Source organism: Ignavibacteriota bacterium (assembly GCA_016707525.1).
In the GTDB taxonomy this organism is placed as follows: Bacteria; Bacteroidota; Ignavibacteria; order UBA10030; family UBA6906; genus JAGDMK01.
The window spans coordinates 1-57,671 of sequence record JADJHP010000012.1; the positions used below are offsets into that span (position 1 = coordinate 1).

The 57,671-nt window shown below is 59.4% G+C and carries 30 protein-coding genes and 3 pseudogenes (1 of these 33 running past the window's edge); 30 read left to right on the plus strand and 3 right to left on the minus strand.

Features of this window, described 5'->3' with window-relative positions:
• The 14 genes and pseudogenes from IPI01_17545 to IPI01_17610 all read left to right on the plus strand — a co-directional run.
• Window positions 1-260, plus strand: a 260-nt coding sequence (locus tag IPI01_17545) for a carboxylesterase family protein (protein ID MBK7259568.1), incomplete at its 5' end; no start/stop codon positions are given.
• Between the two features lie 132 nt (window positions 261-392).
• Window positions 393-2,814, plus strand: a pseudogene (locus tag IPI01_17550) (DUF5110 domain-containing protein).
• 154 nt (window positions 2,815-2,968) lie between these two features.
• Window positions 2,969-5,309, plus strand: a pseudogene (locus IPI01_17555) (DUF4982 domain-containing protein).
• Window positions 5,310-5,335: 26 nt separating this feature from the next.
• The gene (locus IPI01_17560) at window positions 5,336-8,170 is read left to right on the plus strand and encodes a glycoside hydrolase family 2 protein (GenBank protein MBK7259569.1); all 2,835 of its coding nucleotides are present in this window, start codon (window positions 5,336-5,338) and stop codon (window positions 8,168-8,170) included.
• Window positions 8,171-8,194: 24 nt separating this feature from the next.
• The gene (locus tag IPI01_17565; protein ID MBK7259570.1) at window positions 8,195-10,810 is read left to right on the plus strand and encodes a DUF5110 domain-containing protein; all 2,616 of its coding nucleotides are present in this window, start codon (window positions 8,195-8,197) and stop codon (window positions 10,808-10,810) included.
• Window positions 10,776-13,388 (plus strand): alpha-L-fucosidase, encoded by a 2,613-nt coding sequence (locus tag IPI01_17570; GenBank protein MBK7259571.1) that lies wholly within the window; start codon window positions 10,776-10,778, stop codon window positions 13,386-13,388. The genes IPI01_17565 and IPI01_17570 overlap by 35 nt, the downstream gene beginning before the upstream one ends.
• Window positions 13,389-13,503: 115 nt before the next feature.
• Window positions 13,504-15,462 carry a sialate O-acetylesterase gene (locus tag IPI01_17575; GenBank protein ID MBK7259572.1) on the plus strand — a complete coding sequence of 653 codons (1,959 nt, stop codon included), beginning with the start codon at window positions 13,504-13,506 and terminating at the stop codon, window positions 15,460-15,462.
• Window positions 15,463-15,520: 58 nt separating this feature from the next.
• Window positions 15,521-17,143, plus strand: a complete 1,623-nt coding sequence (locus IPI01_17580) for a glycoside hydrolase 43 family protein (GenBank protein ID MBK7259573.1) — start codon at window positions 15,521-15,523, stop codon at window positions 17,141-17,143.
• A 61-nt stretch (window positions 17,144-17,204) separates the two neighbouring features.
• Entirely contained in the window at window positions 17,205-19,751 is a 2,547-nt protein-coding gene (locus tag IPI01_17585; GenBank protein MBK7259574.1) for a glycoside hydrolase family 9 protein, read from the plus strand.
• Between the two features lie 147 nt (window positions 19,752-19,898).
• On the plus strand, window positions 19,899-21,347 hold the full coding sequence (locus tag IPI01_17590) for an alpha-N-arabinofuranosidase (protein MBK7259575.1): 1,449 nt from the start codon (window positions 19,899-19,901) through the stop codon (window positions 21,345-21,347).
• Window positions 21,348-21,384: 37 nt separating this feature from the next.
• Window positions 21,385-22,845 (plus strand): DUF1593 domain-containing protein, encoded by a 1,461-nt coding sequence (locus tag IPI01_17595; protein ID MBK7259576.1) that lies wholly within the window; start codon window positions 21,385-21,387, stop codon window positions 22,843-22,845.
• Window positions 22,846-22,919: 74 nt separating this feature from the next.
• Window positions 22,920-24,877: pseudogene (locus IPI01_17600) on the plus strand (esterase).
• Window positions 24,878-25,017: 140 nt separating this feature from the next.
• A complete protein-coding gene (locus tag IPI01_17605; GenBank protein ID MBK7259577.1) occupies window positions 25,018-27,393 on the plus strand; it encodes a glycoside hydrolase family 127 protein in 2,376 nt (791 codons plus the stop codon).
• A 154-nt stretch (window positions 27,394-27,547) separates the two neighbouring features.
• A complete protein-coding gene (locus tag IPI01_17610) occupies window positions 27,548-29,125 on the plus strand; it encodes an alpha-N-arabinofuranosidase (protein MBK7259578.1) in 1,578 nt (525 codons plus the stop codon).
• Between the two features lie 233 nt (window positions 29,126-29,358).
• Here the strand turns inward: IPI01_17610 and IPI01_17615 are convergent, their stop codons facing one another.
• Window positions 29,359-30,804: a DUF362 domain-containing protein gene (locus IPI01_17615; GenBank protein ID MBK7259579.1), complete on the minus strand. Its 1,446-nt coding sequence runs from the start codon at window positions 30,802-30,804 to the stop codon at window positions 29,359-29,361.
• 281 nt (window positions 30,805-31,085) lie between these two features.
• Here IPI01_17615 and IPI01_17620 point away from each other — a divergent pair, with 281 nt between their 5' ends.
• From IPI01_17620 to IPI01_17695, 16 genes are all read left to right on the plus strand, one after another.
• Window positions 31,086-32,144, plus strand: coding sequence for a LacI family DNA-binding transcriptional regulator (locus IPI01_17620; GenBank protein ID MBK7259580.1), 1,059 nt, complete (start codon window positions 31,086-31,088; stop codon window positions 32,142-32,144).
• 136 nt (window positions 32,145-32,280) lie between these two features.
• Entirely contained in the window at window positions 32,281-33,594 is a 1,314-nt protein-coding gene (gene xylA, locus IPI01_17625) for a xylose isomerase (protein MBK7259581.1), read from the plus strand.
• A 12-nt stretch (window positions 33,595-33,606) separates the two neighbouring features.
• Window positions 33,607-35,931 carry a glycoside hydrolase family 3 C-terminal domain-containing protein gene (locus IPI01_17630; protein MBK7259582.1) on the plus strand — a complete coding sequence of 775 codons (2,325 nt, stop codon included), beginning with the start codon at window positions 33,607-33,609 and terminating at the stop codon, window positions 35,929-35,931.
• Between the two features lie 124 nt (window positions 35,932-36,055).
• The gene (locus IPI01_17635) at window positions 36,056-37,252 is read left to right on the plus strand and encodes an MFS transporter (protein MBK7259583.1); all 1,197 of its coding nucleotides are present in this window, start codon (window positions 36,056-36,058) and stop codon (window positions 37,250-37,252) included.
• A gap of 33 nt (window positions 37,253-37,285) precedes the next feature.
• Entirely contained in the window at window positions 37,286-37,459 is a 174-nt protein-coding gene (locus tag IPI01_17640) for a hypothetical protein (GenBank protein ID MBK7259584.1), read from the plus strand.
• Between the two features lie 110 nt (window positions 37,460-37,569).
• Complete coding sequence (locus IPI01_17645; GenBank protein MBK7259585.1) at window positions 37,570-39,921, plus strand: hypothetical protein; 2,352 nt, start codon at window positions 37,570-37,572, stop codon at window positions 39,919-39,921.
• 501 nt (window positions 39,922-40,422) lie between these two features.
• Complete coding sequence (locus IPI01_17650) at window positions 40,423-41,931, plus strand: carboxypeptidase-like regulatory domain-containing protein (protein MBK7259586.1); 1,509 nt, start codon at window positions 40,423-40,425, stop codon at window positions 41,929-41,931.
• Window positions 41,895-43,442: a TonB-dependent receptor gene (locus IPI01_17655; protein MBK7259587.1), complete on the plus strand. Its 1,548-nt coding sequence runs from the start codon at window positions 41,895-41,897 to the stop codon at window positions 43,440-43,442. Before IPI01_17650 ends, IPI01_17655 begins: the two co-directional genes overlap by 37 nt.
• Before the next feature lie 181 nt (window positions 43,443-43,623).
• Window positions 43,624-45,378 carry a T9SS type A sorting domain-containing protein gene (locus tag IPI01_17660; GenBank protein ID MBK7259588.1) on the plus strand — a complete coding sequence of 585 codons (1,755 nt, stop codon included), beginning with the start codon at window positions 43,624-43,626 and terminating at the stop codon, window positions 45,376-45,378.
• A gap of 224 nt (window positions 45,379-45,602) precedes the next feature.
• A complete protein-coding gene (locus IPI01_17665; protein MBK7259589.1) occupies window positions 45,603-47,372 on the plus strand; it encodes a peptidyl-prolyl cis-trans isomerase in 1,770 nt (589 codons plus the stop codon).
• A 132-nt stretch (window positions 47,373-47,504) separates the two neighbouring features.
• A complete protein-coding gene (locus tag IPI01_17670) occupies window positions 47,505-48,023 on the plus strand; it encodes a hypothetical protein (GenBank protein ID MBK7259590.1) in 519 nt (172 codons plus the stop codon).
• Window positions 47,936-48,955, plus strand: coding sequence for an aldo/keto reductase (locus tag IPI01_17675; protein MBK7259591.1), 1,020 nt, complete (start codon window positions 47,936-47,938; stop codon window positions 48,953-48,955). Before IPI01_17670 ends, IPI01_17675 begins: the two co-directional genes overlap by 88 nt.
• 30 nt (window positions 48,956-48,985) lie before the next feature.
• A complete protein-coding gene (locus IPI01_17680; GenBank protein ID MBK7259592.1) occupies window positions 48,986-50,047 on the plus strand; it encodes a zinc-binding dehydrogenase in 1,062 nt (353 codons plus the stop codon).
• 25 nt (window positions 50,048-50,072) lie between these two features.
• Window positions 50,073-51,098, plus strand: a complete 1,026-nt coding sequence (locus IPI01_17685; protein ID MBK7259593.1) for a PrsW family intramembrane metalloprotease — start codon at window positions 50,073-50,075, stop codon at window positions 51,096-51,098.
• Window positions 51,056-53,458: a pectate lyase gene (gene pelA / locus IPI01_17690; GenBank protein ID MBK7259594.1), complete on the plus strand. Its 2,403-nt coding sequence runs from the start codon at window positions 51,056-51,058 to the stop codon at window positions 53,456-53,458. Before IPI01_17685 ends, pelA begins: the two co-directional genes overlap by 43 nt.
• 248 nt (window positions 53,459-53,706) lie before the next feature.
• Complete coding sequence (locus tag IPI01_17695; protein ID MBK7259595.1) at window positions 53,707-56,337, plus strand: CotH kinase family protein; 2,631 nt, start codon at window positions 53,707-53,709, stop codon at window positions 56,335-56,337.
• Window positions 56,338-56,442: 105 nt separating this feature from the next.
• Here IPI01_17695 and IPI01_17700 read toward each other — a convergent pair whose 3' ends face one another.
• Both IPI01_17700 and IPI01_17705 read right to left on the minus strand, forming a co-directional pair.
• A complete protein-coding gene (locus tag IPI01_17700) occupies window positions 56,443-57,585 on the minus strand; it encodes an exo-alpha-sialidase (protein MBK7259596.1) in 1,143 nt (380 codons plus the stop codon).
• Window positions 57,586-57,621: 36 nt separating this feature from the next.
• Window positions 57,622-57,671, minus strand: partial view of a glycosyl hydrolase gene (locus IPI01_17705; GenBank protein ID MBK7259597.1) — the final stretch only. It continues 2,938 nt past the right edge of the window; only the last 50 of its 2,988 coding nucleotides appear in the window; the start codon falls outside the window, past its right edge — the gene reads right to left on this strand; the stop codon is at window positions 57,622-57,624.

Genomic DNA, 57,671 nt, shown 5'->3' on the forward strand with positions numbered 1-57,671 from the left:
CTTCGAATCCTCAGACCACGAAAACGGACCTCGAGATCTCCGAGGCGATGGCCACCTATTGGACGAACTTTGCGAGGTACGGCGATCCCAACGGGGCAACGGTTCCGGAGTGGCCGGCCTTTAGCGAGACCAACCCTGTTGTCATGTACTTCCGTCAGACACCGCACACGGGGCCGGTGCCGAGCGTCGGGTCGTTGAAGATACTCGATGCATATTTCCGCTGGCGGCGGACACCTGAGGGAGAAGCGTGGGCCAGATGAGATCGCGCCCCGGTGTGATCGAACTGCTTCCTGCACCCCCGCCCGTGCACATGGAACAACACTTCTGAAGACGATAATGGTCATCGATGATATGTGCTCCGTCGTCAACTGTTCAGGAAAGGGATTCAAGGCATGAAGATATCACCGTTGACCACCGCAGTACTTCTCTGGGTGATCGCCGTCGCGGCCAATGCTCAACCGTATCAGAGAACCGACAGTGGCGTGCGATTGACGATCCGATCGACGACGACAGAGATTCAGTTCACCAGTCCTTCTCTGGTGAGGGTGCTGAAATCGCCTCAGGGAACATCCTTCGTGAAAAAGAGCCTTTCGGTCATTCAGGCCCCGCAACACGTGCCTTTTGACCTGCGGCAGGCCGGCGACGAGTTGTTCCTCAATGCCGAACGACTCCATGTGCGTCTGAACCTCACGAGCGGAACGATCGCCTTTACCAGCGCTTCGGGAGAGCTGTTGTTGTCTGAGAAGGAATCCGGGGCGGGGTTCACGCCGCGGGATGATGCCGGAACGAAGACCTTCACCGTCGTTCAGGCATTTCGTCTTGAGAACGACGAACCGATCTACGGACTGGGGCAGCAACAGAAAGGGAAGATGAATCACCGCAATGATACCCTCTCCATGATCCAGGGGAATACCGACGACTATGTTCCGTTCTTCGTGTCGGCGAAAGGATATGGACTGTTCTGGGACAACACGTCGCCGACGACATTTGCCGATGACACGTCATCCACGTCGTTTGCGTCGGAGGTGGGTGACTGCATCGACTACTATGTCATGGTTGGGTGGCAATGCGGATGGCGTTATCGCTCAGATGCGCGATCTGACGGGGCAGGTGCCCATGTTCCCGCTCTGGTCCTACGGCTACTGGCAAAGCAGAGAGCGATACAAAAGCCAGTTCGAGACCGTCGACGTCGTCAGAAAATACCGGGAGCTGGGTGTTCCGCTCGATGGCATCATCCAGGACTGGCAGTATTGGGGAGACAACTTCCACTGGAATGCGATGGAATTTCTTAATCCCCAGTTTCCTGAGCCGAAGAAGATGATCGACAGCGTGCATGCGATGAATGCGCATATCGCCATCTCGGTCTGGGCATCGTTTGGTCCGCACACCAAACAGTTCGACATCATGAAGAAGAAGGGGATGCTGTTCGATATTGGAACCTGGCCAATGAGTTCGAAAGACGAGTGGCCACCCGATCCGAAGTTCCCTTCGGGTGTCAAGGTGTATGACGTGTATAACCCTGAGGCCCGGGATATCTTCTGGGAGCATCTGAACGAAGGGGTCTTTTCGCTTGGGATGGACGGATGGTGGCTTGATTCGTCGGAGCCCGACCACATGGACTTCAAGCCCTCCGATTTTGACACCAGGACGTATCTCGGGTCGTTCCGGAAGGTGCGGAACGCCTTTCCGTTGATGCACGTCGGTGGTGTGTACGACCACCAGCGTGCGACATCATCCGCCAAGCGCGTGTTCATCCTCACGCGGTCGGCGTTTGCCGGTCAACAACGGTACGGAGCGAATACCTGGTCGGGTGATATCGTGTCATCGTGGAAGGCGCTGCGGGAGCAGATCTCCGCCGGACTCAACTTCTCGCTTTCCGGGATGCCGTACTGGAATTCCGATATCGGCGGGTTCTTCCTTTGGAATTTCCCCCGTAAGCTTGAGGATCCGAATTACCGCGAACTCTACGTCCGTTGGATGCAATTCGGCGGTTTCAGCCCGATGATGAGATCGCACGGCACCGATGCCCCGCGCGAGATCTATCAGTTCGGCAAGAAAGGCGAAACGATCTTTGATGCGATCAACAAGGCCATCGAGCTGCGCTATGCTCTCCTGCCGTACATCTATGCGACGTCGTGGGACGTGACGGCCCATCAATCCACCATGACTCGGGCGCTGGTGATGGACTTCGCTGCGGACCGGAATGCCCTTGATCTGAACAACGAATACATGTTCGGGAAGTCGCTGCTGGTGTGTCCCGTCACAGAGCCGATGTATGTCGATTCGACCGGCAGCGGCAAGGACGTGCGCCGGTTTGCGACATTCACCACGGTCAAGTCAGTCCCCGTCTATTTGCCCTCCGGTGGAGCGTGGTATGATTTCTGGTCGGGTGCAAGATACGCTGGTGGCGTCACCGTGCAGAAAGCGGCGCCGATCGACATCATCCCTCTCTATGTTAAAGCCGGTTCGGTCATACCCATCGGACCCAGGGTCCAGTATGCGGAAGAGAAGACCTGGGACCGTCTCGAAGTCCGCGTGTATCCCGGGGCTGATGGCCAGTTCACGTTGTACGAGGATGAGAAGGACAACTACAACTACGAAACCGGAGCATATGCCACCATACCGTTCTCCTGGAACGAAGCTGCGCAAACCCTGACGATCGGTGATCGGATCGGTTCGTTCCCCGGAATGCTCACGGATCGGACCTTCAATATCGTCTGGGTTTCCCCACGCAGTGGAGTCGGGATGGCGCCTGCGGCGGCCTATGACGCCGTTGTGAGGTACAGCGGGAAGAGGGTTGTGATTCAACGATGAACGAATTGCCCGGGGGGAGGTGGATCGATCAACAAGCCATCGGCAGAGCCGATGAGAACTACGGGAGAAACCTAAGCACGTGAAAGCGCTCAGATATCTTGCCCTGGCGTCAGCATGTTTCCTCAGCGGTGTTGCATGCGGCATTTCTCAGGAGATGCCAACGCGGTCGCGTCTCTTCGACGAGAACTGGAGATTTCTCCCGGGAGATCCCCCGTCAGCCGCCACCACCAACTATGATGACAGGAGTTGGCGAGCACTGGACCTGCCACATGACTGGAGCATCGAGGGGAAGTTCAGCCCGCACAACCCGACGGGGGGCGGTGGCGGCAATCTCCCCGCAGGTATTGGGTGGTACAGGAAAACATTCACGGTGCCCTCGGTCTGGACCGGCAAGCGCGTGTCGATATACTTCGAAGGCGTGTACATGAATGCCGAGGTCTTCCTGAACGGGCGGACTCTCGGAGTTCATCCGTACGGCTACACTGGATTCTGGTATGACCTCACGCCGTTGGTGGACTTCGGAAAAGACAATGTCATTGCGGTCCGGGTCGATAATTCCCGGCAAATGAACAGCCGTTGGTACAGCGGGTCCGGTATCTATCGCCATGTCTGGTTGCGCGTTACTGATCCTGTGCACGCTGGCTTCTGGGGAGTGGGGATTACAACGCCCGACGCGTCGCCTGAGTCGGCGACGGTGAAAGTCCGAACCCTCCTTCTCAACGAAGGTGATGTGCCACACAGCATCGTCCTGAAGACGGTGGTTCGGGACGCGAATGCCATATCCCGCGGTGAGGACCAGGTTCGTGTCGATCTTGGCGCACGAAGCGAGAAGACGGTAGAGCAAACGATGACACTGCTTAGACCCTCCCTCTGGTCACCGCAAAGTCCACATCTGTATCAGGCGACTGTGCAGGTGCTCAAGGACGGGAAAGTCGTTGACGAGACCAGAACGACGTTTGGGGTCCGGTCGATCGCGTATTCCGTTGAGAACGGCTTTCAGCTCAATGGCAAGACCGTGAAGCTGAATGGAGGGTGTGTGCATCATGACAATGGCTGTCTGGGAGCCGCAGCTTTTGACCGTGCCGAGGAGCGTCGGGTTGAATTGCTCAAGTCGGCAGGATTCAACGCGATCCGCACGTCGCACAATCCGCCTTCAACTGCGTTTCTTGACGCATGCGACAGATTGGGATTGATGGTCATCGATGAGGCGTTCGACGGATGGAAAGAGGGCAAAACCCCCTACGACTACGCCGTTGTCTTCAATGATTGGTGGCAACGCGATGTCGAAGCGATGGTTCTACGCGATCGCAACCATCCTTCCATCATCATGTGGAGCACCGGCAACGAAATCATCGAGCGGAAAAAAGCGGAAGCAATCGAACGGTGACGATGCTTGCGCACTGTGTCCGCAAGCATGATCCGAGCCGCCCGGTGACCTCTGCGATGACGACCTGGGACAAAGAATGGGAAATGTTTGATTCGCTTTTGCCGTCCATGACATCGCTGGATATAACTATCAGCTTCACCGGGCGCCCGGTGATCATGAACGGGTTCCTGGTCGCATTATTGTTCAGACGGAGTCATTCCCGAGAGATGCCTATGCAAATTGGCGGATGGTGCAGGACCATCCCTTCATCATCGGAGATTTTGTATGGACGGCTCTCGACTATCTGGGCGAATCGGGCATCGGTCGATGGTACTACACAGGCGATGTGCCGGGCGAACATTGGGAAGCCGATCTGTTTCCCTGGCATGCTGCATCATGCGGCGACATCGATCTGACGGGCTGGAGACGTCCAATCTCACACTATCGGAACCTGCTGAACACTGGCACGGAAAAACTCTACATGGCTGTCCGGGAACCCGATCCGGAGCCGCTGCACATCAAGGAAACTCTCTGGTCCGTCTGGCCAACATGGGAAAGCTGGACCTGGCCGGGGCATGAAGGGAAAGAACTCCAGGTGGAGGTGTATTCACGATATCCCAAAGTCCGACTGTACCTGAACACGAAGCTCATCGGTGAACAGTCGACGGCCGAGGAACACCAATACAAAGCGACGTTCTCTGTGCCGTATGCCTCCGGTGTGTTACAGGCCGCCGGCGTGGCGGGTAGCAACGAAGTCGAGCACATCACGCTACGAACTGCCCATCGCGCTGCCAGAATATCCCTCCAACCGGACCGGCGGATCATCACTGCCGACGGACAGGACCTGTCGTTCGTTGAGATCACGATCAACGACGAGAGCGGAACACCGCGGCCGAATGCGCAGAATCGACTGCAATTCGATGTTACCGGTCCGGGAGTTCTCGCCGGAGTGGGAAATGCCGATACCAAGGACCTTGACCAATACGTCGGCACGACGCGCAGAGTGTGGCATGGTCGCGCGCTTGCCGTCATCAGAAGCACGAAACACACAGGGAGTATCACGCTTACCGCGCGTTCGCCGGGATTACCTGATGCACGCGTGACCATCATTGCCCAAGCTGAAGAATAACCACGGTCTTCTTGAAGGATGTGTCCATGAAAACTGCCGCGCTTGTTCTGCTTGTAGGGCTGATTGCCTCCGACTGTGTTGCTGGAGACAAACCACGGCAAGTCCAATCATGTGATTCGGACTGGCGATTTTGCGCAGGTGAAATCCCGGGCGCCGAACGGCCGGAATTCAACGATGCCGCATGGCTCAAGGTCAATGTACCCCATGACTGGAGCATTGAAGGCCTTGCTCCCTCGACAAAGAAAGTGGACGATCCTTCGGAGATCGCTGTTGTCATCGGCGAATGGAGATTCAGCAAGGGCGACGACCTCCGGTGGAAAGACACAACCTGGAACGACGCCTCATGGCAGACGGTGAAGCTCCCCTCGACGTGGGAGGAACATTCGAACTACACGGAAAACAACATGTTTGGCTGGTTTCGGCGGGAGGTAACGATCCCAACGGAATTGCAGGGGAAGGACATCATCCTCAATCTCGGTAGGATCGACGACGCAGACGAAACCTATTTCAACGGCGTGAAGGTGGGCGGTATGGGTCAATTCCCTCCCCACTACGTCACTGCATGGGATATCGGCCGGCGATACAGAGTGCCCCACGATCTGATTCACTACGGGGTGACAAACCGCATTGCGGTTCGCGTGTTCGACGGAATCCAGGGGGGAGGCATCTACAGCGACGGAACGAATGTCGTGGAGGGACAATTTGAATCGGGCTCGCCGGGTGGCAGCGGAGCGGGATATATCAATGCCGGTACGGGCTGGTACAGGAAAGAGTTCAGACTGCCCGCCAGTTTTCGGGGGAAGCGCGTTGTTGTGGAGTTCGACGGTGTGTACATGGACAGCGATGTCTGGCTGAATGGCGAGCATCTCGGTAACCGCCCATACGGCTACTCCAGCTTCCAGTACGACGTGACCCCACATTTGAAATTCGGCGAAAGGAATGTTCTGGCGGTGCGCGCGAGGGTGCAGCAGCCCTGCTCGCGCTGGTATTCGGGCGCCGGCATCTACCGGCATGTGCGCCTGGTGGCTACAGACTCCGTCCACATTGCGCAGTGGGGGACGTCTGTGACAACTCCTGAAGTCTCGAAACGCGAAGCGAGCGTTCGTGTCGAAACGAAGGTCCTCAATCAATCCTCGTCAACTCAAACGGTGAAACTGGTGGCTGTTCTGGTTGATGATACCGGACGGAAGATCGCCACCAACAGTACCGCGCTGAAGCTGGAAGCCGACAGCGCCGGCGTATGCATACAGCTCTTCACATTGCGGGAGCCGAGACTCTGGTCGCCGGAGTCTCCGCGCCTCTACCATGTCCAGATCAACGTCCTTGCGAACGGCCGGCCTGCTGATGATCGCACGGTACCGTTCGGTATCCGGACATTCGAGTTCACAACAGACAAGGGGTTCTTCCTGAACGGCACACATGTCGATATGAAAGGCGTCTGTTTGCATCATGACCAGGGAAGCCTGGGTTCTGCAGTACACACCCGGGCGATCGAACGTCAGCTCGAGATCATGAAGAACATGGGATGTAACGCCATTCGCACGAGCCATAACCCGCCGGCGCCCGAACTGCTGGATCTCTGCGATCGGATGGGTTTCCTGGTCATGGATGAGGTGTTTGACGAGTGGATACGGAACAAGACCATGTATGGGTACGGCCGGTTCTTTGATGCCTGGAGTGAGCGGGACGCGACCGACATGATCCTTCGCGACAGAAACCATCCGAGTATTGTCATGTGGAGTATCGGCAACGAAATCCCCGAGCAGGACAATGCCGATGCCTACGACATGGCGAAGCGGCTTGCGGATATTTGTCACAACAACGATCCGACCCGGCCCGTGACCTCAGCATGCAACAGTCCGGCTGAGGCGGAGAGGAGCGGTTTCTCGAAAGCGCTCGATGTGTTCGGCGTGAACTATAATGTGCCTTTCTATCAGACACTTCGCGGAAAGGCAAAGCTGATCGCCTCCGAAACGGCATCGGCGGTCAGCACCCGCGGAGAATACAATCTGGTTCAGGAAGGCGGCACACTGACGATCAAGAACCAGCTCAAGAATCAGATGTCGTCCTACGACGACACGACAGCCGAATCAACCCTCCGGGCGATCAAGAACTCTCCCTGGGTGGCGGGGCAATTCGTGTGGACGGGATTCGACTACATCGGCGAACCTTCTCCATTCCCGTGGCCTTCCGTCAGTTCATACTTCGGTATTGTCGATCTGTGCGGCTTTCCGAAGGACCGCTTCTACCTCTACCAGAGTCAATGGACGGACAAACCCGTTGTCCACCTCTTCCCGCATTGGAACTGGCCTGGGTATGAAGGCAAGCAGATCTCCGTACGGTGCTACAGCAACTGCGAGTCGGTGGAGCTGTTCCTGAATGGAATATCCTTGGGAGAGAAGAGAGCCAAAGACACGAAGGACCTTCACCTGGAATGGATGGTTCCGTACGCTCCCGGCACGTTGAGAGCCGTTGCGAGGAACAGCGCGAAGACGGCATGCACCGATGAAGTGCAAACAACGGGCGCGCCGGCGAAGATCGTTCTGTCTCCTGACCGTAGCCAGATCAGGGCGGACGGGGAGGACCTTTCGTATGTCACGGTCAGGATCGTGGACAAGGAAGGTCGTGTCTGCCCTGATGCCGACAACCTGATACGCTTCGTTATCGACGGTGAAGGGATCATCGCTGGTGTGGGCAACGGCGATCCGATCAGCCACGAGGCATTCAAAGCGCATGAGCGGAAGGCGTTCCATGGACTGTGCCTGGCAATTGTGCGGTCACAACACACGCCAGGCGCAATCACCCTTTCCGCTGTTTCCGAAGGTCTCCAGGCGGCACAGATTGCCGTCCAGACGAAGTAGCAACCTTTTGTGGATAGACGAACAATGAAACATATTCTCTGTGTAGCAATTCTCCTGTTCCCGTCGTTGTCTGCAGGGCAAGCCGTCCGGGGGCTTGAGCAGCTCTCCGACAGGGTGAACATCACACTGTCCGATGGGACGCTCAGCATACGTCCCCTCACTGACAATGCCGTCAGGATCACGTTCTGCAAAGATGACGACGGACGGTTACCAGAGCTTGTCTTCATTGCGGCTGTGCGAACCCCCGGATTTGTGGTCTCCGATCTGCCATCACGACTCGAAGTTCGACTCAAACGGATGGTGGTCGTGCTTGACAAACAGGCCGGCAAGCTGTCGTTCGAGGATACGGCGGGGAAGATCTTCCTGGGCGAAAACGAAGGAACCCGGAAACTGCTGCCTGACACTATCATGGGTGAACGGTGCTACAAAGCGGAGTTGGCCTTCGCCTCGCCCGCGGATGAATCCCTGTTCGGCCTGGGTCAATTCCAGGACGGACACTACGATCTGAAAGGCGTCACACGCCGTCTCACGCAGGTAAACTCCCAGATCGCGATTCCCTTTGTGTACTCGAACAAGGGATACGGACTCCTCTGGCATCAATACGGTCTTACAGATGTCAATCCGGCCGATAGTGTCGTGACGTTGAAGAAACAGGACCAGCCCCCAGGTGTAGACGAAACGTCGGCCGAGGTGACCACGACCGCGGGGACCGAGAGATTGTCGCAGAACCAGACGCTGTGTGCAGGCACATTCGAAGTCCCGGAAGATGGCGAGTATTCGGTGTTTCTCGATCTCGGCGATATGGGAAACCGGCACTTTGTTGCGATCGACGGCAGGCCCTGTATCGACGAAACCAACTTCTGGCTTCCTCCTACAGCAAGTGCGCTCGTCCAGCTGAAGGCCGGAAAGCATCAGGTCAGGCTCCTCTGCAAATCCACCAACGCGCCGACATTGTCGTGGAAGCGAGTGGCGAATAGCACCACGTTCCGTTCTCCCAACGCGAAGCTCCTCGAGTACGTGGTGTTCTACGGCCCCTCGGCAGATTCCGTGATCGCATCGTACAGGAACCTTGCCGGCAACGTCCCGATGCTTCCCCGCTGGGCATATGGATTCTGGCAATGCCGTGAGCGCTACACGTCCGGCGCGCACCTGGTGGCTACGGTGAAGCAATTCCGGGAACGAAAGATCCCGATGGATGCGATCGTGCAAGATTGGCAGTACTGGGGAAAGTACGGCTGGGGCGTCATGAAGTTCGACGAAGCGAATTACGCAAACCCGGCAGGGTTCATCAAAGAACTCCACGACCTCCATGCGCACTTCAGCATTTCTGTGTGGGAAAATGTCGACAAGAGATCGGCGATCGGTACAACCTTCGACTCGCTGAACCTCTATCTGCCGGGGAGCCCCTGGCTCGATATGCTGAATCCCGCAGCCCGCACAGCCCACTGGAATGCGCTCAACCAGAACCTCTTTGCCTATGGTGTTGACTCGTGGTGGATGGATGCCACCGAGCCGGAGAATGATGCATTGAAAGGCACGAAAACCTTCCTCGGTCCGGGCGACTTCTATCGGCTCACCTATCCGTTGTTCGTCAGTCAGGGAGTCTATGAAGGACAGCGGAAGACCACTGCAGACAAACGCGTGTGCATTCTGACCCGGTCGGCGTTTCTCGGGCAACAGCGCTATGGAACGATCAACTGGTCGGGCGATGTCGGCGGTACGTGGGATGCGTACCGACGGCAGATCGTGGCCGGACTGAACTACACAATGACGGGGTTGCCGTATTGGACAACGGATATCGGCGGCTTTTTCCGACCCGGCCCTTCGCAATACACCGACACAAGCTACCAGGAGCTTCTCACCCGTTGGTATCAGTGGGGAGCGTTCAATCCCATCTTCCGTATCCACGGCTACCAGACAGAAACCGAGCCCTGGAAGTATGGACAAAGGGTTGAAGAGAACATGCGGAAGATGCTTGACCTCCGGTATCGCCTCCTTCCCTACATATATTCCGAGGCATGGCAGATCACGAGCAAGGGGTCGACCATCATGCGGCCGTTGGTCATGGATTTCCGTGAAGACACATCTGCGGTGAGTCATCCGTATGAATTCATGTTCGGGAAGGCCTTTCTGGTTGCTCCGATCACCGAACCGAATAAAGCGAAGTTGAAGGTCCACTTGCCGGCATCCGGGTTCTGGTATGATTTCTGGACCGGCAAACGCCTCGATGGCGGGCAGGCAGCGGAGGTCGCGGCACCGCTGGAGAGGATCCCGTTGATGGTCAAGGCAGGATCCATTGTTCCCATGGGACCATCCATTCAGTACTCGACCGAGAACAGCGATCCGGTTGAGATCAGGATCTATCCCGGTGCCGATGGCGAGTTCAGCCTCTATGACGATGAAAACGACGGCTATGGGTATGAACAGGGGCGATCGTCGCTGATCGCGTTTCGGTGGAACGATGCGGAGAAGAAGTTGACCATCGAAGCCCGGAGGGGATCGTACCCGGGAATGCTTCATGACCGGACGTTCAATGTCGTCGTTGTCAAAGAGAACAGGGGTGTCGGTGGGGCCGTTACCGGATCCCCCGACAGGATGGTCCGCTATGTCGGAACCACGGTCGTGGTGGATTGCAGGTGAGAGTGAGTCTCGCAGTGCCCCAGAGTGGCTATCTGAACATGATGAAACCGATCATCCTCAGGATGGTATGCTTCTGTGTGCAGGGCGTACAAACCGAAGATGGACACGATCTGTGGCTGAGATCACGTACCGTGCATGGTATCGCTCACATCGAGAATGGAATGAAATGATGCGATGCAACAGCGTAGTTCTCCCAATGCTGATTCTCGCCGTCATGGCGGTCACGATTCGCGCCCACTCTCAGAACCCGGTGTATCTGCCGGCATTCCCTTCGTTGGAGAAGGCGAACCCGGCCCCCGAGTGGTTCAAGGATGCGAAATTCGGCGTTTATTTCCACTGGGGCGTCTACTCCGTTCCGGCCTTTGCGAATGAGTGGTATCCCCGCACGATATACGCAGTTGGATCGCCGGAGAACAAACACCATACGACGACATATGGTGATGTGTCTGAGTGGCCATATGCCAATTTCATCACAGGGTCAAAGGACAAGCAAGGGAGGTTCGTGCAGTTTGCGCCCAAACTCAGATCGGAAGGTGGCAGTTTTGACCCTGACGAGTGGGCGCAGCTCTTTGTTGACGCTGGGGCGCGATTTGCCGGCCCGGTGGCAGAGCATCATGATGGCTTCTCGATGTGGGCAAGCAAGATCAACCCCTGGAATGCAAAGGATCTGGGTCCGCAACGTGATCTTGTGGGGCTCTTGACAGATGCCATTCGCAAGAAGAATATGAAAGTACTCCTTTCCATGCACCACGCGTACAACATCACGGGATTCTATGACAGAGTGCCTGCAACGAGCGATCCCAAACTCCAGATGCTATACGGGCAGCAGGGCAAAGAGAAGAATGAAGCGTTCTGGCTTGGCAAGCTGAAGGAAGTCATTGACACTTACAGACCCGATATCATTTGGCAGGACTTCAATCTGTCGGTACTTTCGGAGTCTGTGCTTCTTCAATTCCTGGCCTACTACTACAATAGTGCCGCGGCCTGGAACAAGGAAGTTGTGGCCACATATAAAGACGGCCTGAACAGCAGATGCGGCGTGCTCGATTACGAGCGCGGAGGTCCTGCCGACATCACCGACCCCTACTGGCTCACTGATGACGCGATCAGTTCTTCAAGCTGGTGCTACACAGAGGGGATCGGTTATTATTCCAGGAGGCAAATACTGCACGGCTTCATCGACAGAATAAGCAAGAATGGGAATCTGCTTCTTAATATCTCCCCCCGGGCTGATGGGACGATCCCGCAGGAGCAGAAAGATGTATTGCTCGCCATGGGCGCATGGCTGAGGAAATACGGTGAAGCGGTCTATGCAACCCGGGCGTGGGAACAATGGGGCGAAGGCCCCACACCGATGGGGGCCGCACATGGGATCATGGGAGCTCCCGTTGAAGGCACAGCAAGGGACGTGCGCTATACCAGGTCGAAGGACTCCTCTGCACTCTTCGCCATCCTGCTCGGTTGGGAGAACGGCCAGAACGAAGTTCTGCTCACATCATTATCCTCGGACAGGATCGATTGCAGGACCCTCGCTTCTGTTGAACTGCTTGAGGGCGAGGCCGGGAAATATCTCCCCCTGTCTTTCAAGCAAGACGCTGCCGGACTCCACGTTGCAATGCCCAAACAACGGCTTTCCGAAGAACTGGCATACGCCCTGAAGCTTCGCTTCCAAGGGAAGATCCCCAAGGTCGACATGTATGCTGACCTCACCGGTGCCCGTCACTACCTCCTTTCCCCAGGCGACAATACCTGCAAACTCGTGCTCGGATCGGAGCTGTCACTTTCCGGCAAGAGAAGGAACACTTCAAGCCAATGGAAGCTGCGATCCGTGGGGAGGGGGATGTACCTGATCCTGAATCGGGAAGATAGCACGCAAGCACTCGAATGCAGTTTGTCCGGTCACGACCTTGCCCTGGCGCGCGACGAAGGAAAAGAGAACCAGATCTGGAAGATCGACATTGCGCACAACGGAGTATTCAGGATCTCCAACAAGCACTTCCCCAACGTCCTCCTCTCCGCACCTGCACGTTGTGCCGAGGGGAAGAGAGCAGGATTGTCCGATGCGACCAATGGCCCGGGTTCCGGCTGGAGACTTGAGGCAGTCTGCGAGATGAAGGGCGAAGCGTTCCATCCGCATACGATTCCGGGGAGCATCGAAGCGGAGGATTTCGATACAGGATGCCCGGGTGATGCGTACTATGACAGTAATGGCATCAACGAGGGCGGCCAATACCGTCAGCGGGGGGGTGTTGATATCGAGAAATGTGCTGCCGGTGGCTACAACGTGGGCTGGACCCATGCCGGAGAATGGATGGCGTACACTGTTGCTATCAGCAAAGCTGCATCGTACGAGATATCATTCTCTGTCGCATCAGCCTACGATAGCGGCAAGCTGCATCTCGAATGTGATGGTGTGGATATGACGGGGCCTGTTGCAGTGCCCGCTACGCAAGGATTTCAAAACTGGCAAGTGGTGAAGAGAACAGTGAAACTCGAAGCCGGCCCGCACGTGCTGAGACTGGTCATCGATGGTGACAACGTGAATCTGGACAACATGCTCTTTGTCGAAATACCATGACCCGGAGAGAACCGCCTCGTGCGTGCCCCTGGCTCTTCGCCGTGGCAGAGAGTGGCTTTGGGCCAGTAGATCAAGACGGTGGGAAAAGGGATAGTCGCTCATGTTTATGCAACCGGTGACACGGCTGAAGCGGGCAAAGCTTGTGGTGGCCTTCTGCGCCATGCTCATTGTTGGACTCTCATGTCATGCCTGGGGGGATGTGCGGCTGCCGCGGCTGGTCAGCGACGGGATGGTCCTTCAGCGTGATGCGTCGGTCAGGATCTGGGGGTGGGCGACTCGAGGCGAACGGGTCACGGTCCACTTCCTCGGCCGCAGTCATGCAACCGCTGCGGATGACAGGGGGAAGTGGGAGGTGACTCTTCCGCGCCTGAATCCGGGAGGTCCCTTTGAGATGCGCATCGAGGCCGGCAATGCCATCACCATCAGAGACATTGCTGTCGGTGATGTGTGGGTATGCTCGGGGCAGTCGAACATGGGAATGGCGCTCGGGTGGCTCGCCCAGGTCTATCAGAGCGACATCGACAGCGCGGACCAGCCGTTCATCCGCCAGTTCCTTGTTCCGGTGGGGTTCACACTGGGCCGGTGCGACAGCGACGTCGGGTCCGGTAGCTGGGTACGGGCCGATCCAAAGAATGTCCGATCATTCTCTGCGGTTGCGTACTTCTTTGCGAAGCAACTCCACGATGCATACCGTGTGCCTATCGGGCTCATCCATGCATCGGTCGGGGGCTCATCGACAGAGGCCTGGATCAGTGAGGGCGCCATCAAGGCGTTCCCACAGTACTATGAAGAGACAGTGCGGTATGCACGGCCGGGAGTTCTCGAGAGAACGACGAAGCAGGACGATCAACGCGCGCGAGCATGGGGAAGTGCTCTGAGCGCCAGTGATGAGGGTCTGAGGGATACTGTCCACCGATGGTCCGATCCCGCGTGCAGCACGTCTGCCTGGGACACCATGCATGTGCCGGGATACTGGATCACGGCATCTCCCGGCAACGTGAACGGCGTCGTCTGGTTCCGCCGGGAGTTCACCGTGCCGGTTCGGACCGCCGACAGCGCCGGCGTCCTTCTCCTGGGGAGGATCGTGGATGCGGACTCCGTGTTCGTCAACGGCAGGTTCGTGGGCGGGATCGGATCGCAGTACGCGCCGCGGATGTACCGGATACCGGAGAGGACGCTGCGGGCGGGAGCGAACACGATCGTGATACGCGTGGTGAACTTCAACCGCCGCGGTGGATTCGTTCCCGGAAAGCGGTACGCGCTCATGGTGGGCGGACAGGAGATCGCGCTCGATGGTGTGTGGCGATGCCGGCTCGGGGCGTCCGCAGAGCCGCTGGAAGATCGAGTGTTTACGGGGAAGATCCCGACGGGGTTGTTCAACAGCATGATCGCCCCACTCCGGCAGTGGAGGATCAAGGGTGTTCTGTGGTATCAGGGCGAATCGAATACGAGCAGGGCATGTGAGCACTACCCGCTGTTCTCTCTGTTGATCAGGGACTGGAGGACGTCATGGCAGCGGCCGGAGCTGCCGTTCATCTATGTCCAGCTTCCGAATTTCATGGAGGTGAATACCGAGACCACAACATACGACTGGGCGCTGTTCCGCGAAAGCCAATCGAAGGCATCGTCCATCTCAGGGACCGGCATGGCAGTGAGCATCGACATCGGCGAGGGGAACGACATTCATCCGGTCAACAAGAAGGACCTCGGATACCGGCTGGCTCTTGCAGCCCGGCGTGTGGTCTACGGTGAAACGGGCATCGTTTCCTCCGGCCCGATCCTCTCGTCCGTGAGGATCACACGGGGCAAGGTCATCCTGAACTTCTCAAGCACGGGACGTGGCCTGACCGCCCGTGGCGGGGCCGGGCTGCGATGCTTCGAGATATGTGGAAATGACGGGGTGTATGTCCCCGCAGAGGCCAGGATCGACCACGGCACTGTCGTTGTATGGTCGCACGAGGTCGCCTCGCCGGTCGCCGTCCGGTATGCGTGGGCGAACGATCCTGAAGGCGCGAATCTGTACAACAAGGAGGGGCTGCCCGCGTCTCCTTTCAGGACGAGCGACCTCTACTGAACTGAACGGTACACGCAAAGCGAACCTGACCATCATTCTGATCCGGAGATCATCCAACGTGAAATGCCTTTCTGCAACCATGGTCCTGATGCTCTTCTTCGCGGTCCCATTCGTGCATGCTCAGACGTTGCACAGTGACAATGGTGACGGTACGTATACCAATCCCGTGATCGCGGCTGATTTTCCCGATCCCGATGTCATCCGGGTGGACTCCGTGTACTACATGGTCAGCACGACGATGTTCACTTTTCCCGGTGTGCCGATCCTCAAATCGCGGGACCTTGTGAATTGGGAATTCGCGTGCAACGCGGTTCCACGGTTTGACCACGGTCCATGCTATGACCTTCAGGGGTGCAACCGCTACGGGCACGGGCAGTGGGCGACCAGCCTGAAATATCACAACGGGAAATTCTATCTGCTCTTCATCACGCTCGACGAAGGCGGATTTCTGTGCACGGCCGACAGGCCGGAAGGCCCCTGGCAAACGAGGAAGTTGCCCAAAGGCTTCTACGATCCGGGGCTCTTCTTCGATGAGGATGGGAAGATCTACGTTGCGCACGGGTACAATGCCATCTTCATGACGGAACTCGATGAGGACTTCGCCGCCAGGAGCAAGGACTCTCTCGTGTACAAGGGCGACATCCGGGGAGGGCTGGAGGGCACGCACGTCTACAAGGTCAACGGATATTACTACCTGTACTGTACCTATGGCGGACTCGACGGGTTCCAGGTGGCCCTGCGATCGAAAAGCATCTATGGTCCGTATGAGCAAAAGGTCGTGATCCGCGACACGACGCACGGGATCAACTACGGCATTCACCAGGGTGCATTGATCCAGACCGTGACCGGAGAATGGTGGACCATGCTGTTTGTGGACAACGGTCCTTTCGGCAGGTTCCCTTCCCTGCAGCCTGTCACCTGGACCGATGGCTGGCCTATGGTCGGCGTCCGCGGGAAGGCGGTTGTCACTCACCGCAAGCCGGATGTCGGTGGGGCCTTCCCACGGCTCGTCCTGCCCACGTCCGACGAATTCTCGAGCAACGTCCTGGGGATGCAATGGAGCTGGAATCACAATCCTGATCCCGGGTGCTGGTCGCTCACCGAACGGCCTGGCTACCTGCGGCTCAGAACCGCGAGCGTGACCGACAGTCTGCCGAAGGCGCGGAACACACTGACCCAGAGGATGTTCGCTCCGTACGTGGATTCACTCGTGACCGTCGGAACGGTGAAGGCGGACGTCGGTCACCTGCAGGAGGGTGATGTCGGGGGGCTGGCAGTGTTCCAGGACCCGTACGGTTTCATCGCGTGCAGAAGATCGGGCGGGGTCACCTCTATCGTGATGGTCAATAATGGGAAGGTCATCGACTCGGTCGTGATCACCGCGCCCGTGGTGTTCTTCCGGGCACATGCCTTCCATGGCTCCGGTGCGGCGCCGCTCTATGGCGGCAAGACCGTTCCGTTCTCCGGGATCGCGGCATTCTCCTACAGCCTGGATGGCATAACGTTCAAGCCGCTGGGAAATGCGGTCGCAATGCGGTTCAATCTGCGCGTCTTCACCGGGAACAAATTCTGCGTCTTTGCTTACGCCGGGATCGGAAAAGGAGGGTTCATGGATGTCGATTGGTTCCGGACGAGCATGGTGCCCTGTGATCCGGTCGCGCAGGGGTTGACGTCGAAGTGATCTTATGGGAGGGGGGTGTGGTGGCAGTTCATCTAATTGAACACAGACAGGACAGAGTATCATGAGAAACATTCGTAGCGGCCGCACCGTCCTCTCGCTTGTGACCCTTGTTGCCGTGCTGTCCTGCATCGGGTCCGCACAGCACCTCAGGATCAATGATCGCGAGTATTTTGATGAACCCGGTTTCAACGTCATGGTGTTCAGCGGCGAATACAACGGCTTCTTCTTCGATGAGAAGACCGCGGGAATCGGCATGGTGCATCACGGTGTCCGGACGGCCACCGGTGGAGCGGTCCGGCTGAGCGCCACACCCGAGCAATGGGACCTGATCCCCGAAATGACATCGCGGCGTGTGGATCGGGCCAACAATGCGATCGAGGTGACACTCAGGTACAAGGACTTCGACTTCGATTCCAGGGTGACCGTAACGGCCGAGGGCTCCGGCGTCCGGATCCGCGTCGTGCTCGACAAGCCCCTGCCGGATAGGTTGGCGGGTCATGCCGGGTTCAATCTCGAATTTTTGCCGTCCGCGTATTTCGAGAAGACGTACTTCATGGACCGGACCAGCGGGGTCTTTCCGATCCATCCGGTGAGTGACACGGAGGTCCGCTCGGCAAAGGATATCATTCCGCAGTTCAATGGGTATTCGACATTCGATCTCCACGGGCGCAGCGAGTTCATCGAGCCGGAGCCGATGGTATCCGGCAAGACTCTTGTGCTGGCCCCGGAAGACCCGGAACGTCATGTCCGTATCCGGTCGTTGTCAGGAGACCTCCTCCTCTTCGATGGAAGGATCATGGCGCAGAACGGATGGTTCGTTGTGCGCACGGTGATCCCCGCGAACAAGACGGGGACCGTGGTGGAGTGGGTGGTGGAGCCCACAGTAATTCCGTCCTGGAAACGTACCCCTGTCATCGGGTTCTCACAGGTGGGCTATCACCCCCGGCAAAATAAGGTCGCCGTCATCGAGCTCGACCCGGCCGACGCGCCGCTGGCACAGGCCACCGTCGTCCAGCTCACGCCCGAAGGCGCTCCGGCACAGAAGTTTGCAGGGCCGGTCCGGCCGTGGGGCAAATACCTCCGGAATGCGTACGCAACATTCGATTTTTCCGCACTGCGGGATACGGGGATGTATGCGATCTGCTATGGCGACCAACGGACGCAGTTCTTCCGCATCGCGGAGAATGTCTTCGATGACGTCTGGCATCCGACCATGGATGTATGGTTCCCTGTTCAGATGGACCACATGTCGGTGCGTGAGGCGTATCGGGTCTGGCATGGGCAGCCGTTCCGTGATGATGCCCTGCAGGCCCCGACCAACCTCCGCCACTTCGATGGGTACTGGACCGACTCGACGACAAATACCCGGTACAAACCGCTCGAGCGGATCCCCGGCCTCGATGTGGGAGGATGGTTCGATGCGGGCGACTTCGACATCGAGACCGGGCATCACTGTTCGGTGGTGCAGACGTTCGTGGACGTGTGGGAGCAGTTCGGCGAGCGGCGCGATCAGACACTTATCGATCAGCAGACCCGTTTCGTTGGCATGCATCGGCCCGATGGGAAACCGGACATCCTGCAGCAGATCGAGCATGGTACACTCCAGCTGGTTGCGCAGCACGAGAACGTCGGCTTTGCGGTGCGGGGGATCAATTTCCCGTTCCTGCATCAGTATCCGCATCTCGGCGACGGTTCGACCCTGACGGACAACTTGCCGTACAACCCACGCCTCAAGCCGTACGAATCGGATGGCAGTTCGTCCGGGACGCCGGACGACCGGTGGGTCTTCACCCCGCGGATGCCGCAACTGAATATCCAATCGATCGGTGCGCTCGCCGCTGCGAGCCGGGCACTCCGCGGGTACAATGACGGGCTCTCGCGCAGGGCTCTGACGTGTGCACTGAATGCGTGGGCGAAGGAACAGAGCGACAAGCGACCCGCGGACAACCGGTGGGCGGCATGGTTCCTGTCGAATGTTGAATGTCAGGCTGCACTGCAACTCTACGTGACGACCCATGACCAGGCTTTCCGTACGAGGTTTGAAGAACTGATCTGGCCCCAGTTGGATTCCGCGCTGGTCTGGAATATCGGGACCGCAGTGCGCGCGGTGCCCCACCTGTCGGATGCGTACAAGGCCCGCTTGCGCCCGTACATTCTCCGCTACAAGGAGATGATGCCTCGCCTGGCGGCTGACAATCCATACGGCGTGCCGATCGGGAAACGCGGATGGGCGGGGAACAGCGAATTGATCGTGTGGTCAACCACCAACTACTACATCCATCGTGCTTTCCCGGAGATCCTCGGACCCGAGCCCGTCTATGCTGCACTCAACTACGTCTTCGGATGCCATCCGTATTCCAATATCTCCTTCGTCGCCGGCGTTGGTACGCACGCAAAGAGGCGGACGTATGGGAGCAATCGTGCGGACTTCTCGTTCATCGCCGGAGGTGTGGTCCCCGGGGTGCTGCTGATCAAGCCTGATCTCCTGGAGAATATGGAGGACTGGCCATTCCTGTGGGGCGAGAATGAGGTTGTCATCGATATCTGCGCGGACTATGTCTTCCTGTCGCTCGCGCAGAGCGAGCTGTTGCGTGCCGGCGGCAAATGAGCCCTCCCGTATCAGGATCGAGGTAGGGACAACGTCAGCGCCGGGACGTGACCGGCCAACTTCCATCATTCGCACATCCAACGGGCCTGGTGGCAATGGACCCTGAGGAATAATGTCATTCATCCGTCCATCAAGCATGAGAAGAACATGAAACGTATCCTCTGGCTCCTTCTGCTCCTCCTTCCTGTTGCCGGGCATTCCCAAACGGCGCGGATCTCGATCGATACCGCCCGCGTGATCAGCGCCATCGATCCGAAGATCTACGGGATGTTCATGGAACCCATCCAATTCGACCCCAAGGTCTTCGGTGATACGCGGTACATCGACGCAGCACGCGAACTGAAAGTGACGAACATCCGGTGGCCGGGAGGCAACTATACCGCCGGGTACAACTGGCAGGACGGAGTCGGACCCAGGGACAAGCGTCCGGTGCGGAGGGAACTTGCCTGGAACTGGCTCGAGACCAATCAGGTCGGCACGGACGAGTGGATCAAGCTGAACAGCGCGATCGGTTCCGAGAATGTCCTCTGCCTGAACTTCGGCACAGGGACGATCGATGATGCCCGTTACTGGCTGGAGTACTGCAATGGTGAGCCGGGAAGTACCTATGCGGATCTCCGGGTGAAGAACGGGAACAAGAGCCCCTTCAAGATCAAGTACTGGGACCTCGGCAATGAGGTCGATGGCGAGCCATGGATCATGGGGTATAAGAGCGCAGATGACTACTGCAAGATGGCAAGAGAAGTTGCGAAGATCATGCGCTTCGCGGACAAGGACATCTCGTTCATTGCGAGCGGTTCGTCCAACTACACCCCCGATGGCAAGTGGGTGGACAGGAACTACCGTGTGCTGACGGAGCTTCATGACCTCGTCGATTTCATCTCGATCCATCGGTATTGGGAAGGCCCGCCCGACTACTACGGCTTCATGGGCCAGGCCGCACGCGACTTCGAAGAAAAGATCACCACGACAGCCAGCCTCATCGCCGCGGTACGGGCAAAGTACGCCATGGCGAAACCTATCTTTATCTCCGTCGACGAATGGGCGGCGTTCGGCCGTGGACTGCTCCCGACACTGGCCGTGGCCCAATGCTTCAACAGTTTCATCCGTCACGCCGATGTGGTGAAGATGACGAACTATACGATGCTCCCCAACGTCCTGGAACACGACCGTGAGAAGGGGCCCTTCCGGTCCCCACTGTTCTATACGATCAAGATGTTCTCGAACAACTGCCTGGGCAATGCCCTCGATGTGTCGGCGCGGTGCGATACGTTCAACACCAGTGCGGTCTATACGAACATTCCGTATCTGGACGTCACCGCGGTGTATGCACGCGATACCCGGTCGCTTGTCATCAACGTGGTGAACCGGCACAAGGATGCGGCGATCAGCACGGAGATCGTCAGCGTTGCCGGCGCATTCAGCGGCAAGGCGGCCGTTTCGGAGATCAATGCCAGCGATGTGAAAGCGCCGTTCGTCTTCGACAAGCAACAGGAGTACGTCCCCGTGCCGAAAGAGATCGCGGTGGGAGGCACTACCTTCACGTATGCATTTCCTGCCCACTCATTCACCCAGATCATCGTCCGGCTTGACTAGGATCACCTGAGTCCGACCAGAGGAGGTGCACCAGCGTATGAAGGTCTCACTGTTCCTTCTGCTTGTGTTGAACATGCTGTTCATGCCGCAGATCGTCACTGCGGCGGTGCCGGTCAATCACCGGCTGATCGTGCTTACGGATATCGAAGCCGATCCGGACGATACCGAGAGCCTCGTGCGCCTGCTGGTGTACGCGAACGTGCTGGATATCGAGGGGCTCATCGCGACGACCTCCACGCATATGCGCAACGAAGTGCACCCCGCATCCATTCTCCGTGTCATCGATGGGTACAGGAAGGTGCGGCCGTGTCTCCTCCGCCATGAACCCGGTTTTCCCCGCGCGGAGCAGCTGACCCGACTCGTCAAGGCCGGTCTGCCCGCGTATGGCATGCAGGGCGTGGGGGAGGGAAAGGACTCGGAGGGATCGGATTGGATCGTGACAGCTCTTGCCGACAACGATCCCCGCCCGCTCTGGGTCGCCGTCTGGGGAGGGTCCAACTGCCTTGCCCAGGCTCTGTACAAGATCAGTCACACCCGCAGCGAAGCCGCAGTCACGAAAATGATCGCGAAACTCCGGGTCTATACGATCTCCGATCAGGACGACAGCGGTCAATGGATCCGCACGACCTACCCCGGGCTGTTTTATATCGTCAGCCCGGGAGGGTACGGTGGGTCGATCTGGGCGGCGATCACCGAGCGGGCTCCGGGGTTCAACAACGAAGTGATCAGCAACGCATGGATCGCCCGCAACATACAGCAGGGACATGGACCCCTCGGCGCGTTGTATCCCGATGTCGCCTACGGCATGGAGGGAGATACACCATCCTGGCTCTCGCTGATCCCGAACGGACTGAACGCGCCCGAACACCCGGACTGGGGTGGATGGGGAGGGCGCTATGCATTGTCCACGCCGGGACTCGCAGACATCGATGCCGCGGGATTCACCGGCGGGGTGCCGGTGGAACCGGAGACCAGGCCCATCTGGGCCAATGCCACCGATCGTGTCCTGCCCATCGTGCACAATGTGATCGGGCGCGCGCAGGACTGCGATTCCGTTGCGCTGACCGGGTTCAAGCAGACGCTCTGGCGATGGCGGGAAGACCTTCAGAATGATTTCGCCGCGCGCATGGATTGGTGTACGATGCCGTACGCGCAGGCGAATCATCCTCCTGTCCCGGTGCTTGCTCATCCCGATACCATCACCATCCGTTCAGGCGAGACGTACATCCTGGATGCGATGGGCTCTACGGATCCTGATGGCGACAATCTGAGCTTTCTGTGGTTTCCCTATCCCGAGGCGGGATCGGGAAAACACACGGCGACGATCGCAGGAGCATGGAACATCGCTCACGTCCAGATCACCGCTCCGGTGGTAGAGAGCCCTGAGACGATCCACATCATCGTCAAGGTCACAGACAAAGGGACGCCGGGTCTCAGCCGGTACAAGCGGGTGATCCTGACGGTCCTGCCCGCGGGGGCAGGGAGCGGGCAGCATTGACACTGATGTCCCGGTGCTCACGAAGAGTGCGCGTCCCGGATATACAAGCTCACAATCATACAAAGGATAATCGCATGAGATACCTCGTGTTCATGGCGTTGCTCGTCAGCCTGGTGTGCTCCTCCGTCGCCCGGGCTGAAGACCCGGTGATCCGCGCACCGCGGGGGTTCGATTCACTCAGGGTCGGGATTCCCCACGGTACTCTGGACTCCGTCTTCTATCCCTCCGGGACCGTCGGGCAACACGAAAGGCGTTTGTGTACACGCCGCCCGGCTTCACGCGAAGCAAACGGTATCCGGTCCTGTATCTGTTGCACGGCATCGGCGGTGATGCAACGGAATGGCTCACGGGTGCACGGCCGCAGGTGATCCTGGATAATCTCTATGCGGACGGCGTGGCGGAACCGATGATCGTGGTCATGCCGAACGGTCGCGCGATGAAAGATGATCGTCCGGGAGAGAACATCTTCGACAGCGCGCGGGTTGCGGCGTTCACGACATTTGAACGCGACCTTATCGATGACCTGATCCCGTTCATCGAGCGGACGTATCCGGCGGACCGCGACAGGGAACGGCGCGCCATCGCCGGACTGTCGATGGGAGGCGGGCAGTCCCTCAATTTCGGTCTGGCGAATCTCGACCGCTTCGCCTGGGTCGGGGGGTTCTCCTCCGCCCCGAATACGAAGAAGCCGGAACTCCTTGCACCTCAGCCTGAGCAGCTCAAAGCGCGGCTCCGCCTGCTCTGGCTGTCCTGCGGAGACGAGGACAATCTGATCTCGATCACGGCACGCACGCATGCGTATCTCGAAGAACATACCGTACCGCATATCTTCTACATCGAGCCGGGTGTTCATGATTTCGCGGTGTGGAAGAACGACCTGTACATGTTCTCGCGGTTGCTGTTCAAGCCTGTCGATCCGTCGGCGTTTCCCCGGTACAGCGTCGTTGGCATGCCGGCGTCAACGAATGTCCCCGGTGCGAAGTACCCGCGTATCCTCCCGGATCGTCGTGTGATCTTCCGGACGAAGGCGCCGGCGGCCCGCGCGATGCAGGTCGACCTGCTCAAGAAGTATACGATGGTCGCCGACACCGGTGGATACTGGACGGCAACCACCGAACCGATCGTTGAAGGATTCCACTACTACTCGCTCTACATCGACAGCTTTGCGGTGGTCGATCCGGCGACACGCACGTTCTTCGGCATGGGCCGGATGGCGAGCGGGATCGACATACCGGAGGTTGGAGTGAATTACTACCTCCCGAAGGACGTCCCCCGTGGACAGATCCGGTCTGTGCCGTACTACTCCGCGATCACACAGTCATGGCGGCGGGCGTTCGTGTACACACCTCCAGGGTACGACCAGGCGACCACGAAGCGGTATCCGGTTCTCTATCTGCAGCATGGAGGAGGTGAAGATGAGACCGGCTGGCCGGAACAGGGATTCATGGGGAACATTCTCGACAACATGATCGCCGAAGGAACGGCGGTTCCCATGCTCGTCGTGATGGATCGTGGCTATGCCGTCAATCCCCTTGCTCCTCCGCCTCCCCGTGAGTTCAGTCCCCGGGCATTTCTCCTGATGAGCCAGACCCTGACCTCCGTGTTCACGAAAGAGATCATTCCGCTTGTCGACCGGGAGTTCCGCACTGTGGCGGACCGTGACCACCGGGCCATGGCGGGACTCTCCATGGGAGGATTCCAGTCATTCCAGGTCGTGATGAGCAATCTCGACCTGTTTTCGTACGTCGGCGGGTTCAGCGGTGCCGGGTTCCTCACGCCGGGCACGGATATCCGGACGATGCACAATGGGGCGTGGGCGGATTCCGCCGCGTTCAACCGGAAAATGAAAGTGATGTACATCAGCATCGGCACGGCAGAGCCGGAGATGATGTACAAAGGCGTCAACAATCTGCACCTTGAGCTCGCGAAGGCCGGGATCAAACATGTCTATTATGAATCGCCGGGGACCGCGCACGAATGGCTCACCTGGAGAAGGTCGCTGCGACAGTTCGCAGGACTCATTTTCCAATGAACGATGAGATCTCGATGTGCCGAGTGCATCCAGGCCGTACAGGGAATGACGCGGCGGGCCGATCGACCCGCAACGCGTCATCCAGCAACAGTCGATATTCCGTGAAGCGACGCGTGATAAGCATCCTGTTCGTCGTGGCCATGTGGTCTGTCCTTTGGGTCAGCGCCGCACACCCCGGGGAAAAGTTGTACACGAACACTTTTCCTCCCGATGATATCGTCCTGCTGGACGGTCCGTTTCGTCATGCCCGTGACCTGAACATCCGGGTCCTTCTCCAGTATGATGTCGACCGGCTGCTGGCGCCATACCGGAAAGAGGCCGGTCTCCCGCCAAAGGCCGCCAGCTATCCGAACTGGGATGGACTCGACGGTCACATCGCGGGCCACTACCTGTCTGCCATGGCCATGAATTATGCAGCGACGCGCGACAGCGAGTGCAGGCGGCGTCTGGATCATATCGTCGCGGAACTCCGCTCCTGCGCCGATGCCCACCGGAGAAGCCACGCGCAATGGGGTGCCGGCTATGTTGGTGGCGTTCCCAACAGCGCCGCGATCTGGTCCGCCGTGAAGGCCGGGGATCTGGGACCCTATCGTGCCGCGTGGGTCCCGTGGTACAACGTCCACAAAATGTACGCCGGGTTGCGCGACGCCTGGGTCTATGCCGGTAACCGGAATGCGCGGGATCTCTTCCTGGGTTTCTGCGACTGGGCTGTCGCCCTGACCTCCGCCCTTCCGGATTCCGTCATGCAATCAATGCTCGAGACCGAACATGGTGGCATGCCCGAGGTCCTTGCCGATGCATACGCCATCACGGGCGATGCGAAGTATCTGGCGACCGGAGAGAAGTTCTCCCATGCGGTCCTCCGTGATGCGCTTGCAGCGGGGCGTGACGAACTGGACAACAAGCATGCAAACACCCAGATACCGAAGGTCATCGGGTTTCAGCGTATCGGAGAACTGATGCACGATGATCGGTATACGGCTGCGGGCAGGTTCTTCTGGGAAACGGTAACGGGACATCGGAGCCTTGCCTTCGGCGGCAACAGCAGGAGGGAGTTCTTTCCCGCTCCCGCGGCATGCGACGACTTCATTTCGGATGTGGAAGGCCCTGAGTCCTGCAATTCCTACAATATGCTCCGGCTCACGGAAGGTTTGTTCAGAGTGGAGCCGCTGGCGTGTTATGCCGACTACTACGAACGGACCCTGTTGAATCACACGCTGTCGACGCAACACCCGGAGCATGGTGGATTCGTGTATTTCACCCCGGCCCGCCCCCGGCACTACCGGGTGTACTCCGCACCGAACCAGGCGATGTGGTGTTGCGTCGGGACGGGAATGGAGAACCACGGGAAATATGGTCAGTTCATCTATACGCATGGGAGCTCCGATCTGTACCTCAACCTGTTCATTGCGTCTGAACTTGAGTGGAAGGAAAAGGGACTGCGGATCAGGCAGGAAACGACGTTTCCGTATGAGGCGCAGACCCGGATCCGGATCATTGCAGGGTCCGGCCGGATCCGTCTGATGGTCCGCCATCCCTCATGGGTCCCGGACGGCGGACTTCGTGTCGTAGTCAATGGGGAAACGGTTTCGGTCCATTCTCGGCCCTCGTCCTACGTGCCCGTCGACCGGCGATGGAAGGCCGGAGACATCGTCGAGGTCCATCTGCCGATGCATATCACTTCCGAACCCCTGCCCAATGTCCCGGCCTATCGGGCGTTCATGTACGGACCCGTGCTGCTCGGGGCGAGGACAGGCACCGAGGATCTCGCAGGTCTCGTTGCGGACGATGGCCGATGGGGACAGATACCCGCGGGAGAACGGTTGCCTGTCGACGGGGCTCCGATCCTTCTCAGCAGTGACCCTGCTCTCCTCCCTGAGGCATTCGTGCCGGTTCCCGGACAATCGCTCACCTTCACGGCGCCCGGCCTCAGAATGGTCAATCCGATCCCGTTGCGGCTTGAACCCTTCTTCGGCATTCATGACACAAGGTACATGATGTATTGGATGTCGGTGACGGATGCAGAGTACGGCGCTTTGCGCGACTCGCTTGCCGCTGCCGAGGGCAAACGCATGGCGCTCGATCGCCGTACGATCGACCGCGTCGCGTCAGGCGAGCAGCAACCGGAAATGGACCACGCGATGCAGACCGATCGTTCCCGCACGGGTTCAACGCTCGACCGGCTCTGGCGTGATGCATACGATGGAGGGTCCTTCGGCTATGAGATGGCGACGCATGATGCCGTCGGGTTGGGGCTCCGCGTCACGTATTGGGGAGCAGAGTGGGGGAACAGGAAGTTTTCGATCCTCGTCGATGACACACTCCTGTACGAGGAGGACAACACCGGACGGTGGAACCACTCGACATTTCAGGAGATCGAGTATGCGATACCTGACGCGCTCGTCCGGGGGAAGGCGGGAATACGGGTGACGTTCCGGTCACTGCCCGGTTCCACCGCGGGCGCTGTGTACGGACTCCGGCTGGTCAGAGCAGGAGACACGGTGGGGGGGCCTTGACCGGACATCCGCGCGCGCGATCTTTCCCCGGATCGACCGGGGATGCGGTCCGGCGGGCGGGCGCAAGAACAGTGAAACAGGCATGCCATCACTGAAAACACAATCCGTGCCCGGAAGCCAGTATGCGTCCGGCACACCACATCAGGAACACTCAATGGAAACGAATCTCATGAAGGTACGATCTGTTTTCCTCATTGCCATGCTCATCGTCGCGCCCGGCCTGCTCCTGGGCCAGGCGGGCAATACTCTGGTGGTTCACGCCGATGCAGGCAAAGACACGATCAGCAAATTCATCTATGGCCAGTTCGCCGAACATCTTGGCCATGGCATCTACGGCGGACTCTGGGTGGGGGAGAACAGTGCGATACCGAATACACGGGGTATCCGTACGGATGTCCTCGATGCGCTCAGGAAGATCAAGGTCCCCGCGATCCGCTGGCCCGGGGGTTGCTTCGCCGATGAGTATCACTGGCGCGATGGCATCGGGGCACGCGCGAGCCGTCCACGGATGGTGAACTCGAACTGGGGAGGCGTCACGGAAGACAATAGCTTCGGCACGCATGAGTTCATGGACCTGTGTGAGCAACTCGGGTCCGAGCCGGTGATCTGTGGGAATATCGGGAGTGGCAGCGTGAAGGAGATGGCCGATTGGGTGCAGTACATGACGTCGGCGGGGGAGAACCCGATGAGCACATTACGCAGGAGCAACGGTAGAAACGCCCCGTGGAACGTGCGGTTCTGGTGCGTCGGGAACGAGACGTTCGGCTGCGGCGGTATCATGGATGCAGCGCACTATGCCAACGAATTTGCGCGGTACTCGTTCTTCCTCAAGGACTTCGATGGGAACAGGTTGTACAAGATCTCATCCGGCGGCCTCCCGGAGGATTATGCCTGGACCGAAACGATCATGAAGAAGTGGCGCGAGACCGACGGATGGCTGCAGGGATTTCTGAGCGGCTATTCGTTGCACTACTATACGGTGGATGACTGGAACCACAAGGGTTCGGCGACGGCGTTCGAGGAGCGGGATTGGTTCACGAGTCTCTCGCGTACGCTGAAGATGGAGGAGTTGATCCAGCGGCATTCAGCGATCATGGACACCTACGATGCCGGAAAGCGGATCGGTCTGATCGTGGACGAATGGGGCAACTGGTTCGACGTTGAGCCGGGGACCAATCCGGGCTTCCTCTTCCAGCAGAATACGCTTCGCGATGCGGTGGTAGCAGCGGTCAATCTGAACCTCTTTCACAAGTATTGCTCCCGCGTCAAGCTGACCAGCATCGCACAGATGGTGAACGTTCTCCAGGCCATGATCCTGACGCGCGACAAGGAGATGCTCCTGACACCCACATATTACGTGTACAAGATGTACACCGTACATCAGGATGCTGTCATGCTTCCGGTGGACCTGCAGTCGGGCACGTGTACGAATGGTGGAAAGACCATCCCGGCACTCAGCGCGTCCGCGTCACGCGACAAGGACGGGAAGGTGCATCTGTCGATCGCGAACCTGGATCCGGCGCATCCCCAGAAGGTCCGTTGCACGCTGGCCGGTGCGAAAGCAACGGCAGTGACCGGAGAGATCATCGCGGGCGCGGCCATGAATGCGCATAACGAATTCGGGAAGCCCGAGGCGGTGACGATCACGCCGTTCAAAGGTGCAACGGTCGAGAATGGCGTCGTCACAGTGACACTCCCCGCTCACGCGGTGGTGACGCTCGAACTGCGGTAGGTCGCTGGTTGCAGAGGGGTGTGGTGGGCCGCTGCTCTTCCTTGGTCCTGTACGTCTCCTCCTCTTTGTGCCGTCGGCGCAGACGGCACAAAGAGGTGAGCGGGGATCGGTCACGCTATGGCCGGATCAGCGGAACAGCGGCGGCGCGAACTGGTCGAGGTTCTACCCGCCAGAGAGGCCACGTGTTTCCACCCGGATATGCGTGGTCGCTGTACCGGCAGTCCGTCTCCTGGTTATCGGACATAGAGGAGCTTGATGGTCTCGGAGAAGCCGTCGGCCTGCATGCGACAGAAATAGGTTCCGCTGGGCAGGGCCTCGGGCGTCCAGACGACCTGATGGTCGCCCGCCGCATGCTCTTCATCCGTGAGCACCTGGATCCTCGCTCCGGTCACGGAGAAGATGGACAGCGAGACGTGACCGTTCCGGGGAACGGTGTATGTGATCCGGGTTGCGGGGTTGAACGGGTTCGGAAAATTCGGGAGGAGCCTGTAGCTGTCGTGAGGCAGGCCGGTGGCGCGTTCGGCAACGGAGGTGACGAGGTGCGTGCCGTCTCCCGTGAGGGTGATCTCGGACCGTTTGTTCGTGCCTGCACCGCGGGCATTGAGCAGGGCAAGATGATTGTCGCACGTGGCTCCACCGCCTTTCGGAAGCGGAATCGTCGCGGCCTCGGCGTCGAGTCCCATCAGCTGAGCGCCGATCGTGTCGGTAGCGACGGGGTCCTTGCCGACGATCAGTGCGTGGCGACGGGCGGGCGCGAACGTCGGATTCCAGACGCCTTCGCCTCCCGTGGCGTTGCGGATGCCATCGATCACCGCGAGGTGGACCGGTCGTGCCTTGTTGAGGTCGCACACGGAGCGGGGGAGATAGAGGGTTGAGGAGCCGCCGTCCGCACTGTGCAACGCGGAGCGATTGCCGGTATTGCTGGGGAGGGTATAGCCTGTGATGGGGACGATCCCGACCTGATTCTTCAGCGAGCCGGAGAATCCGTTCTCGTAGTGGTGCTTCAGTTTCGGGATCGAGATGTACGTGTCGACCTCCGTGAGGATCCGGTTCATCGAGAACGACGCGAAGTTGTGATACGGTGCTCCGGTCGTCACCGTCGCGAGGTCCGGATACGGTGCGGCGGCACTGAGATTGATGAACTGGCAGCCGATCGCATTCTTCGCCGCGGTGAACCCGAAGGTGTCGGTCGCGCCGAACGGCGCGTTCGTCCCTGTATCCCACAGCGCCTCGACGATCGTGATGTTGCCCGGGGAGACACCGGCATCGACGAGGAGTTCCGCAACGGCGCGCATCACGGCCGGATGTGTCCACATTGCCTCGGTGATCGGAACGCCCTTGAGCGCGGCGCTGCTCGCGCTGCCGGAGCCGCCGACAAGGTTGATCTTGATCGCCACTTTGGAATCGGTACGGACAATGTCAGAGATCCCGCCGATGGCCTCGAACAGCGCCTGGACCTTTGCCTTCACGGCGGCGACATCATAGGCATCCGCCGCAGTGGTGGTGGTGTCGGCGATACCCACCGTGGCCAGAGATGTTGCGTCCATGTGCGCAAATGCGCTCCGTGGGATGAGGAGGGGCGAGAGGGCCATGCCGAATGCCGCGGTGCCGGCCGCACGGAGAAAATCACGGCGGCATACGTCGTTCGCATGGTACGGGCTGCTGTGTGATCGTTTCATATGTGCGCTTTCCTGAAGTAGGGGACAGGGAGCCCGGAGGGTGCGAGGCTGACCAGGGTCTCCTGTCCGATGGTCCGGAACGAACCACAAGGGCGGTTCCGGAGGATAGGCAGGGGCCGGGTTGCGGACCTTGCGGGACAGCAGATAATAGGGGGTGTTTTTGACAATGTCAAACTTTGGTTTTAGTTCTTGCTTTTTGATATCCAATCATGTATACTTGAACCGGTTCATTTCTGGCTATGAAAGTACAGAACAAGGACCCAAACGAGGAAGGGAGAAGAGTGTCAGGAAAGAAGGTCACCATCTCAGATGTGGCGCGCCGCGCGAAGGTGTCGAAGGGAACCGTCTCGGCAGTGATCAACGGCAAGTCGAACGTCAAGTCCTCCACCCGCGACCACATCCTGGAGCTGATGAAGGAGATGAATTACCGGCCGAAGGGGACGGCGCGGAACCTGCGTGGCGAGCATCCCGAGAAGAGCATCGGGTTGATCCTGAAGGACATTTCCTATCCCTTCTACACGGCGATCGCGGCTGGTGCGAAGGAGTATGCTGCATCGAAGGGATACGCAGTCGTTGTCGCCGGATCGGATGATGATGTGGAGAACGAGAAGAAACTGACGCGGTTGTTCTCGGCGAAGGATATCAAAGGTGCGATCATCGCACCCGTGGTCGCCGGCACCGCCGAATTCGAGCATCTCTATATGCTGAAGATGGTGAACTATCCGTTCGTGTTGCTGGAAGACGTCCAGGGGATCCAGGCGAACGTCGTTGCGATCGATAATATAAAAGCCGTCAAACGTGCGGTGAAGTATCTGATCGAGAACGGTCATCAGCGCATCGTGCATTTCGCCGGTCCGCCCCACTCCTCGCACACGATGGAACGCGTGGAAGGATTCCGGTACGCGTTCAGCGAGAGCCCGCTGGTGTTCGGCAAGGAAAACATCGTCTATGCCGGTTCGCATTACGACGAAGCCTACCAGAAGACGATAGAGTATTTCAATGAACGGCCGCGCTCCGAATATCCGACCGCGATCGTCTGCTTCAACGATCATCAGGCGCTCGCGGTGATGTGCGCCCTGCGCGAACTGAAGATCCGTATGCCGGAAGACATCTCGTTGGTCGGCATCGACGATATCTATTACGCCCAGATGTACCCGATCCCGTTGACGACGATACGTGCACCGCAGCATGATATCGGCATGAGGGCCGCCGAGATCCTGATCCGGAACATCGAGTCACAGCACATCCTCCCGATCGAGCGCGTTGTGTTGGAAACGGAATTTGTGATCCGCGAGACCACCCGGTCTATCAGCGCACCTGGTTCTTCCGTACCGGCCTGAGACAGCAGAACAGTGGAGAGAGGCTTCTCGCCGTGCTGTGAATTGAACCGGGTCAATGACGTTTTGACTGATTCATGTGTGTTAGAATGAAATTTTTCCCAGATTCGCCCCCACTAGAGAATGAAGGCAACTTCCCATGGTATACTTCCCCGATGTTCCGTCACCGATATCGTACGAGGGCTGCGATTCGAAGAACCCACTCGCGTTCAAATGGTATGACAAGGGACGAAAGGTCGGGACGAAGACCATGGCCGACCACCTGCGCTGTTCGGTGGCGTACTGGCATACGATGAAAGGCTCCGGCGCGGATATGTTCGGCGCGCCGAGCATGAAGCGTGCGTGGAGCGAAGGGGGGTCGCCGATGGAGATCGCACGGAAGACGCTCGACGCAACATTCGAGTTCCTCCAGAAACTGGGCGTCACGTATTATTGCTTCCACGACCGTGACATCGCGCCTGAGGGTGCCACGTTCGCAGAGAGCTGCCGGAACCTGGAGGCGATCGCCGAACAGGCGAAGGTCCTGCAGAAACAGACCGGGATCAAACTGCTGTGGGGCACCGCGAACCTCTTCGGCGATCCGATCTACGGACAGGGTGCGGCGACAAGTCCCAACGCCGCGGTCATGGCCCGTGCAGCGGCCCAGGTGAAACTCGCCATCGATGTGACCCGGATGCTCGGCGGTGAGAACTATGTGTTCTGGGGTGGGCGGGAAGGGTACGAGACCCTCCTCAATACCGATATCCGGCGTGAACAGGACCAGATGGCCCGCTTCTTCCGCATGGCCGTCGACTACAAGAAACAGACCGGGTTCACGGGACAATTCCTGATCGAGCCCAAGCCGGCGGAACCGTCAAAGCACCAGTATGATTTCGACGCGGCGACCTCGCTCGGATTCCTCCGTGCGTACGGACTGAACGATCATTTCAAATTGAACATCGAGGCGAACCACGCTACGCTGGCGGGACACACGTTCGAGCACGAACTCGCCGTGGCCTCCGCGGCGGGCGCGCTCGGCAGCGTCGACGCCAACCGCGGTGATCTCCAGCTCGGCTGGGACACGGACCAGTTCCCCACGGATGTCTACAGTACGACGTTCGCGATGATGATCATCCTGCAGCAGGGTGGGCTCGGCACGGGCGGCCTCAACTTCGATGCAAAGGTGCGCCGGAGCTCCACCGACCCGCTCGATCTTTTCCATGCGCACATCGGTGGCATGGATACCTTTGCCCGCGGCCTGTTGATCGCCCACGAGATCATCAGTGACGGTGTCCTCGCTCAGCATCTGGCGAACCGCTATGCCAGCTTCACCTCCGGCATCGGGAAGGACATCATGGATGGCACGGTCGGCTTTGCCGACATCTACCGCCGCGAACTTGAAGCCCAGGAACCCGTGCTGGCGAGCGGCAGGCAGGAGATGCTGGAGAATCTCATCAACTCGTATATCCGGTGAGGCCCTCACCCCATGGCAACGCTCGATGATATTTCCAGTGCGGATGTCGGTCAGTCAACCGCACGTACAGGTTACAGAGACCACCGGCGTCCGATCGGCGAACGCGTGGAGGACCTCCTCCGGCACATGACGCTTGAGGAGAAGGTCGCGCAGATGGTCTGCGTCTGGCACGAGAAGGATGTCCGGGTACTGAACAGCGATGGCAAACCCGATGCCTGTGTCGTGCAGAAACATCTGCCGTTCGGTGTGGGACAGATCGCGCGGCTCAGCGATACGAACGGGGGGTTGTCCCCGCGCGAGACCGCCGAGTTCGCGAACGAGATCCAACGGATCTTCGTCGAACACACGCGGCTGGGCATCCCGGTGATCTTCCACGAGGAGTGCCTGCATGGGCTCGCCGGACGGGATGCGACGAGTTATCCCCAGCCGATCGGCCTCGCAGCGACCTTCGATCCGGACCTTGTCGAAAGGATCTATGCCGGCATCGCCGCCGATGTCCGGAGCCGGGGCGCGCATCAGGCGCTCACCCCCGTGCTCGATGTCGCCCGCGAACCGCGGTGGGGACGCGTGGAAGAGACCTTCGGGGAGGATCCCTACCTGGTCTCCCGTATGGGCATCGCGGCAGTGAGGGGCTTTCAGGGAGATGCATCGTTCCGCGACCGCAGGCACCTGATCGCCACGCTCAAGCATTTTGCCGCACACGGACAGCCGGAATCCGGCACCAATTGTGCCCCCGTCAACGTTTCGGAACGCCTGTTGCGCGATACGTTCCTCTATCCGTTCCGCGAAGTCCTTGCCCATGCCAACGCGCAAAGCGTGATGGCCGCCTACAACGAGATCGACGGCGCACCCTCGCATGCGAACCCGTGGCTGCTGCGCGATGTTCTCCGCACGGAGTGGGGATTTGCCGGGACGGTCGTATCGGACTACTACGCGATCACCGAACTGCATCAACGCGAGGAAGCCACCAGCCACGGCGTGGCGGGCAGCAAAGCCGAAGCCGCACAACTCGCCGTCAAGGCGGGTGTGAACCTGGAGTACCCGGAACCGGATTGCTACCCGTCGATCACGCAGCTGGTGCGCGATGGCGCGCTCGAAGAGTCCGCGATCGACGAGCTGGTCCGGCCGCTGCTGTACCAGAAGTTCCTCCTCGGACTGTTCGAAGATCCCTATGTCGATCCATCTGTACTCGATCCCGATCGGACGCTGGCGGAGGAACGGCCGCTGGCGCGGCGCGCTGCCTGTGAGACGATCACGCTCCTGAAGAATGAGGGGGCGATACTTCCCCTCGACCCGATGAAGTACCGGACGGTCGCCGTGATCGGGCCGAATGCGGACCGGGTGCTGCTTGGTGGGTACAGTGGTGTCCCGCGCTTCACATCGACCGTCCTGGACGCGATCCGGGATCGGATCGGCAAAGATTGCACCGTCCTGCATAGCGCAGGCTGCAGGATCACGGAAGGCGGAAGCTGGAATGAGGACGAGGTGCATCTCCCGGACTCCGCAGGGGAGGAACAGCGCCTGGCGGAGGCGGTCTCCGTCGCGCGCAAGGCCGACCTGGTGGTGCTGGTGGTCGGCGACAACGAGCAGACGTCGCGTGAAGCGTGGAACCGTGCCCACATGGGAGACCGGACAAGTCTGGAACTGTTCGGCCGGCAGGGCGACTTGCTGAAGGCCATGGCGGCGACAGGCAAGCCGGTGGTCATGGTCCTCTTCTGCGGACGCCCGCATTCCCTGACGATCGCTCATCAACGAGTTGCGGCGATCATGGCCTGCTGGTATCTTGGTCAGGAGGCGGGGCATGCGGTCGCCGACATCCTTTTTGGCGACGTCAACCCCTCGGGAAAACTGCCGATCTCCTTCCCACGGTCGGTCGGACATGTGCCGTGCTACTACAATCACAAACCTTCGGCACGCAGGGGATACCTCTTCGACGAATCGACGCCTCTGTATCCTTTCGGATTCGGTCTGAGTTATACACAGTTCTCCCTGTCCAACATCAGCCTCGCTGCACCCTGCATCGGGACCGGCGAATCCACGAGCGTGAGTGTGGAGGTGACGAATACCGGGGAGCGGGAAGGGACCGAGGTCGTCCAGTTGTATGTCCGTGATGTCGTTGCCTCTGTCACGAGGCCGGTCAAGGAACTCCGGGGCTTCACGAGAGTCACCCTCGGGGCGGGAGAGACCACGCGTGTCAGCCTGCCCATCACGCCTGATCTTCTCAGCTTCACGACCATCTCGGGCGAATGGAAGGTCGAACCCGGTGAGTTCCGCATCATGGTCGGCTCGTCATCAAGGGACGAAGACCAGGTCAGCGTCACGTTGTCCGTGCGCTGATCCCATTGCGTCGAGAACATGATCCACAGCAACCATGTGAGGTGGTAGTGCAGGAACACAGAAACTCTCGGTCGGCGAAAAGATCGCCTACAGCCTCGGCGACGGTGCAGCGAACTTCGTCTTCATGACGATGATCCTGTTCCAGTTGAGCTTCTACACCGATACCATGGGTCTCGCTGCAGGGGTCGCGGGAACATTGTTGCTCGTCGGGCGCTTCTGGGATGCGTTCTTCGATCCGTTGATGGGGACGATCGCGGACCGGACGAACACCCGGTGGGGGAAATTCCGTCCGTGGGTGTTGTGGACCGCCCTCCCCTGGGGGATCGTCATGGTCCTCGCCTATACGGTGCCGGATTTCGATATGACCGGCAAGATCGTATGGGCGCTTCTGACGAACATGCTCCTGATGACATTGTATTCCGCCAACAACACGCCGTATGCGGCAATGACGGCAGTGATGACGGGCGATGTGCACGAACGGACGAGCCTGTCCGCATACCGCTTCGTGTCCGTTACCGTTGCTCAGCTTCTCGTCGGCGGCTTCACCCTGCCGCTCGTTCTGAAGCTCGGGCAGGGTGACGCAGCGAAGGGATGGCAACTGACGATGGGGATCTGGGCCGTGGTCTGTGTGGTGGCGTTCGTGATCACGTTCCTGGCCACGCGCGAACGGATCCCGCCGGTCAGGGAACAGAAGGTGTCGGTGAAGGAAGACTTCGGCAACCTCCTGAAGAACGGTCCGTGGATCGCAATGTTCATCCTCACGCTCGCACATTTTCTCGTCCTTGCCATGCGCGGCGGGACGGTGTTCTACTTCTTCCAGTACTATGTCGACCGGGCAAGTCTGTTCACCTTCCTGCAGCAGTGGGGACTCACCAGTGTTGGGGTGCATGAAGGCGGCGTGGGGGTATGGCTGCTCGACACGTTCGGGCTGGTCGTCGATCCTCAGCAGACCAACGTGTCGTCCGTCGGATTCAGCCTGCTGAACATCAGCAGCCAGATCTTCACCATGATCGGTGTCGGGTTCTCCACGGCCCTCTCGGTGCGGTTCGGTAAGAAGGCCGTGGCGATCGCCGGCTTCAGCATCACCACGGTGTTCATGGCCGCCTTCATCTTCCTGCCGGCGGATGCCATTTGGTCGATCTTCATTACGGAATGGCTGCGGGCGCTCAGCTATGGACCGACCATCCCGCTGATCTGGGCGATCTTCGCGGATGTGGCAGATTACGCCGAGTGGAAGTTCAACCGGCGCTCGACAGGCGTCATTTATGCGACGATCCTGTTTGGCCTGAAAACCGGCCTCAGCCTGGGTGGGTTCTCATAGCGCGATCCTTTCCTTCATGGCTACAGGGCGAACATGGTGGAGACGGCGGAAGCATTGCTCGGCATCAGGCTTGCGATCAGTGTGTATCCGGCGGTGTTCTTCGGTATCGTGATCGTATGCTTGCTGCACTACGGCATAACCAAACAGCTGAACCTGAGGATCCAGGACGACACGGAACGCCAGCTAACCGCAGCATCGCACGCATGACCGGCCGTCGGGCCGATCCCGTGGGGCCCGGCATGACGAAGTGACGAAGACCTCCCGGGTCCCTCCCCGGGAGGGCAATGGATGCGCACCTTCTTGTACGTGGTTGAGGAATGACCAGGACACTCCGGAACCAACGATCGATACTGCTGGCCCTGCTCTCGATGGCGATCCTCTCGCTCGAGGTGATAGCCACGCGCATCGCCTCCGTGATCTTCGTCAGTGACCAGGCGTATATCATCCTGTCCGTGGGTATCCTCGGGCTGGGGGCCGGTGGATTCGTCGCTCATGCGCGCGAGCGGAAGGGAAATGCGGCGGGGGGCTTGCGTCCCTGGCACCTCTTCCTGCTTCTGGGCATCTCTCTCACGCTCTTCGCTGTGGCCGTCACCACCCCTGCGGTCACATCACCAGCGCTCTTTCTGCCCCTCCTCCTCACGCCGTTCGTGATCGCAGGGTACCTGTCCGCCCGTCTCTACCGGGGTGCGTCGGGTTGGGGTTCCTTCGCGTACGCAAGCGACCTCGGTGGTGCGGTGATCGGAGCGCTCGCGTCGCTCTGGATCATCAACACGTTCGGCGGCGTGAATGCTGTCCTCTGCATCACTCTCGTCGCGTGGGGCGGGACGGGCATCGCACTCGTGTTCGACGGCAGGAAGGTGGCAGGTGGACTTACTGCGGTCCTGATACTCTCGGCATTCGCCGGTCTGTTCTCGCTGGGCCAGAAGCGGATCCTCGGCGAGGTGCCCATCGGTGTCGCACCGGAAAAGGACTTCTACACTGTCTACGATGACCCGGGCGCGCGCCCGCGGATCATCGACAGCCGCTGGAGCGTGTTCGGGAGGGCAGACCTCGTCGCCTACGGGCATCAGGATATGGTGATGCAGCTCTTCGTCGATGGAGCTGCGGGTTCGCAAGTGTACCGGTTCAATGGCGACCTCCGACAAACCAATCCCTTCCTTCATGAGTTGTTGCTCCACCACACGAATGCCATCCCATTTCTCTGTCTGCCGGATTCGGCAAAGCGGCGGATGCTCGTGATCGGTCCGGGGGGAGGGAAGGACGTCCTGCTTGGTCTCCTGGGAGGTGCCGGCAGTATCCGCGCGGTGGAAGTGAACCCGGATTTCGTTGCGATGGTACGCGACCATCGCTCGTACACGGGTGGGATCTATTCGGAGTTTGCCAACGTCTCGGTCGTCGTCGATGAAGGACGTCGCCACGTCCAGCGGATGCGCGACACCATGGACCTCATCGTGATGGCGCTGCCGTCCACGGCGCAGGTACAGGGGATCGAGGCGTACGCGACGAATGAGAATTTCCTGCTCACGCGCGAGGCGTTCAAGGAGTATGCCCGGGTCCTTTCGCCCTGGGGGGCCATCGTTCTGACCGTGCATAATCCGTGGGAGCTCTCACGGGTCCTCGTCACCGCGGTGTCCATGTTCCAGGATGCCGGCGTGCCACCGGCGGAGATCCCTCATCATTTTGCGCTCCTCGAATCGGAGTATGCGCCGACGATCGTGATCGGCAAGAAGGCGTTCTCGACCGAAGAATCCGTCCGCTGGCGCGATGTGTGCGCTCGCCTCAGAGCGGATTTTCCGCGGGTCACGTATCTTCCGCATGGCGTGCTGGGGGAGAACCAGTCGCCCATGAACGGGTTCCTCCATGTCATTGCGCAGTCGCCGATCGCGCTCCAGGCGGCGGTGGACCGGCACGCGGTGCAGATCGCGCCGTGTACCGACGACAGTCCCTACTTCTATAACCGCTTCCGGTCCGGTCCCCGTGAACTGCATTGGCTCCTTGTCCTCGTCGGCCTCTGGTGCCTTGTCGTTGCCCTCGTTGCGCTTCTCCGCCGGCGTCCGGCGACCCATCAGCAGACAACTCATGCGGGTGCGTTGCCGGAATGGATCGCACTATGTGCCGGCGCAGGCTTCATGATCGTGGAGGTCTCGCTGCTGCAGAAGCTGGTCCTGTGGGTGGGGACGCCTACCACGTCCCTTGCTGTCCTGTTGGCGATACTCTTGACGGGGGCGGGTGTTGGAAGTCTCATCTCCGGCGCACTGGCGTCAAGGATCAGACCTGTCGGTGTGCTGCTTATCGCCTTGATCGCGATCGTTGTCCTTGGCGTGTGCCTGATCGTCGCGTCGCCACACGTTCTGTCCCTCGTTGCGGATGGCAGCGATGGATCACGGTTGGGAGCAGTGGCGGTACTCCTGCTTCCACTTGCCGTGGTGCTGGGCATTCCCTTTCCGGTTGCCCTTGGGATACTCGCAGGAGCGGGGCGTGAACGGGCCATTCCGAGGCTGTATGCGCTGAGCTGTTCGTTCGGTGTTCTGGGCTCTGTTCTTGCCATTCTCGTCTCGGTGGTCTGGGGCTTCACGGTTGCCATTCTGGTAGGCCTGGCCGCGTACGGCGTGCTGATCATCCCGGCGGCCAGGGTCTGGTGGAGAGCAGATCAGGAGCAAACCACGTGATCAACCGGGATTCAATTTGTGGGCGGAAAACCCCATTACTACCGGGGACTGTAATAAAAGTGACTTTGCGTTCTTTTTACTTGACTTTTGAAACTGTTGAATGTACATTTGAACCGGTTGAAATGTTCTTTAACCAGTTCATAATATGATGCTAGACTGACGGATATCATCAGCGGACACCCTCCCCCTAATCTCCACCTGTGAGCCAGGGATCGTCCGAGAGAGCAGTCGTGAATCATGTGAGTGTTGAAGTCCTGTCCTTTGATCCGTTGGCAACCGTCGCCCGCACCACGCTCAAGATTGCTGCTGGGCCGTGTCCTTACACGGGCGACAGAGCAAGTACACAACTGACGTAGAACGACAACGGTACATCTTCTGGTGTCTGTGCGACGAATGGTTTCGGAATGGGCCATTGGTGAAGATGTGACGTTCTGTCCCCGGTTCTCCGAAAATACTACACATCAATCCTACTACAATACACAACTATTCGTGGGACTCATCATGCGACATTCACGCGTTGTGTTCGCACTTGCCGTCCTCATCATCGCCGTTTCGGCCCTGGCAACCGCCCAGCAGACGTCCGGTCAGATCGAGGGCTCCATCTCTGACACGCTTTCCCATGATCGCCTGACGGGAACCAATGTGTGGATCGAGGGGACCGGCATGGGGGCTGTGACGAATCTCGATGGGAGATACGTGATCACGAACGTCCCGCCCGGCAGCTATACCCTGATCGTCCGCTATATCGGTTACCGGAGCAAGAAGCTGCATGTGGTGGTGAACGCAGGTGATATCGTCAAGCGGGATTTCTCCCTGGTTCCCGAGGCGCTGGAAGGCGAGACCGTTCTCGTTCTGGCTCAGGCCCGGGGACAGCAGGAAGCCATCAATCAGCAACTCTCCTCGAGCACGATCACGAATGTGGTCTCCTCGGAGAAGATCCACCAGTTGCCCGATGCGAACGCGGCCACGGCGCTCAGCCGCCTCCCCGGCGTGTCGCTGATGAACGGCGACCAGGTGGTCATCCGCGGTATGCAGGCGAAACTCAATACGGTGCTGATCAACGGCATCCAGATCCCGTCCACCGATATGAATGACCGGTCGACGAACCTTGGGTTTATTTCCTCCAACCTGTTGTCCGCGATCGAGGTCATGAAAGTGCTGACCCCCGACCGTGATGCGAACACGCTCGGTGGTTTGGTGAATCTGCGCCTGCGGGAAGCACCGACCGGGTTCCATGGCGATCTGTTCGCCCAGGGGAACTATAACACGCAGGACCGTGTGTCGGACAACTACAAGTTCTGGGGAAGCGTCAGCTCGCGATTCCTCGATGATAACCTCGGGATCTTCGTGCAGGGAAGTGCCGATCGTTCGGACATCGGTCAGGACATCGCGGCGGCCACGTACGGCATCAATGGTGCAGGTTCCATCCGGTACGGTGAAGCCCCCTACCAGATGAACGAGTTCACATTTCAGGACCAATGGAATGTGATCACCAACAGCAGCGCCAGTGTGATCATCGATTATGTCCTGCCGCATGGTAAGATCCTCTTCTCGAACACGTTCGCGAATAACCTGAGCGACAACACCACGTTCCGGAACCGCCTCGATCTTGAAGAGACCGTCGTGGGCTACACGCTGAGCCGCGACAAATACGGCAAGGCCCTGATGATCAATGCCCTCCAGGGAGAGTACATGTTCGGCGATCTGAAGGCCGAGCTCTCGCTGTCCCATTCACTCTCGAACAAATACACGCGCGTCCGGTATGGCGATCCCGGCACAAACTTCACGTTTGAGAACCAGGCCCACCGTCCGTTCGGGGTCGACCCGGCGAGCGGCCTGGCGATCAACTACGTCTCCCAGCGCCGCTTCATGACCCCGGAGGACGTGTATGGGATCACGATCGATCCCAATGATGCCCCTGGTGCGAAGGTAGGGGGATGGGTCATCTCGCGTTCCGAGGCCTTTGATCAGCATTGTACAATACCGCTTTGGATTTCACGCTGCCGGTGACGTTGTCGGAAGACATCACGACCAAGATCAAGTTCGGCGGGAAGTTCTCGCGTTCGACGCGTGCCAACGACGTGGAGTCGACGTTCAAGGGTTCTTCAGATGACGACTACTATAACGCCACCCGGTCTTTCTTCCCGAACCACCAGGGGCTGTCGGCAGCCAATCCGGTGCTTTTCGGGGATCTCTGGGACCGCGGCTTCACACGCGGCGACTACTTTCTGAAGGGCGACTATCCGTTCAAGTACGCGTATGACCGCGATCTGATGGATCAGTATATGGGCACCTCGATCTCGGGCTGGGCGGTTGCGCGACACAAGCCGTCGTCGGAGCGGGACGATTGGGGTGGGGCTGAGGTCTATTCGGCCGGATATCTGATGGGTTCGTTCGACTTCGGCCCCATGGTGTCCCTCATCGCCGGCGGTCGCTACGAGCACTACAACATGCAATACCATTCGAAGTTCGTGTACGTGACACACTCGGTGTATGGGTATGCGAACCTGTACGATACGCTGAACGTCGTGGATCGCAGCGACAACGACTTCTTCCCGAATGCCCAGCTCCGGTACCGGTTCAACGAATGGTCCGATATCCGGCTGGCGTACTCGAAGGGCATCGCGCGGCCCGACTTCCGTGCTGTTCTGCCGAGCATCTATCTCGAACCGGGTGGGGCAGCACAGGCAGGCAACACGAAATTGCGGCCGGCCATTTCAGACAACCTGGACGTGATGGTTTCGGTGTACAGTGGCGAGGTCGGGTTGTTCACCGTTGGCGGGTTCTACAAGAAGATCCGGAACTTCTTCTATCAGACGGACATCTTCTACAAGAACCTGGGGTACTACAACGCGTCGTTCCCGGATTCGATGACGTTCACGGCGCTGGGTATCAAGGCCGCGGGCATGCCCACACCCTCGCAGCGTATCACGACGTTCCTGAACAACCCGAATCCGGCGTATGTCCGCGGGCTGGAACTTGAGTGGCAGACCAACTTCTGGTACCTGCCCGTCCCGCTCAACAGCCTGGTTCTGACGGTCAACTACACAAAGTCGTGGTCGGACATGGATTACCAGCAGATCCGGAACATCGACTCGGCGTATCAGGATCCGATCAATCCGCGCATCACGCGTCACAAGTACATCACCATCGACACGGTGCGCAATGCGCGCCTGTTGTTCCAGTCGGATGACGTCATCAACGTCGCCCTCGGCGTCGACTACAAAGGTTTCTCCGGACGTCTGTCGTTCAACATGCAGGGGAACATCATCACGACCGTTGGTGCACGCCCGGAAGATGACCAGTTCACCGGCAACATCTACCGTTGGGACCTCACGCTGCAGCAGCAGCTCCCCATCGAAGGCTTCCGCGTCATCTTCGATGCGGTCAATCTCTTCCACAATGCCACGTATACCTATCAGAAATTCCGGCGTGTCAATGATGGCGAGATCCTTGAGAATCTGCAGTCGACGGCCTATTCACCGCGGTTCATTCAGCTCAGTCTGCGCTATAGCATGTGATCAGCGCGGAGATGTCGCGTTCGCGCATGGTATGCAGCATCGTGGTCAACAATTCAGAGTCAGGTATCGTGAACAACACACGGAGGGTGAAGGCTCGTGAATGGTATATCAGTCTCTACCAGTCCTTCAATAACCAGTCAGATTTAGGAGGATTCCATGAAAGAAGCTGCTAATACTCTCGATGTTGCTGTTGCTTCTCGCAAGCATGGCGGTGTCCCAGACCCTGATGGATTATGTTTCCGCGGTCAGCGGGGATACGCTTGTCATTAAAGATTTCGTTGAAATGGGCAATCAGCCGAACTCACTGTACAACGCCATGTTGCTGGATTCGTTGAACGTTCCGGCCGGCCGCGTGTACAAGCTGAAGGTCAATGGTACCTATCCGCTCGTCAATTCGCCGAACACCGTCCGGCCCGTGACGATCGTGGGTGGTGACGCGACGATCCTCGTGAACAACACGAACGCCGCATCGGCCCCGCCGCTCATCTGCGGTTCGACCTATGAGGGCGGTGCGAATACCGGTGGTATCAACTATTCGTACGACCTGACCGTGAAGAACTGCAGCGTCATTCCGGCAACGGCGGCGCGTGACCTCGGCTGGAACTTCTTCTGGTCAAATGGCCAGAACGCAAAGCTGACGTTGGACAATGACTACCTCGAACGCACCCGGTGGGTGCTCTTCGCCAGCAGCGCTTCCGGCCAGCGGTATCTTATCAAGAACTGCTACTTCGTGAACCTGAATGGCCAGCCCTGCCGCCGCAACGGCGGTGTGTATGATGCCTTCGCCTTCATGGATTCCATGTGGGTCGAGAACAGCACCCATATCATGACGCAGGGCATGATGTACAAGTTCCGTCAGTATCCGTTCAAGCGCGTCGTCATGAACCACAATACCTTCATCAATTGCTCCGGCAATATCTATCTGGATTGGGGTTATCAGACGAATGTCAGCAACACCAACAATATCTATGTGAACTGCAACGTTCAGGCATATCCTGGTATCTCCACGATCGATGTCGGCGAACAGGATCTCGACGGTCAGCCGATGGGCCTCGTCAATCTGCATACGTTCCCCGATCCCGATTCGTCCTATGACCAGTACAGAGCACTGCCGAGGAAGTATCTCTTTGAAGGAAACGTTGTCTACTGGGATCCGAAACTCAGCAGCATCGTCTCCACGTTGAACACGAACAGCGTGAATGGTGTCACGAACTGGCAGAACCAGATGATCATCATGAACTCGCGCACGACCACGATGTTCAACGACAACAGCACCTATCCGTACCTCACACTCGGCACGAACTACACGGAAGCGCCGGTCTTCACGGATCCGAAGACGCTTATGACGACCGAGGTGGATAATCTCAAGGCGTTCACCCTCGCGACGTGTGACACGAACAGCACGGACGTCCTTCCGGACTGGCGCGTGACGAATGTTGGAAATGACTTCTACGTCTATTCGGACTGGCCGATCCCGGTCAATCTTGCCTACAGCAACGCCACACTGTTGACGGGCGCGACGGGCGGATTCCCGGTGGGCGACCTGAACTGGTTCCCGGTGAGGAAGGCCCAGTGGAATGCCCAGCGGACCGCGGAATACACTGCGATCGAGCAAGCCCTCACTACGGGCGGCAGGACGATCACGGCAGTTGCGTCGGATCCGGACGCTCCGGTGGAGTTCAGCCTTGCGCAGAACTATCCGAACCCCTTCAACCCGAGCACGACGATCAGTTTCAGCCTCGCCAAGAGTGCCGTGACGACGCTGAAGGTGTTCAACACCCTGGGCCAGGAAATGGCGACTCTGGTCAATGGCGTCATGCCTGCAGGTTCGCATGAAGTCACCTTCAATGCCTCCGGTCTGGCTTCCGGCATGTATTTCTATCGCCTGACCAGCGACGCAGCGACGCAGATGAAGCAGATGGTGATCCTGAAGTAGTTCGGCTGTACTCCCGCTTGCGATCCTGAATAGCGGCCCCCCCGCTTGGAGCCGCGATCGACAGATCGCGGCTCCAGGCCCGCGGCGGGAGGACTTTTTCGGTGCGCGATCTGCCTGATACTTCTCTATCGGGCATTTTTTGTTTGCATATCACCGGTTGGATGTGCTATTCTGTACCTGATAGGCTGCTCCAGCAAGCATTCAGAAATTCCATCGGATCCGCTATGACTTCCCGGCCACAGTTCCCGTTCCGACACCTCTGCGCTCTCATCCTCTTTGTCGCGGTGACGCACGCCTGCCTTGGGCAGGGTACCACGCCGCAGGATACGGTCGCGACCTTCGAGGGGCAGCGGGGCGTTACCCTCGGTCAGCTCGAGCAGTATGTCCGCGACTATCCGTATGGGATCATGTACCGTGACCGTCCGCGTGAAGGATATTCGCGTGCGCTGGATGACATGATCTCGAATCAGCTGAAGCGCCGGGACTTCTTTGCATTGGGATTCGCCGACAGTGCGGTCTATCGGGGGAAGATGGAACGGGCGATCAATGAAGAACTCGTGATCAGCTACTTCAAGACCAGATATGAAGCGCGCTATCTCAACGAGCCCGCCTTCCAGCGGGAATACGCTCGCCTTGGGCGGGTGGTCACTTTCCGTGAGGTCCGCATACCGATCACCGAGGGCACATCCCGGGCACGGATCGATGCTTTGACCGCGCTTGCCTCCCGCATCGAGAAGCGTTGGCGCGCGGGTGAGGACCCTGCGGTATTTGCTTCCCGGATCTCCTCCGGCGCACCTCTGACCGTGAACGACGCGGAGCAGACGATGACGTGGTCCATGAGCATGCAGGATGATGGGAATGCCTCCATCTTCGACCTGCCCCCCGGCATCATCAAGGTCATTCACGATGTGCAGGGTATCAGGGTCGTGAAGATCCTCGGACGGGACATGGTGGCGGTCCCTCCGATCGAGGAGGCCCGGGCGGAGTTACAGAAGGGGATCGAGGAGAAGTATGCCGCGCGCATCCAGACCGAGTTCGAGAAGGACAAACGATCCCTCATCAACGAAGACCGGGTGCGCTGGAATACCGGCGCGCTTGCCCGGATCGTGGTGTGGTCGAATATTCCCCGGTTCTATCAATCCGGCTATGGGGATACGCTCCGATCCGCACTTGCCAATGGCCGGAATGCATGGATCCTCCGCGCCCCCGGCATCACCGTGGACCTCAAAGAGTTCCTTCGTCTGCTCAACGATGTGCTGGTGATGGGTGAATTCAACAAGATCACCAGAGAGGATGTACAACGGTTCCTTCTGGAGGCCGCGCGCACGAACATGATCGTGCAGAAGGCGAAAGCGCTCGGACTTGAGCGAAATGTGCTCGTCGCCGAGAGCAAGAACCCGGTCATCAGCGACGGGATCCTCCGCTTGTACAATCAGTATGCGATCGAGAACAGGATCCCTCAGCCGACCGACGGGGCACTCCATGCGTTCTATACCATGAACAAAGACTCTCTGTATTACCAGTTCGCAAAAGTGAACCTCTATGTCATTCCTGACTCCACGCCCGGCCCGCTCGAGGCATTGAAACGCCGGTCCGACTCCGGTACCCCGTTCGAAAAACTTGTTCCGACGATCCTTGTCAAGACCTACATCCGCGCCAGGAACGGAATGTACAACACCTATCTCGGTACTGAACCGCCATACCTGGCTGCCGTGGCCTTCTCGCTCTCATTGCATGAGGTCGCGGGACCGGTGGCGTACGAGGACCCCGTGCGCGGCACCATGTACGCTCTGGTCAAATGCGCGGGGACGCAGAAAGAGCAACAACTCTCCTACGAGAATGTCGCCCATCGGATCAGGGAGGACTATCGCGATCACCATAGGGCGCTCATGGAAGCGGAGCTCCGTTCCCGGCTGAAGAGCAAGTATGCTGTTGTCATGCGTACGCACGTGATCGATCGCTACCTTGACGGCAGGAGAGCCTCCCAGCAATAGTTCAGCGCACGTCACCCCGCGACTGGCGGTCCAGCACTTCTGTCGGACCCTGGCCGATCGCCCGTATGCATCGGTCAGGTACCGCTCCCGGTGCGATCGATGAGTGAGTTCTTTCGGTCGCACCGCGCTCGCATGGCTCACCCTCGCACGGCCGCCGAGGCGCGCACCGCTTCCTCCTTCCGCTATGGCATCGACATCATGAAGGACATGGGGCTGGACCTCCGGGTGATCCGCGCCGGCAATGCGAATATGTTCCTGAGCCCGGTGTTCCGTCAAACGCTCGCCAATGTTGCGAATGCGACAATAGAGTTGTATGATACAGACGGTGCCCAGGGAGCCGCACGCGGGGCCGGACTCGGTGCCGGCATCTTTGTCACTCCCGGCGCGGCGTTCGGTTCGTTGCAGCGGATGGGGGAGGTCACGCCGCAGAAAGCAGAGGCAGGTGCCACAGCCGCCGCATACGCGGCCTGGCTCAGCCATCTGCAGGATGCGGTCCGCCAAGCCGTCAGGGCAATGCAGGGGAGAATGCATATGATATTTTCAACACTGAGCTTTCCTGGACCATGGCGCATACAACTTCGTCTCCTTCGATCGATCCGGCTTCCGTACCATCCTTCACATTGTCCACGGGAGAACGCATCCCGGCCATAGGGCTCGGGACCTTCGGTTCCGACTCCGTTTCACCCGCGTTGGTTGCAGAGACCGTGCAGCATGCGGTGCATGCGGGGTACAGGCACGTCGACTGCGCGTCGGTCTATGGGAATGAGAGCCAGATCGGCGCAATACTCGCCGACCTCTTCGCCCACGGTGTCGTCACACGCCGGGATCTCTGGATCACCTCCAAGGTCTGGAACGATATGCATGGCCGTGTGGGGGAGTCCTGCAGGAAGAGCCTGCACGACCTCCGGCTCGATCATCTCGACCTCTTCCTGGTGCACTGGCCTTTCCCGAACTATCATCCCCCGAAGTGCGACGTCACGATGAGAAGCCCGGATGCGAAGCCGTATATCCACGAGGCGTTCATGCGGACGTGGGAACAGATGGAGCGGCTGGTCGACGAAGGGCTCGTGCGGAACATCGGTACCTCCAATATGACCGTGCCGAAGCTGGAATACGTCCTGCGCGATGCACGTATCCGTCCCGCCTGCAACGAAATGGAACTGCACCCGCATTTCCAGCAACCTGCACTGTTCGATTATTGCGTGAAGCACGCCGTCCAACCGATAGGGTATTGTCCCCTCGGTTCGCCCGGCCGGCCGGACCGCGACAGGACCCCGGATGACACCGTGGACCTTGAGGATCCCGTGCTCGTCGCGATCGCCCGCAGGGTGGGGGTGGCCCCTGCCAGGGTGGCGCTCCGGTGGGCGATCCAGCGGGGCCAGATCCCGATCCCCTTCTCGGTCAACCACTTCAAGGATAACCTCGAGGCGGCGCTCCTGCCGCCGTTGAGCGAAGCCGACATGCATGCGATCGCGGGGATCGACAAAGAATGCAGATTGATCAAAGGTCAGGTGTTTTTGTGGAAAGATGGACAGGGGTGGGAGGATCTGTGGGATCAGGACGGCACGATCACCCCTCCGTAACAACGACGACAGAGCACACAGGAGTACCCCATGAGTTCAATGCAAGGCGCGATCTTGCCGGGCAACAGCACCCTCGAGTTGAAGTCCTTTCCTATCCCCATCCCGGGGCATGGCGAGGTCCTCATCCGGATGAAGTCGTCCACCATTTGCGGGTCGGACATCCGCTGTATCTACCACGAGCATCTCGGCAAAGGGCCTGAGGGCTATCAACCGGGAATGATCGCCGGCCATGAACCGTGCGGCCAGATCGTGGAGACCGGACCGGGATGCCGCCGCTTCAGAAAGGGCGACCGCGCCATCGTCTATCATATCTCCGGTTGCGGCGTGTGCAACGACTGTCGCCGGGGATATATGATATCGTGTACGAGCGAATTCCGCCGCGCGTATGGCTGGCAGCGAGACGGGGGGATGGCGGAATTCCTCCTCGCCGAAGAGAAGGACCTCGTACTGCTCCCCGATGCGTTGAGTTACTCTGACGGCGCTCAGGTGGCGTGCGGATTCGGGACGGTGTATGAAGGGCTCGAGCGGATAGGGATCTCCGGCAATGATGCGGTGCTGATCACGGGCCTCGGGCCGGTGGGACTTGCGACGGCGATGCTCTGCAGGGCGATGGGCGCACAGAAGATCTTCGGCATCGAAGTGATCGAAGACCGGATCGCGATCGCGAAGCACCTGGGACTCTTCGACGCGGTCCTCACAGCGGGCGACGAAAACGTGGCGCAGATCAGGGACCTGACCGGCGGGTTCGGAACCGAGCGTTCGGTCGATTGCTCCGCGAACAACAAGGCACGGCTCACGGCCATTCAGGCGACACGGAAATGGGGAAAGATCGTGTTCCTGGGCGAGGGGGGCACGTCGGAATTCCAGCCGTCACGGGATATCATCCACGATCAGAAGTCCATCTACGGGTCGTGGGTGACAACCATCTGGCGCATGGAGGAGCTTGTGGAGCGGCTCGTCCGCTGGAAGGTGCGGCCAGAACAACTCATCACACACCGCTTCCCGCTCAAGGATGCCGCCGCTGCGTATGCATTGATGGCGAGCGGAAAATGCGGGAAGGTTGCTGTCGTCTTCGATGAGGAGATCCGCTGAGGCGAATCTCCCCCTGGAGCTTCCGATGACGATCATGATGCTCGGTGTTGCACTCGGGTTCCTGCCGGTCCTGTCCTTTCTGGGTGGGTTGGTGTACGCCGACACATTCAAGCTGGTCCGGTTTCGCGAGGTCGGACTTACGATCGCGGTCGGGTGTTGTGCGGCCTTCCTTGCCTTGTTCATCAACAACGCGCTCGTGGACCGGACGGGGCTTTCGTTCGTTGCGTATTCCCGCTATCTCGCACCGCTCATTGAAGAATCCCTCAAGGCTGCCTACCTGATCTATCTCCTCCGGGCCAACCGGGTCGGCTTCATGGTCGATGCCGCCATCCGCGGCGTCGCGATCGGAGCCGGCTTCGCCCTCGTGGAAAACCTGTGGTATCTCACCATGCGGCCGGATGCGCCGGTCTACCTGTGGGTCATCCGGGGCTTCGGCACGGCCATCATGCACGGCGGTGCCACGGCGATGGCGGGCATCATCGCACGCGGGATGAGCGAGCGGGCGGAATGGACACGCGTCCGCTTCATCCTCTCCGGCCTCGTCGCCGCGATCCTTCTTCACTCCCTGTTCAATCATTTCTTCCTCGCCCCCATGCTCTCCACGCTCCTCGTGCTCGCAGGAGTCCCGCTCGCGGTGTTCGCGGTCTTCCGGCGGAGCGAGACAGCGACGCGCGCATGGTTGGGTGTGGGGTTCGATTCCGACCAGGAACTGCTTGCGATGATCACGACCGGCACGCTCGCCGACACCAGGATCGGGCACTACCTCGAAACGATGCAGAAGTCGTTCCCGGGCGAGATCGTGGCGGATATGCTCTGCTATCTCCGCGTCCATCTTGAACTCTCGATCCGGGCAAAAGGCCTTCTCATGATGCGCGACGCGGGCTTCGACGTGCCGCCCGATCCCGAAGCCGCCGAGCAGTTCGCGGAGCTGCGGTATCTCGAACACAGCATCGGGAAGACCGGCATGATCGCGCTCAATCCCTTCCTCGGGGCAAGAGCAAAGGACCTATGGCAGATCACGATGCTCAAGCGGACGGCGGTGCGATCATGACCCCTCGTTCCGGATGGACCATCGTCATTGCGACGTGTGCGGTGTTCTCCGGTGCGGCCCTGATGCCGCCACTCCATGCACAGGGGGGAGAGCCCATCCGATTCGCTCCGGACGGGGCATGGTGCTGGTTCCAGGATCCAAGAGCGGCCTATGTCGCGGCCGGGAGGGTGCGGACATATGCGACGTGGGTGACCTCACAGGGCGATCTGCAGATCGGCGCATTTGATCACCGGACCGCGGCCGTGGAAACGTACACCCTCAAGCGGGAGTGGGGAGTGGATGATCACAATGTCGGTTCTATACTCGTGCTGCCCGATCACCGGCTGATGGTGTTCTATGCGCAACACAATGAAGCCGGGCTTTTCTGCCGGCGGACGGCACGACCGGAAGACATCACCGCATGGGAGGACGAGGTCACCATCACACGCATGCCGCGCGTAACCTACAGCCATCCGGTGTATCTTTCCGACGAACGGCTGTTCTACGTGTTCTGGCGCGGTGAGAGCTGGAAGCCCACGTTTGCCACGTCACCCGATGGCATCCGGTGGAGCGATGCGCGGATCCTGGTCCAGGAACCCGGACGCCAGGGAGGTGATATCCGGCCCTATCTCAAAGTGGTGTCCGATGGCAGGAAGTCCATTCATTGTGCGTTCACCGATGGTCATCCACGGGATGAGGCTCTGAACTCCATCTACTACGTGCGCTATGAACAGGGTGCGTTCACCAGGGCCGATGGAACGCTCCTCGGGCGGTTCAACGATCTGCCGCTCCGTCCGTCTGCGTGCGACCGAGCGTACGACGCCCGTGTAACGCGGGTGCGTGGGTGGGTGTGGGACATCGCTCTCGATAGCTCCGGGCGGCCCTCGATCGCCTACACGAGGCTTCCTTCGGAGGCCGACCACCGCTATCATGTTGTCCGCTGGAATGGTCGCACGTGGGAGGACGGCAAAGTGACGGAAGCGGGGAAATGGTTCCCGCAAACTCCGGCAGGGAAGACCGAGTTCGAATCCCACTATTCCGGGGGGATCGTTTTGCATCCGTTCCATCCGGAGATAGCCTATCTCTCACGTCCCGTGAACGCTGGATTCCGGATCGAGAAGTGGGTGCAACGGAGCAGGGAGTGGCTCCGCGTATCGACGGTGGGAGACGGCGGACCGTTGAACGTACGCCCTGTCGTGCCCGCAGGGTACGACGGTCCGGATGACCACGTCCTCTGGATGCAGGGGGAGTACGTTCACTACACGAAATTCCGGACCGGCATCATGATGGCGACCCCGCCCGCATGGCGCCCTGACACCAACGCGATGAACGCCGGTGCGCGTCATTGGTACACGATCAAGGAAGACGATCATGTCATCGCGCCTCTTCCCGGGCAACAGCGATACCCCGTGACGGACGCCGTTGCCATCGCGGACAACATCCTGTTGTTTCAGAAGGCGAACGGGGGCTGGCCCAAGAATTATGACATGCGCGCGGTGCTGACACCGGCGCAGCGGCGGTCTGTCGCCGATGCACGCCATATCCTGAATACGACGTTCGATAACGGCGCGACCGCTTCGCAGTGCATCGTCCTCGCCGGAGCGTACCGGGCGACCGGGCTCCAACGCTTCAAGGAGGGGTTCGAGCGGGGGGTGGATTTCATCCTCTCCGCGCAGACGCCAACGGGCGGCTGGCCGCAATTCTTTCCCGACACGACGGGATACCGGCGGTACATCACGTTCAACGATGGGGCGATGATCGGTGTGATGTCGCTTCTGCGTCGCGTGGCGCGGAGGGATGCATCGCTGGGTATCGTTGACACCCTCCGGGCGCGTGCGGCAGGAGTGGCGGTCGATCGCGGGATCGGTTGCATCCTCCGGACACAGATCCGGCAACAGGGGGTACCGACAGTGTGGTGCCAGCAGCACGATGACCGCGACCTGCTGCCCCGCGCCGCGCGGACATTCGAACCCGCAGCATTGGTGAGCATTGAAAGTGCAGACATTGTCCGGTTCCTCATGGAGAGCGACGACCCGGGCCCTGATGTGATCGACGCCGTGGATCACGCCGTGGCGTGGTTCAGAAGATCCTCGATCCGGGGTATCCGTGTGGAGACGGTCTCCGCTCCCGAGCTTCGAACGGAGTGGCGGACCATCGCCCACGACCGGGTTGTGGTGCAGGACCCCTCCGCGGGTCCGCTCTGGGCCAGGTATTACGATCTCGAGCTCAACGTACCGATATTCTGCGGACGGGATGGGAGGATCGTTTTTTCAATGGCGGAGGTGGAGAGGGAACGGCGGGCGGGCTACGGTTGGTACTCCGCGGCGCCACAGGAGATACTCGAGTGCTGGGAGCGCTGGAAGGGCAGAGTGCGGGACTGAACGCGCATCGGAAAGGGGACTTCCGGAGAGCAATGGTGTCTTTCTTGTCTCCATTTTCGCCGTCCCGTCTGCCCGTTGCCTCACGTACGTTTCTCTTCGGCCCGCCCGTTGACTTTCCTTGTTGCCTTCCTTACATTGAGAACGAACACCTCACTCCCTCGGATCTGTCTGGTTCACACTGGTGACCTATGATGCTCCGGGGGTTTTTGCTGTTGCAATGATGAACGGAAGAGGGGGAGAATTTCTCCATGTGTACACACGGATTCACCCGCACATCGATCCTGCTGCTCTTTCTCATTGGGTTGTCCGGCCTCGCCCGATCCCAGTCCGATTCTCTGCTGAATTCAGATCTGCCGATCGTCATCATTGATACGTTCGGCCAGGAGATCCCTGACGATCCGAAGATCACGGCATTCATGGGGGTCATTGACAACGGCCCCGGGATGCGAAATTCGCTTGCCGATTCCGCGAACAGGTATCGCGGCTACATTGGCATCGAGGTCCGCGGCTATTCCTCACAACAGTTCCCGAAACTGCAGTATGGGATCGAACTCCGGGATTCGACCGGTGCGGATGTGGCGGTGGGGCTGCTCGGTATGTCTTCCGATGCCGACTGGGTGTTGTCTGCCGCCTATAATGACAAGACCCAGATGCGGAACGCACTTGCCTACGCCCTTGCCCGGCGATCCGGGAGATATGCCAGCCAGGGCCGTTTCTGTGAACTCGTCCTCAACGGTCAGTACTGGGGGACCTACGTCCTTTTTGAACGGCTCAAGCGTGACAAGAATCGCATCAACGTCACAAAAATGGCGACTACCGATGTTGCTGGAGATAATGTGACGGGCGGATATGTCGTGCAGGTGGACCGTCCGACCCTGGACACGACCGAATTCTGGGCCTCCCCGGTCCTTCCGCCTGCCGATCCAACACGGCCGATCATCTATCAACACGTGTACCCGAAGCCGGCAGACCTGGTTCCCCAGCAGCGCGCATACATCCGGTCATACATCACGGCATTCGAAGCGGTGATGGCGGACTCGGCGTGGGCGGACCCGGTCAATGGGTACAGAAAGTATCTTGATCTGCCTTCGGCTGTCGACTTCTTCCTGGTGAACGAACTCGCCCGCAACGTCGACGCCTATCGCCTGAGTTCCTATTTGCACAAGGACCGTGACAGCAAAGGTGGAAAGTTGCGTGTGGGGCCCGTGTGGGATTTCGATCTTGGCTTCGGCAACGTCATTTGGTCTGAAGGGGCGGACACGGTAGGATGGGATCTTCTGACCATGCCCCTGGCCCTCGTCGGGAGCCAGTACGAAGATCACGTCCCACCCTGGTGGGTACGGCTCGGGGAGGACTCCTCCTTCTGGCAGAGTGCAGGGGACCGGTGGGCAGCACTTCGCAAGGGGGCCTTCAGCACGCCGAACGTCCTGGCGTTCATCGACTCGGCGGCTGCCGTCTTGAATGAAGCGCAGGCGCGCAATTTTGTGCGTTGGCCGATCCTCGACTCCGTGGTGTGGGGCAATCCGTATGTGGGCGGCAGTTACGCGAATGAGGTCACGTACCTGAAGGAGTGGACCACCGCCCGGATGGCATGGATGGATAATGCCCTTCCTCCCGCGAGGGTGATCGTCCCTCCACCGGACTCGATGATCGTCCGCCTGGATTCACTTGCCGCCCGCATTACGGACAGCGTCCTGGTCGTCACATGGCTCACCACGCAGGAGCGGCATACCGCGCGGTTCGAAGTGCAGTGGAAGAATGCTGATTCGCTCGCGGCGGATACGGTGTGGCGTCTGGTGGATTCGGTCCGGGCCGCTGACTCCAGCGCCGTGATCCGCCAGTACACCGTTCGCGACACCGTGCAAGGACCGGCCCGTTGGCTCCTCCGTGTCCGTACCATCGGCACACTCGATACAATGTCCCTCTCCGGCATCGTGCCGGTGTCCATTCCCGATTCGCGGAGATCCCTCGCCGTCACGATCGCATCGTTCACGGTTGGAGCAGTTGACAGCGTCGTCTCCCTTGCCTGGACAACTTCGCGCGAGCAGAATACGGTCCAGTTCCGTGTGCAGCGGCGCCCGGTGGAAGGTGATACCTCCTGGCAGGTGATTCAAACGCTCGCCGGGGCCGATACGAGTTCGACCACGCGTTCGTATGCGGTCAAAGATACCGTGCCGGGCGGCGGTGACCTCTTGTACCGGCTGGTGGTCGCAGGGTGGTTTGGCCAGCAGTTCACCTCTACGACCCGGTCCGTTCACGTGAACGGACCTGATGACACCTTGCACGTCGTGTACCGGTCGATCAATGGCGGGTTCACTGCAAACGGTGTGGATCTCGTATGGAAAGCAACGGGGCAATCGCACGTCCTCGGCTATGCCATCGAACGGAAACGCACACTTCCCGAGTCACCGGATTCGGTCTGGAGAGCACTGGATACCGTGGCTGCCACGGGTGTCAAGGCCGATACGGTCACGTACACCTTCAGGGATTCCGTGGGGCCGGGAGGACGAATGGCCTATCGGGTACGCGCGCTTGGAACACGGGGGCAATTCGAGCTTTCCCCGGAGCTCCTGATCGTACTCTCGGCGATCGGTACGGAGGAATCCGTGATCCCGACGGCGTTCGATCTCAGTCAGAACTATCCGAACCCGTTCAATCCTTCCACAACGATCAGGTTCGATCTCCCCGTCGAGTCTCCCGTGGTCATCACGGTCTATTCGACGATCGGTCAGCGTATCGCCGTACTGGTGGATGACCGGCTTCCGGCCGGCCGTCATGAACTACGCTTCGATGCTTCCTCTCTGCCCAGCGGGGTGTATTTCTATTCAATGCGGGCGGGAGAATTCGTGCGGCACCGCAAGCTGATGCTTGTGAAGTGATGTCGTGCGCAGGGGCGGTGCATGCACCGCCCCTACATGGGCCCGGGCGTCAATTCCGGGACCCGCCCCTGGATGCGTCTGGATGTCAATTCTATGTAACGCCGTTCATCGATCCAGTTCGTCCAGGCGCAACCGGACGGACATGATGTACGGCTCTTCACCCGCGGTCCAATGGCCGTAGGTCGTCACGACGAATGTGCCGTCGGGCAGAACCTCCACGCCCGGGTACGCGCAGTCCGATCCCTTCAGATTGTCCTTGAGCCGGACCCGGTATTGGCCATCCCTTCCTGAAACAACATCATCGTAGGTCCCGACCCATACCACCCAATCGCCGGCTGTTGGCGATGACGCAGCCATATCGCGGAACGAGATCAGCAGGCGGCCATCGGGGGCATACTTCGCCGTGTGCCGGTCGCCGGTAAGAGCCGGTGGGAGTTCGCGCGGTGCCGTCCAGTGCACCCCTTCATCGTTGGAAAACATCACATACGAATTGTGTGTCCTGGTATTCTCCCGGAGCAGCATGGCGAGTTGCCGCCCGTCAGGCGAGCGAATGAGTCCGGGTTCACAGAGATGGATGCTGTCCGCGGAAAATATCCCCTCGGGTGCGGACCATGTCAGCCCGCCATCCCGTGAGAATGACCGGTACAACGTCATGGTCTTCGAGAGCTGCCCGCCTTCCCGGATGAACCTCCCATCATCATGAAAGACCGCAAGATACCGTCCGTCGTTCAATCGTTCCACCGATCCCATCACGACGATGCCACCCCAGCTCCCGATCTGCCGGAGCGGTGTCCATGTTCCGCCGTCATCTTCCGACACAGCAAGGCGGGCCGGGTAGAGGCCCGAGAACATGATCAGGCGTTTCTTTCCCGTGCTGTCGATGGTCCGATGGATGGTCGGCGTCTCGAGTGACGTGGACCAGTTCTCAGGCACCGGGAGGCGGCCGCTCCACGTCTGGCCGCCGTCCATACTACGATTCATCACGATCGCTCCACGCCCATGTCCCTTCGGATAGACGGCGATGATGGTCTTCCCGTCTTCCAGAAGCACGGTCGTCGGATGCCCGAGGTATTGCCCCGCTTCACGGTCGACCACGGTCTGCCGGTCGGTCTCGCCCGAGAGGTCGATGGACCTCAACGACGGAGCGCAACCCGCAAGCAGCAAGGCCGTACAGCCGATGATCGTGAGGTGCTTCATGTGGATGCCGCCATGTGAGGGTGACCATGCGACCGCTGTCAGGCCCATCATAGCCAGAGTCCTCTCTTTGAAATGGATGCTCCCGCCTCACCATTCTGCACGGAGTGTCACGAGACCCATCGGGGGAACGGCGACCG

Bases quoted from the DNA above. Each gene is read 5' to 3' on its own strand.
- IPI01_17570 (MBK7259571.1), top strand. From the start codon at position 10,776: ATGTCGGAACCACGGTCGTGGTGGATTGCAGGTGAGAGTGAGTCTCGC.
- IPI01_17645 (MBK7259585.1), top strand. From the start codon at position 37,570: ATGACCAGGACACTCCGGAACCAACGATCGATACTGCTGGCCCTGCTC.
- IPI01_17665 (MBK7259589.1), top strand. From the start codon at position 45,603: ATGACTTCCCGGCCACAGTTCCCGTTCCGACACCTCTGCGCTCTCATC.
- IPI01_17590 (MBK7259575.1), top strand. From the start codon at position 19,899: ATGAAACGTATCCTCTGGCTCCTTCTGCTCCTCCTTCCTGTTGCCGGG.
- IPI01_17640 (MBK7259584.1), top strand. From the start codon at position 37,286: ATGGTGGAGACGGCGGAAGCATTGCTCGGCATCAGGCTTGCGATCAGT.
- IPI01_17685 (MBK7259593.1), top strand. From the start codon at position 50,073: ATGACGATCATGATGCTCGGTGTTGCACTCGGGTTCCTGCCGGTCCTG.
- IPI01_17610 (MBK7259578.1), top strand. From the start codon at position 27,548: ATGGAAACGAATCTCATGAAGGTACGATCTGTTTTCCTCATTGCCATG.
- pelA (MBK7259594.1), top strand. From the start codon at position 51,056: ATGGCAGATCACGATGCTCAAGCGGACGGCGGTGCGATCATGACCCCT.
- IPI01_17675 (MBK7259591.1), top strand. From the start codon at position 47,936: ATGGCGCATACAACTTCGTCTCCTTCGATCGATCCGGCTTCCGTACCA.
- IPI01_17635 (MBK7259583.1), top strand. From the start codon at position 36,056: ATGACGATGATCCTGTTCCAGTTGAGCTTCTACACCGATACCATGGGT.
- IPI01_17560 (MBK7259569.1), top strand. From the start codon at position 5,336: ATGAAAACTGCCGCGCTTGTTCTGCTTGTAGGGCTGATTGCCTCCGAC.
- IPI01_17615 (MBK7259579.1), bottom strand. From the start codon at position 30,804: ATGAAACGATCACACAGCAGCCCGTACCATGCGAACGACGTATGCCGC.
- IPI01_17585 (MBK7259574.1), top strand. From the start codon at position 17,205: ATGAGAAACATTCGTAGCGGCCGCACCGTCCTCTCGCTTGTGACCCTT.
- IPI01_17630 (MBK7259582.1), top strand. From the start codon at position 33,607: ATGGCAACGCTCGATGATATTTCCAGTGCGGATGTCGGTCAGTCAACC.
- IPI01_17595 (MBK7259576.1), top strand. From the start codon at position 21,385: ATGAAGGTCTCACTGTTCCTTCTGCTTGTGTTGAACATGCTGTTCATG.
- xylA (MBK7259581.1), top strand. From the start codon at position 32,281: ATGGTATACTTCCCCGATGTTCCGTCACCGATATCGTACGAGGGCTGC.
- IPI01_17565 (MBK7259570.1), top strand. From the start codon at position 8,195: ATGAAACATATTCTCTGTGTAGCAATTCTCCTGTTCCCGTCGTTGTCT.
- IPI01_17695 (MBK7259595.1), top strand. From the start codon at position 53,707: ATGTGTACACACGGATTCACCCGCACATCGATCCTGCTGCTCTTTCTC.
- IPI01_17680 (MBK7259592.1), top strand. From the start codon at position 48,986: ATGAGTTCAATGCAAGGCGCGATCTTGCCGGGCAACAGCACCCTCGAG.
- IPI01_17660 (MBK7259588.1), top strand. From the start codon at position 43,624: ATGTTGCTGTTGCTTCTCGCAAGCATGGCGGTGTCCCAGACCCTGATG.
- IPI01_17700 (MBK7259596.1), bottom strand. From the start codon at position 57,585: ATGATGGGCCTGACAGCGGTCGCATGGTCACCCTCACATGGCGGCATC.
- IPI01_17605 (MBK7259577.1), top strand. From the start codon at position 25,018: ATGTGGTCTGTCCTTTGGGTCAGCGCCGCACACCCCGGGGAAAAGTTG.
- IPI01_17670 (MBK7259590.1), top strand. From the start codon at position 47,505: ATGGCTCACCCTCGCACGGCCGCCGAGGCGCGCACCGCTTCCTCCTTC.
- IPI01_17650 (MBK7259586.1), top strand. From the start codon at position 40,423: ATGCGACATTCACGCGTTGTGTTCGCACTTGCCGTCCTCATCATCGCC.